Source organism: Paramagnetospirillum magnetotacticum MS-1 (genome assembly GCF_000829825.1).
Classification (GTDB): domain Bacteria; phylum Pseudomonadota; class Alphaproteobacteria; order Rhodospirillales; family Magnetospirillaceae; genus Phaeospirillum; species Phaeospirillum magnetotacticum.
This window is the reverse complement of sequence record NZ_JXSL01000035.1, coordinates 1-56966: the sequence shown is the minus strand read 5'-3', so window position 1 is coordinate 56966 and position 56966 is coordinate 1. Positions and strand designations below refer to the sequence as shown.

Below are 56966 nucleotides of genomic sequence, written 5' to 3'. Positions count from 1 at the left end.
AGGGCCGCTTCGGGATCGCCGCCGCCTTCCATCGATTATCTCATCTATTGTCCCGATCACCGTCTGGTTCGGCTGAATGCCGTGGGGCTCGATGTCAGCCGGATCGTCTCCGGAGCAACCCCTGCCGATCTGGCGGGCAGGATCAGGCAGATCCTTCCACCGGGAAGCAAGGGGGGCGCGACAGAGAACGTGCATGCCTTTCTGCGGGACGCGTTCCAAGTGGTCGCCGATGTCCACGCCCATGTGAAGGCGCATGAGCGAAGCTATACCCGGCTGATCGGCGGAATTGCCGACATTGTGGATTCCATCGAAATGGCGCCTCTGCGCCTGCGGTTGCGCGGAGCGCCGGGATCGGGCAAGACGGTTGTGGCCCACCGCCTTTACGAACGAGCTCTGGCGCGGGGCCGCCGGCCCCTCATGGTCTGTTTCAATCACCCTCTCGCCGAGCGTCTTGCCGCCTCGGTGTCGCCGGGCGGACGCGTGACGACTTGGCACGGGCTCTGCGTCAACTTTCTGGCGGAGCGCGGTCTTAAGCCGAACTTCGAGGACGCTGCGCGCAATCGGTCGTTCTGGCCGGATCTGGCCGAATTGATCATTGCCGAACCCGTCCCCGACGCCTGGCGCTTTGATACCCTGATCGTAGACGAGGGACAGGATTTCGAGCCCGGCTGGATCGACATCCTGCACCTCTTCCTTACCGATGCGGCCGACATCGTCTGGCTGGAGGATCCCGCCCAGGAACTGCGTGGTATTGGACGCAACGAGCTTCCGGGATTTGTCGGACTAAGTGTTCGTACTAACTATCGCACGCCGCAAAGCATTGCCCGCTTCGTCAAAAGGGCCCTGGGCGCCGATTTCGTCGCCGCCAACGACCTCCCCGGTCTGGGGGTGGGGGTCAGCACCTATGGCCTTGAGGACGAGCAGGCCGTCCACCTGTCCAGGATCGTTCCTGCCCTGGTGCGGCAGGGCTTCGCCCCCGATCAGATTGTCATCGTAACCCTGAAGGGGGCGACCACTTCGGTTCTGAGTCAGATGACGCGCATCGGAACCCACGAGGTGTCCCATTTTACCGGGGCCTATGGAGATGATGGCCGGCAGGTCCGCAGCCGGGGCCTCATCCGATTTGAGAGTGTGCAGCGGTTCAAGGGACAGCAGGCGCCTGCGGTGATCGTGGTCGACGTCAATCCCGCGTCGGACCCGAACAAGGCTGAGCGGCATCTGCGCCAATTGTTTTCGGCCTTCACCCGCGCCACCATCCGACTCGAGATCCTGGCGCAAAAGGACAACCCGATGACGGCGCGGCTTCTGGGATCGTTATGATCGCGGCCTTCCGTCCGATCACGGCCCGGTCAACTCAGCGAGAGCCGGCGGGCCAGGGCACCTGACCGGATGGCACGATCGTCGCCGCCGCCGTCAGATGCGCTTCCTGGTCATCGAAGAAGATGTCCGGGCGGATCGCCTCCAACACGGAAGCCTTGTCGACGCCACCGAGGAACAGGGCCTGATCCACGGTCACCCCCCAGTCCCGGAATGTCCGCAGCACCCGTTCATGAGCGGGACTGCAACGGGCGGTCACCAACGAGGTCCGGATTCTTACCGGCAGATCGTTTTCCCGAGACTGGAGCAAGGCCAAGGTTCGCAGAAAAGGTGCGAATGGCCCAGGCGCCAGGGGAACGTGGGCATTTAGCCGCTCGTGCTCGGCGAAGGCAGCCAGCCCCTCCCGCTGGTAGATGATCTCCGAAGCCTCGGAAAACAGCACCGCGTCACCGTCGAAGGCGAAATGGATCTCATCGATATCGGGCATCGGACCGTCCGGCGGATCATAAAGACGGGCGGCCGCGATTCCATCGCTGACCGCCAGGCTGACGTCCGGCGCGTGGCGGGAAAGAAACAGCTGAACGTTAAAGGCCTTCAGCAGGGAAGGAAGTCGGTGGCCACTGGTGAACGCTGCCCGCTTTATGGCAAGCCTGTGATGCTCGATCGACCGGAACACCCGGATGGCGACGTCCGGGGAATTGCGGGACACGACGACGACCTCGACCAGGGGGGCTTCGAGCCCCTCGTTGATCCGAAGGAGATTGCGCACCAGGCCGAATGCCGTGCCAGGCTCCAAGATGACGTCGTCTCGCTCTGCCTGGTATTGTCGATAGGCCCTGACCCCCTCTTCATCGAAGACGCGGTTCTCCGCCTCGAGACAGAACAACGCCCGTGAAGAAATTCCGATAACCAGTTTGTCGGCCAGTTGATACACCGCTTCCCACTCCCTCCCCTCAATCCGCGACGGCGGGGCCGCCGCCCCGAAATGTCGTGCCGGCCACGCGCCCTTGCAGGGGATGGGCGGAAATGAAGTCCTTGGTCATCTGGTCTATGGCCGTCAGCAATTCGGGCGGTTCCAGAACCCTGATGGCCCCTCCCCAGGTGAAGAGGTGCCAGGCCATTTCGACAAGACCACCGGCCCTGAAGCGAAGGAGCAAGGAACCATCGGCCTGCTCCTCGAAACTCTGGGAGGGGTGAAACAGAAAGTCCCTGGCCTCGGCCGCCGCCTCGGCCGCCACGTGCCAAAGCACATCGACGGGCTCTTCCTGGAATACGGCGAACGAATTCGCCGCATAGGCCTGCAGGCTGAAGTCCGCCTGACGCTCGAATATGGCATCCTGCCGGGTGACCTCACGAATATTGGACAGACTGAACAGGCGGAAATCCGCAACATCGGGATGCGGATTGTAGGCCAGCAGGTAATGCCTGCCGCCATACAGAAATCCGTAGGGCCTAACATTGTGTTGGCTTTCCCGGCCGGAGGACCTGGAAACATGGCGCAGGATGACTTCCTCGCATCCTTTAATCGCCTCTCTAAGCTCGGCCAGGACCTTGCCGTCGATACGTGGCTTCGGCCCAGGCCTCAGCACCAGTCCCTCGGCCTCCATGAGGGCATCCAGGTCAGGATCCATCCGGCGACGATCATCGGCCCGCAACAGGCTGCGGAGCTTGACCGACACGGTGTCCAGCATGGCGGCCTGGTCATCGCGCCCATCTTGGCGAAAGCTGGTGGCCGCCGCATGCAGGGCCGCCAATTCATCGGCAAGCACCGGAATGGGTGAAATGGCCCGGCTTGAACGAATACGCCAGCGTTTGAGGCCATCGCCCAGGTGGAACTCCTCGACCTGGGGGAACACTTCCCGAACGGCGTCGCGCATGCGCTCGGCCGTCCGGCGGCTGACCTCATAAGTTTCCATGATGCCGGTCAGGGACACCCCTTCGGCGTTGCCCTGCATTTCGAGGGCAAGACGCAACAGAGCTTGGCTCTTTTCGTATCGCATCGCTGACTGCACCTGCGGATGGGCTTGTCACCATGTGTCGACCGCCCCAAACCGCATCTCCTCTGAGAGAGCAATCCTCAGAGCGGGCTACGTCGAAAACGGTCGTACTTAAGTACCATCGTTTCCCATGGAGGAGTATGGAAACCCGTCTTGGGAGGTTGCCAGATGGTTATGTCATAGATGACTGCAACAGCATGCAGCTGTGGAACCGAAGAATGTGGGGCTTTTGAGGCTTCACCTGCCGCGCCCATATTTGACGTACAGGCAATTTATGTTCCACCTTCTCGACTAATTCTGCCTTAGGAAAATTGAGCCTGACCCAAAAGTGGGAAAGGGTGACGTCCATGGGTTAAGAGCCGTAGCGAGAGCATTGGCATCCCGACAGTGCCAGCCACGTCAAGATCGTATACAAACGCAGCAGCAGTCGGCAGAACACCGGATTGAACGGCCAGGAGGACACCAATGGTTATGCTCTCGAAGTCCAAACTCCTGGCCTACCGGCAATGCCACCGACGCCTCTGGCTTGAACTGCACCATCCCGAATTGTGCGAGAATTCAGAAAGTACCCAGGCTCGATTTTCAGCGGGACACCGGGTCGGGGATATTGCCCGTAAGATTTATGATCCGATGGACAATGGGGTCTTCATCGATGCCCGGGTCGACGGATACGAAGCGGCCTTTGCCAGAACCCAGGCCCTCCTGGTAACTCCTCAGCCCATCTTTGAGGCAGGATTTCGAGCCGAAGGGGCTCTGGCCTTCGCCGACGTGATGTTGCCGATCCCCAACGGAGAGACGCTGAACTGGCGTATGGTCGAGGTCAAGTCATCGTCCAAGGTCAAGGATTACCATCGTGACGACGCCGCCGTGCAAGCCTTCATCGCGCGCAGCGCCTGCGTACCGCTCACGGCCATTGCCGTCGCGCATATTGATACCGAATGGGTCTATCCAGGTAACAACGACTATAGCGGCCTGCTGAAGGAGGTTGATCTTACAGCCGAAGCCTTTGGCCGAGGTGCCGAGGTCTCGGAGTGGATATGCGAGGCCAAGACGATTGCCGCCGGACAGAACGAACCCTGCATCGCCACGGGAGACCACTGCTCCAAACCGAATCCATGCGGATTTCTATCGCATTGCCAAGCCGAAGAGACGCAGGCGGCAGAGCCCATCGCATGGCTCCCCGGCAGATTTAAGAAGGAATTGAAGGCGCATATCAATGCTAACTCGGTCACGGAAATGCGCGATTTGCCTGATGATCTGCTGACGGACATTCAGCGCAGGGTCAAGGTGGCCACTCTGTCCGGGCAGACCTATTTCGACCGTGATGGCGCGGCACGAGAACTGGCCAATTACATGCCGCCGGGGTATTTCCTTGATTTTGAGACTATTTTGTTTTCCGTTCCCCTCTGGAAGGGCACGCATCCCTACCAACAGATTCCCTTCCAGTTCAGCGCCCACCACCTCTTGCAAGATGGAACTCTCTGCCACCACGAATTTGTCGATCTTTCCGGAGACGATCCATCGGAGGCCTTGGCCAATGACCTGATTGACGTCTGTGGGACAGTTGGCCCAATCTACGCCTACAACGCGACTTTTGAAAAAGGCCGCATCGAGGACCTAGCCCAGCGCTTTCCATCACTGGCCACCCCCCTGAAGGCCATGGCCCATCGGCTCGTCGATCTTCTCCCCGTGGCCAACAAATATTTCTATCATCCTGACCAGCACGGGAGCTGGAGCATCAAGGCGGTTCTCCCTGCCCTTTGTCCAGATCTGCGTTATGACAAGCTTATCGGTGTTCAAAATGGCGGCATGGCGATGGAAGCCTTTATCGAAGCCATTTCGCCCGAAACGCTGCCATCCCGCAAGCAGGAGATCAGGGCTCAACTGCTGGCATATTGTGCGCTAGACACCTACGCCATGGTTCGCATGTGGTCCGCATTCACGGGAATCACCGTCCCTCAGTGAAGGCAAACTCTCCCCATTCCTGCCTTCAGCAAATGTACGGTCAGCCGGCAGAGACACATGTCATCCCGCAGCCAATACAGCCCCCTCCCAATGATTGCCCGACCTACACGTCCGATTCTGTCTACTTCATGCCTTACTCTGCCCTTTGATTGGATCGGAAACCAATGGCCCGAGACACAAAAATTTATCGCCATGAATATTGGGGCCAGCGACAAACGCTTGGCGGCGGCTTAGTCCCGCACTTCATCCGTCTTCTAAAATATAAGTGAAGAATGAGGCTGCTCCCTTTATTTTGTCCTCGATTTTGTCAATTCGTCGTGAAGAGCTTTATCGTTTTCCTGTATAACTACAAGATAATCGGCAAGGTTCTCAAATATTTTCATGACGTCATCCGTATTTCCCGGTCCCTTATCATTGATATGCCTGACGGCGCTCGCAATAGATAGTAATGTATTATATACAACTCTCGTCTCATCTGAGTTCATGGCGACGCTCTCCTATAGTAAGCATACCGTCAGATAAAATTATCCCACCATTTGGTAGGCCGACAACCCCTATCCGCTTAGTTCCCTGTATTCAAGTCGATCCATAAAGCGGAGCAGATAGAAAACCGCTGAAGCCACCCTATCGCTCCATTACATAGGTTCCCGGCGCGTCGCATAAAGGTTTGTCGGTTTTGCTTCCCATTGGAGGTACCGCGAGCTTCTCGCCAGAGTGTGCCGCCAACCACTGAGCCCAATCGGCCCACCAACTCCCTTGCTTCGCGACAGCCCCCGCCAGCCAATCGTCAGGGGTGGCTGGCCTGCTTGTAGAGTCATTGGTCAAATGCCCACCCTTGGCCTTGGCCGGAGGATTTATCATGCCGGCAATATGCCCACTGGCAGCGAGGACATAACGGACATCACCTCCAGTCAACCGCGTGACCTGCCACGCCGCTCGCCAGGGAACGATGTGATCCTTCTCTGCCCCCACCGCATAGATATCTTGGGTGATCTTCCTGAGGTCGAGCTTTTCTCCCAGTAACGTGATGGCACCGGGTTTGATCAGATTGTTTTCGATATAGGTGTTCCGCAGGTAGAAGCTGTGCGCAGCCCGAGCCATGCGGGTTCCATCGGCATTCCAATACAAGAGGTCAAATGCCGGTGGCTTTTCCCCCATGAGGTAGTTGTTGACCACCGCCCCCCAGATCAGGTCATTCGGGCGCAGCATATTGAACATGTCGGACATATGCCGACTGTCGAGATAGCCGCGCTCCAACATCTGCTTCTCGATGAACTCGATGTGCGGCTCGTCCATGAAGACAGCGGTATCGCCGACTTCGGTGAAATCTTGCATGGAGACCATCAAGGTGGCCGAGGAGAACCGATCATCACCCTTGGCCGCCAGGGCGGCCAAAGTCATCATCAACAATGTGCCGCCGATACAATAGCCCATAGCGTTGATCTGCTTGGCGCCGGTAATCCGGCGGACCGCGTCGCTGGCGGCGATCGGTCCATCCAGCATGTAGTCATCGAGTGAGGTTTCCTCCAATGAGGCATCCGGATTTTTCCAGCTGACCATGAACACCGTAAATCCCTGGTCGACCAGGTAGGCCACGAGGCTGTTCTTGGGCTGGAGATCGAGGATGTAGTACTTGTTGATCCATGGCGGCAGGATCAGCAGCGGCACCTCATGGGCTTTTTCACCCTTGGGCGCGTACTGGATCAATTCGATCAGCTTGTTTCGGAAAACCACCTTGCCCGGCGTCAACGCAAGGTTCCGGCCAGGCGCGAAGGCTTCGGTATCGGTCATGTTGAGCCGACCGGCATCGAGATCGGCCAGCAACTGGCGCATTCCGTTGGCGACGCTTGTTCCACCGGTTTCCATGGCCTTACGCAGTGCCGCGGGATTTGTTGGCAGGAAGACGGTTGGGCTGGAGGCGTCAATCAACTGGCGCAAATGGAATGCGAGCCGCTGTTTGTCGCTGCCTTCCAGGTCGGCCCTCTCCGCCTGTTTCAGCAATTGCTCCGATAGCAGCCCATAGGTCTGCTTCATCATGTGAAAAAATGGGTTTTGCTCCCACTCCGGAGCATCAAACCGCCGATCGACTTCACCGCCAGGTGCCTTATCCCGGTCAGTCACCGGTGATGCTTGGCCTGACCAACGGGCGATGGCGGCCGTCCAGGTGTCTGATGCATTCTGCCAAAGCTTGAGCGTCAGTTCTCGAGCTTCGTCGTTGGCTCTCGCGGGGTCTTCTAGAGCCTGGGCCGAGACTGTGGAAACCGCCTCCACAATGGCGGCCATATCCAAGGGCAATAGTTTTGACAGCGGATTTGCCTGCCACATTTGGCTGGCAAAGGCCGCGAGGGGAGCGACTGCAGCTTGATATGGCGGTTCAGGCTTGTCAGGTTGGTGAGGTTGCTGATCCGCGGGATTCACCGGGCTCTGCGTGCCGATGTCCTCCGGCACCGTAGAAGCTGATTTAGGCTTCAGCTTCGGCGCCAGCTTGGGCTTGGGGCTCGCAGCTGCCGCAACCTTCTGGGCAGGCCTGGCACGGGACTTTGGCTGCGAAACCTTAGCTGGCTTCGAGGAGGGCTGGGCTGGCGAGAGTGATGCAACGGTAGCCTTTCCGCCCTTTTGCCCTGTGGCCTTCAGCGGGGCCTTGATGACTAACTCGGGCTTTGGTCCTGGTGCGACACCTTCTTTGGGGTGATCGGCAGAACCGGCTTTGCGCTTCGTGGCCATCAATGCCTCCGTAGGTGGCGTTTATTTGAACATATCGGAATAGAGATCATTGTCCTCAACAGTCTGCCTTTTGGCAGGCTGTGGCCGAGGTTCGAATTTCGGTCGGCGGAATGAGCTGACCACGTCCCAAACCTTGAGGAAAAGACTTTCGCGGCCATCCAGGATGTTGCTGTCCTGCTTATGCCAGTGGACTTCGCCCAAATTCGGTTTAGCCGAACCAAGTGACGACGCAAGCGCGGTAGGCGCCAATGCTTCGCTGGCAGATGGCACCTCCTCCGGGGGTTCGGCGCTCAGTTCTGGCTGAGCAGATTTTTCCACATCCGGTCGCTTGCGCGATGCTGCCTTGGATCTGGTCCTGGTGCGTTTGGGAGTTGGGACGGAAATGGCTGCGCCAGCGGCGCATGTTTCTGCAACCTCACAGCCCTGCTTCACGCATTTCTTGGTGGCCACTATCTACGCATCCTGCCCAAGTGCTGAACCGTTAGGTTTTATCAGATCCACCCAGGGTTTTGGCCAGTTCATAGGCCTTCCGGCGCACACTCTCGTCGGTGATGCTGTAATAGGCCCGTACCAGCTCCAGGGTCTCGCGCTTAGCCATGGGATCGCGTTCGTCACCCGGACTGGCCGCAGTTGTCACGGCTTCACCCTTGATCACCGCCGCCGGGCTACTGGACTGAGCGTCTTCGCCCATGTCATCGAAGAAAAATGATACCGGCACATCCAGAACTCGGGACAGATCGAATAGACGGCTGGCGCCAATGCGGTTGGCGCCCCGTTCGTACTTCTGAACCTGCTGGAAGGTTAGGCCAATGGCCTCTCCCAACTTCTCCTGGCTCATACCGAGCAGGGTCCGGCGAAGTCGCGTGCGAGCGCCAACATGGACATCAATGGGATTGGCTGAACCATCTTCCAACCGGCCGCGAACAGATCGTTTGGTGGTCTGAGCGCCGGATTTTGATTCTTGATGTGTGGCAGTGGGCTTCTTGGCCATGGCGCTACCTTTCGTTTATTGGATTGAGTCCAGTATGGCCTCATTGGGGAGATGGCTCAAGCCAGCCGTACCTGGCTATCTTGATCCCGACGGCTGCTCCAGATATCGTTTCCATGTGGTCCATCCCCCAGATGAAGCGGCCACAATTGGGTGGGAGGCCCCTTATCCCCAATCCCACCCAGCGAAGATCGGCGATGGAGCCTTCGACAGCCGCCATCGCCGATTTAGCCTTCAGCCAGATCATGCCTCGTAAGGTCAGATAACTTTTGACGCGATCCTGGCCACCTGCAGAGATTTTCGGCACATCACCGCAGACAGTCGCATGGCGTTCCGTCTTCCATGGCCTAGCGGTCGACCGCGCACTTCATTTATTGTGAGCCGGATAGACGCAACCAATGCATCTCGTAATGGCTTCAATGGCTCTCTCGAGAGAATCGCCATCAAAAGCAATTCCGTCACTTGTTCAAGCTTGTCTGGCGCTTCTATATGAGGCAAATGCCTAACTGTATCTATAAAGCATTGATCAAGCGCGCTTTTTGGTTGTTCTGAATTCGAATTCATGAGTCATATGTTCACAATATTTATTGATTTGATAGGACTGCGATAGCCGTGTATTTGGAGTTAATCTTTGAAAATCTGTTCCTCGTGAATCCGCCGCAATGCCTCCTCAATATGATCGGCAACGGCGGGATTCTCGGCCAATTGCATCAGGGATTTGCCACCAAACCTTTCCTGCGGCTCCGTCAACCAAATGCAGGCCTTGTCTTCATCGCCGAACACATGGTTTGCCAACAGGGTTAAACGATGGGCCCGGGCGACACTGATCCCGGTTACCTCCGGATTCTTCGGCTCAGGGGGCGTCGCTTCGGCGATGTCCTGTGGGTCATCTCCGACGAGAATTTGGCGGATCTTGGCGACGATCTCCGCCAGTTTCGCCTCTCGATCAGGTTCGCTATCCACCGTGATCATCATCGTCCAAAAGGCTCCAAACGCTCCTCAAAACCCTTGTCCATCCAGATTTTCGCATTATCTATTGGGCCGGCCATCAACTGACAAGGTGCAAAGCGTGGACGAAATTGATACCGCCAACGAACGGGCGGAATTGATGACCAATATGGCCATCCAGGTTGCTCTCAGCCGCCAGCCCAAGGGACCGTCTTCAGGCGTCTGCCGAGCCTGTGGCCAGGCCATTGAGGCCGCTCGTCTGCAAGCCAATCCGGCCGCCCCGACCTGCTGCGATTGTGCCGCAGAAGCGGAAGCTGAGCACCAACGTCGCCGTAAGCTGGGTGGGCGCGGCTAGGCTCGCACCACCTCTCCTCCTCGAGCCGAATACCGCTCAAAAGCGGTCATCCGTTGCATTGGAAGCGAGATGTCCCGGCGGTAGATCTCGTCGCGCAGATAGGTCAACTCAGTGGCCAGAGCGTCTTCCCGGACGTCGATCCACCAAGCTTTCGGAGTGCCATCGGAGCCATCGTTCCACTTATAGCCCCGGCGCTTGAGATCATCCTTGTAGTCGAAGGGCGCGTATTCGGCCCAAATCCTGACCGTGGGGCAGCGCGCATTGACCAGGAGCTGCTCCAATCCAAGCTTCCCGGAAACCGGCAAAGGCTTGGCTAGAATTTCCAGCAGCGCCAGACAATCTGCTCCGGCACGGTGACCATCGTGGAACAGGCCATACTGAGCCAGCAGATAGAACAGCTTGGTGCCACCGATGCCTTCGGCCGCCCAGTCGATCTCGTTAATGGAGCAGGCCCAGGCCTTCTTGGCAAATCCAGGGGCCAGACGCTCAAGGAAACGCCGGTCAAAACCGGCATTATGGGCGATCACCAGAGCGACTGGGGCGATCAGCCGCTCGATCTCGGCAACATCGATAGAATGCCCGGCGACCATCTCAGCGGTGATGCCGGTGAGCTGGGTAATCTCAGGCAGGATGGGGATAGTCGGCTCTTGGAACGCCTCGACCACATCAAGGATCCGGTAGATCCGGCCATCGGAGGAGAACTCGAACAGCACCATGCCAAGTTCGATGATCTCGTCCTTGACCAAATCAAGGCCGGTGGTCTCCACGTCAACGACGGCACCAATCTTCTTGGCGGTGCCATCATCGGCATGAACCTGCTCGCGTCGTTCGATGCGGCGCTGAACACGGAACCGGCCTGAGGCTTCCAAGGTTGCCGCCATAGCGTCGAGATCGGTTTCCGTCATCAATGATCCTTCAGGCAATTGTTGACTGTCATCCTACCATCAAATGCCGTCCGGGGATTGGGACTGCAAAAGGCGCTCAATCTCGGTCAGGAGAAGCAACCGCTCATCGCGGCCACGCATGTCTCCAAGGCGCAGGTATTCGTCTGCCGCCTCGGCGACGATGGTTCGAGCAACCTCGCCAAAGCGCCGGATCAGTCTTCGGGCCTCAGCGTCATGGCCGTCATTTGCTGAGATCATCATGCGCTCCGAGCCTCGACCAGTTGCAATTCGGGCACGGCCCAGAGCGGCTGACCAGCCCAGATGGTGCGGCAGCCATGGCCACCGGCAACGAGGTCATCAAAGACCGCCAGAAAACGGTCTTTAGCCACCCTGGCTTCCCACGGCTCAATGTCGATGATCGGGGCACGGCGACGGAAGTCAAAAAGGGTTCTGGCTTCCTGTTCGCTAAAGCCGGCCAGATGGACGGCCTCCAGATAGGCGGCAGCATGATCGGCACGATCGATGGCTTCAGCCCATTCCTGGGGAAGTTCAGCCGGGAGATTGAACGCTACCCTGACGGCTCGGGCAACCCGGTCCTCGATGGTCCGATAGACCGAACCGATGTGCTTCTTAAACGGCGTTACCAAGTCCGAGGTGACGTATTCGGGTGCGTCGTGCAGGAAGCCCGCCAGAAGGGCTTCTGTCGGCAAATCCGGCACATCGGAAGCCATCAGTTCCGTCACCAAGATGGAGTGCTGCGCCACCGAATAGGCATGCTCACCCCGGGTCTGGCCGTTCCAGCGCGCCTCGCGCGACAGGCCGAGGGCGATATCGTCGATCTCGATTTCCAGCGGCGACGGGTCGAGGATGTCAAGGCGATGGCCCGAGCGCATGCGCTGCCAGGCACGATGGACAAGCTTTTGATCGAAGCGTTGGATGGTCATGGTCAGATCCTCCTGCTTAAGGCCGGGCGATGCGTTTATAGCGATGGCCGACGGTGGCGATGCCGCTGCGGCCGACCACCACGTAGACATCGAGCAATTTGTCGAGACGTCGAAGATTCCGGTTGGCCGCGTCCTTCAGGACCCTCTGCTTGCCACGAGCTGAGAGGTAGATGATTTCGCAGCCATGATGGTCGTGCTGGCTCTCGCCATAGGCCATGACGAGATCAATCGCCTCTGCGGGAATGCCCCGCTGCTGGATCCGAGATTCCCAATGTGCCGCTGCGCCCATTTTGTCCTCCCTTGATGATGGCCCCCTTGCAGAAGTAGGGCCGATCCCGCTACACTCATCTTCACAATGCCCATAACCGCAATACGCATTGTGGCTATATGTATAATGACGATGTGTTCACGAGTCAATGTGATTCGGAGGCCCTGTTTTGAGTGATCTGGATGCCCTACCGCCCGAAGTACGAAAGCGCCTGGAGCTCCTGGAGTTCCGGCTTTACTGGGAGGGGCGGGTCAATCGTCGTGATCTGACCCAGGCCTTTGGAATTTCCGACATCCAGGCCTCGGTGGATTTCCGCGCCTATAACGCTCTCTGCCCGGATGCCATGACCTATTCGCCCAAGGAAAAGCGATATCGCTCTAATGAGGGTTTTGTTCCGGTCCTCTATGCGCCGGATGCGCCGCGCTACCTGGCAATGCTTTGCCCTGAGAGCGCAGAAGCCGCTGGTGGGCGGGATTGCTGGATCGGCAGTCCACCTCCAGTCCTAGTGGCCCGCAAGATTGCGCGTAAACCGGTAGAGGCGGCGGTTCTGCAGCCTGTCGTCCTCGCCATCCATTACGGTCTGGAGATCGAGATCCGCTATCAGGCAACCACCCACAAGGAAGACTGGCGATGGATCAGGCCGGTCGGATTGGTCTATAGCGGTTTCCGCTGGCACTGCCGGGCCTGGGATCTCAAAAATCAGCGGTTCGGTGATTTTGTGCTGACGCGGATCCTTGACGTCAGAGCAAGGCGAGACGCTGGAGACGGGCCATCAGGGGATCCGAAGTGGCAAGATGAGATCACGGTGGAGATTGCCATTGATCCGCGGCTAGAGGCTGGCGCCCAGAAGGTCTTGGCGGCTGAGTATCTTGTGGGGGATGCGGACATCCTGACGGTAGACGTGCCAAAACTCACTCTGCCCTATTTTCTTAGGCTTAACGGCATTGAAGATGATCGGCCGGATCAAAAGCCGGAGCACAGGCAGATTGTGGTGATGAACCGGGATCAGGTCGACAAAGCTTTGCCGGAGGGGTGGAAGGACAAGGCGTGATGTGCATTCGATCAAGAATAGGAATTGTTTGCATTGTGCTGGTTGCAAGGATCCAGAATCCAGGCAGTTAGTGACGCCAAGGCGCTAACATATTGACCGTTCTTTCAGTCTGTGACATCGGTTAGACGTATTTTTATGGGAGGTAACTATGAACAAGGCTGATCTGGTGTCCAAAGTTGCAGAACTCGCTGGCTGCACCAAGGCAGATGCCGACAAAGTGACTGATGCAGTGTTTGCGGCCATCACCTCTGCGCTTAAGGTCGGGGACGAGGTGCGCTTGGTTGGATTCGGCTCTTTCAGCATTACCAATCGTGCTGCCAAGGATGGTCGCAATCCCCGCACCGGTGCGACCATCAAGATTGCGGCGTCCAAGGCGCCGAAGTTCAGCGCCGGCAAGGCGCTCAAGGATGCCGTCAATGGCTGATACCCCCATCCTGCAAACTGCCAAGATCGTCGCGGCCTATGTGGGAAACAACACGATTGCTGTGACCGACCTGCCCGATCTGATGCGCACCACCTACACCGCTTTGGTTGGCGCCGGAACACCAACGCCGACACAGGCTGAGCGTGCTGCCCCGGCTGTACCTCTCAAGAAGTCGGTAACGCCAGACGCCCTCTACTGTCTGGATTGCGGCAAAGCGCAATCGATGCTTAAGCGGCATATCGCTACTGCGCACTCTATGTCAGTTGATGAGTATCGCGCCAAGTGGGGGCTCGCTAAGGACTACCCGATGGTGGCTCCAAGCTATGCGGCGCACCGATCGGAATTGGCCAAGAAGATTGGATTAGGGCGGACGCGTGGCCCTAAAAAGCCGAAGTCCAAGGCTAAAGCCGAGGCGGAGGGAAGTTGAGCCATTGCCTGATGTCGGATGTTAAAAGTGATGAAAGGTAGGGCAGGGGGCGGCATCGGCATCACCTTGCTGGTGTCGAGCCCGGCTGCGGGTGAAGAAGATCGGGAGGGGGAGTTCTATTTCCCGTTGCGGCTGATGTTGCCGATCGCGGTAGCGGCAAATTCCGTCGCCCCGCGCAGTGGGTTATCAAAGAGATGGGCATAACGCAAAGTGGTCTGCGCCTGGCCGCGACCGGCAGGTCATGGCGTGCGCCGTGAAAAGGCGGCGCTTTTCAGTGGGTGACAGTCCCGCCTGAAAGTCCCACCCGGCGACGGCTCCAGCCGGAAGCAGGCGCAGATCCATGGGGGGTAGCGGCCCCCTTTTTGGCTGAGTGAGGTTGCGAGCCCCACCACTCTGGGAGACGAGCCTTAAATGCTATGAATTGGGCGCTCTACCGATCAGGCCACGATCCAAATACAGCTTGGCGCAATTTTCGTTTCGTTGGAACAGAGGCCAGTAGAGTTGGTTCGAGACATCGCTGTCGCCGAGGAACGATGAGAAAATGTCAAAGCATTCCGTGCGGGCAGGTGATCGCGCGGGGCACTTCGAACGATTTTCGTCGCTCTGGAAATAGCGCTTGGCAAGACAGACAAAACTTTCTCGATAAGGGTTAGCTCGGACCGTTGAAACCCGGTTCGTCGAATGCCGCCTCCATCGGCATCATGGCGGCCGACCTCGCACGGACGGCCAACACATTGGCCTCGCTAGGGATGCCAATGACGGTGGCCAGTCCCGGCAGCACTTGGGATCGACCGGCGCTCCGCCGACCATAATGGGTCGTAGCCGTCTCCCTGGAGGCGTGGCCCATCAGCGCAGCAATCTGTTCCTTGTCCAGGATCATCTTCCAGTTGGCGGCGGCCTGATGCCTCGGCGAATAGAGGGTGTAGTGCTTTTTACGATGAGGCCACAATTCCCTCGTCGTCCGATAAAGCGCCTTACCGGCGGAGGCGACGCGCCTGTCCCAACTTCCGTCGGCTTTGGCTTTCCCGGCGGCGCTCACCAACAGCAAGATTAGCTTGCGCAGAGACATGCTCAGCCCAGAGATTTCAATCTGCCTGAATTCACCATGGCTGCGACCATTTGTGTTCTTGGCATTAGCGACTTGTAGAAGCAGATCGGATTGGGTGGGTGGGGGACAGAGAATCACGGACGGCCATTCACCAGGGCGGAGGCCAGCGATCGTACCGCAGAGCAGGAGTAGAGCTGCCAATGACTTCGGCGACAGGTCGTCTTCGTGGTGGTTGTTTCTGGCATTGATCCGTTCACGCAGGTGGTCGAGGAGCTTCTTCAGATCGGCGGGTGGGAGACGCTTCTCTTTCTGGCCGGACGTCCGAAGACCGCGGTGGGCCGATGCGGGCAGGTCGCCCAGCTGAAGGGGGGCCGATATCTGCGACCCGAAGGCGAAGCTGACCGCCGCACGGTACTGCCGCCAAGTGGAAGAGGACCATCCTGCCTTGTGCCGGATCATCCAATCAGCCATGGTAGTGGCAGTGATTTCAGATGTCTCGCAGCCAAGTTCTCGGGAACTGGCAGCCATAAGTCGGTTAGCGACGCGCTTGTACCGGTCTTCAGTTTGACGGGTGCGTGTCATGGTGATCTCCTCACGTTACTCAGACAAATGAGCGGCGTTGAGGGGAGCCCCAATTCTCGTGCATCTAGGGCTACCTGACCTCTCCTTCCGCAACCGATTTCTTTTAGTGAAACCCTTAGCGAGCACGTCTTTTGGTCATCAGGTGTCATTGTGATTCCAGCCAGGCTTGGACGGCCGAACTTTTCCATCGAAGGAGACGGCCAATCCTGACCGGTGGGGGGACTGCATCAGGATTGCTCGAAAGGAAGCAATAAAGCGATTTAAGGCTTGGAAGTCTCAGAATCGTCACAAGTTCTCCCGGAGTGATGAGGTGATCCATGTCGTGCTCCATGTTGCATTGAATCATGGTAGCGAAAGTCACTATAAAAAGTGAAGTGGTGGGCTGTTTTTTTCTGCAAACATATCGAACGATGTTTGCCAATTGGCTGCTTCATGGATTAATGCGGCGCAAAGTAAAGCGAATTCCAACCTGTTGTCCGGTTGGTCGTCGCCTCGCGAATCCAATGGAATTTTGATCTGGAAGATCGTTTCACACTTGGTGTCAGCATGGTGATGAAGATCCGAAAATCGACATCCTGTCGCCAACCGGGCATAGGATGTCGATTTTTGATGTTTTATGTTAGTCAATCCCGACAGCGAAAAAGAGAGATGTCGTCTTCCCATTGGCGGAAGGCGGTGAGGTTGGCCGTAGAAAAAGGTTTCGGTGCCAGGATCTCAAATGGGGAGGTTGTCCAGTGCAGCCAACAAAAGATTTTGGCTGAGGAGTTCGGTCTTTTCATCTGGTTCCAGTTCATTGCAAAATCGACATCCTATTGCTATCTGGCCATAGGATGTCGATTTTGAATGTGATTTGGTAGTTGGGGTTGCAGCTATTAGCGGAGCCGATCGCGGATGACTGCCGGGGCTATATGGCGTTAGCTCATGTGGATAGTCATGCTTATTAAGGTTCCATAGCCTCCTTCGGAGTGCGCGGCCAGCAGTCCTGCGCTTTGCTGGTCGACTTGGGCGATGATCTCGTGGGCATCGAGCGTTTCCTGGCGTTGCAGCATGTCTGCGATGCGCAAGACCGTTGTCGAGTTCCATCGAATCAGATTCAGCGCCTCCTCATACGCCTGCTCGAGAATGCTCGAAACCTTGCGCGCCAAGTCCGGGCGGCTACTGAGCATTGGTCCGATGCTGTCGATGTGAGGCATCCCTGTCCATACCAGTGGCATCTGTTCATCCATTCCCATCGCGGTCAAACTGATCGTTGCCAAGGCTGTTGCCCGTGCCAAATCCGAGCTTGTGCTGCCGCCGGAGCCAGTCGACACGCTGCCAATCAAAGCTTGTTCAGCAGCCCGGCCAGCAAGCAAGTGCATCAGCATGAAATTGATGTCGGCACGGGTTTCCATCGCCCCTCGACCAACATCGATGGTGACGCCACCACCACTTTCTTCCGTTTGGCGGATGCTGGCCATTACGAGCATATTCGGACGATAAACCGCCGTCATGACGGCATGACCAGCCTCATGGATCGCGCTGCGGCGTAAGCTTTCTGCGGGAACCCTTCTAACTTTTCCACGGATCTCAGCAGACAAGTCTTCGAGCACCATGGGCCTGTTCGCATTGCGCGCACAGCGCCGGGCACCACGCACCCACCTCTCGACGTCCGCGCCAGTGCCGCCATGGGCCAGCTTGGCGACGTCCTTCAAGTCGATGCCGTTTAGGTCTTGGCCGAGGTGATAGCGAAGAATTTTTCCAATTGCCTCCTGATCGGGGAGTGGGATCAGGATACTGCGATCCAGCCGGCCAGAACGAACAATAGCGGGGTCAAGACGCTCAGGATGGTTGCACGCGGCAACGACGACCACTCCCTCACGACCCGTAACCCCGTCCAGCAATTCAAGGAAGCCATTTACAACCTGCACGCTATAATCCCGGTACTCGCTTTTGAACTGGGACCGGTTTCCGAATCCATCAACTTCATCAATGAATAGGATCGAAGGAGCTGCCGCCCGAGCGGCATCAAATGTTGCCCGCATTGACTTCAAGAGGTCTCCCAAATGACCACTCGATTGCCATTGCGCGAGCGATGCGGAGATGAGAGGAAGGACGCATGAGCCAGCCAGAGCGCGCGCAAAGGTGGTTTTACCTGTGCCGGGCGGGCCGAACAAAAGGCATCCGCGATCAACTGCGGACCAAGGAATTCGTCCAGCTTTAAACTCAATGAGGTCGGCTTTCAGGCTCTGTCCCCAGGATGTTGCCTCCGGCATCCCGAAGAGTTGGTCAAGGGTGAAGGCTGGAACTTGGTTCCGCGTCTCAACGAGACGGCGCAGCCTCTGCAAAATGGTATCGGCTCCATCGCCTGGGCGACTTGCCAAGGCAATATCTTCGATGTCGCAGCGACGGGTCAATTCATCGGAAATTGGCTCGGCCGGAACCGAGTTGGTCATTGCCAGGATAATCTCATGCAGGGTTGTGGAGTCCAGGGGCGGCACAACAAGGCGGTGGTCGGCTACCCGCAACAAATCATTTGGCAGGAGGCGATCGGGAGCATGGGAGATACCCAGCACAGAGCCGCCACCGGCCAAGGTTGCGGCTACTGCTCCATTTCCCTCGGACAGGGATTCACCCTTCCGAGTGCCGCTCCGTTTGAATTCAACCCACCGCCCAGTAGGATTTACGCATCCCCATCGCCAATCGTTGGAATCGCCGCTGACGTACTGCGTGCCGGGTGATGTCACCATCAGTTGCCAGGCATTGGCTATGGGTTCCACCCAAGTGCCGCTCGGCACCTCGATGACCACGGCTAAGCCAGATTCGGCAGGCAAGCAGAGGCTGGGGTGCCGTTGCAGGGCTCGCCTCAGAGAAATTTCGGCAGCGACCTGGACCGGATTCTTGTTTTGGGCGTCTGTGGCTTCGAGCAGAATCTCGATTGGATCGATAAGCGTCTCCTGATCATCTTTGGGCATGGGGGAGCATTTGGGCTTTTTGGGCGCCATGGTGGACCTCGTATATTTTTGAAGGGTTAGGCTGTCGCCGGGGTGCGAGGTGATCAGTGAATGTTGGGGGGAGAACCATTTTTCAGGCGAGGGATCCACGCTTGAGGGCGATCTCCCCAGCTGCCTGCAGTGGCAAGGTCGATTCCGCGCAATTCCGCTTCGAGTGCCGCCATCCGAGTGACAATCTGCCACCTATCTACGATCCTGGAGGAATCGGCCGTAATCAATGCCATGAGAACCTGAGCGGATGTATACGGCCGCGAATTCAATCCGCGTTTCCAGCGGGAGGCCGCCGACTTTTCAAGTCCGAGCGGGAGCGAAATCTCCTGAAGGCCTGGTTCTGCTGGAAATGCACTCATCAGAGTCTTGAGAAATTCACGAGGGGTCGGGAAAACCAGAGGCAGTGCAAGGCCTGGCGTTGTTGCAATGAACCGCAGCAGGATCGCCGTCGGGGCATACACCAAGCGTGCCATATCGTCGATATCCTGGTCAGCCCTGAAGCGACCCGTTTTCTGCTGGGTCAATCCAAGCATGCCACGCTTAAGCAATGAGGGAAGTTGCAGAGCCTTAAGACTGCTAAGAAGGGTGTCTGTTGTGATGGGGAAATCTTGGGGCAGGTTAAGCATGGTGGGCGTCCTTATTTAGATGGTCTTGATAGCGTCCAGGTCCTGCATCTCGAGTGCAGCAACCATGGCGGTATAGGTGATTCGAGGAAGGGGGCGGGCGTGCTGGTTGGAAAATCCCAATGCGCTGAAACGGTCCCCTTGCCAACCGGCAAATGGGAGGATGACGACGTGATCGGCTGAAGCCTTCAGCAGTCGGGGAATGTCACGTCCATCGCGGGTTCCGCATTCGATGGCAATCCGCCCATGGCGAGTCTCGGCGAAAATATCGATCAATGCATGGGCTGAGCCGCAGGGGACCCAACGCTCCAACGATACGCCGGCATGCCGGTCGATTGCCTTCGCCAAGACCAGTCCAAGGCGGCGGAGATTTCGATGCGCGGGGCCTTCATTGCCATGACGTTCGGGTACGGGCAATTGATCGATCGCATCCGGGATCAGGATCTCGATCTCCGACACTGCGATGGATTTGGCCGTTATAAGCATTTCCAGCATGCGGCTGTCGCAGTCTGCGCGAACCCCGCCGGTCGCGGTTGCATGGAGAATCTGCGCGAGCGTGAGATCGGGGCGGGTGCTAATCCATGTACTTTTCATATGGTGGTTCGGAGAGAGCATTTTGATCCTCAGTCAGCTTTAGAATTTGGTGGCCGCAATTCGTCATTACCCCTAGAGTGTAACTGCGAGCGCCTCAGGTGTCAACACCTCAGGTGTAATGTTTTACGCCTGAGGTGTTAATTGCTGACTGGGGAACAAATTCGCGCGGCTCGAGCTCTGCTCAGGTGGGAGCAAAAGGATCTTGCTGAAGCGGCAAAGCTGTCGATCGAGACGATCAAGCGCCTAGAGAAGATTCGTGGTCCGATCGGGGGGCTTGCCCGCACGACCGATGCGCTGCAGGCGGCGTTGGAGCAGGCTGGTATCACCTTATTTGGTGATGGACGATACGAAGGGGAGGGTGGACCCGGCGTCCGGCTAACGCAGCCTATAAAATAAGCTTTGTATCGATTGGGGGGGGGAGCTCAAGGCTCTCCTCAATGCGGATGGTGCTATTAGTTTCGCCAGCAGCGAAGGGGGGGACTCATGTCTCCCAACGCAACCGGGATAACGCTCCCTCCTCCAGAATGGTCACCGGCGTCATCTGGAATCAGTCAGCCACCTGCCCGAAATTCTGATGACCTCGTCATCCTGCGGTGCTAGAATTTTTTGCGAACATCGGGGTGTCCGTGTCCTCTTTTTTGCTCCAAATTTGCTCCAATGCGAGCGGGAACTAGAGAGGATTGGAGAGGACTCGATAGGACGGAATTTGGCAGGTTTTCTGGGGTTTGCCCGGCAAATTGGCTCTGGTCAAGGGGATAAGCTTCGGGCTCATAACCTGAAGGTCGTAGGTTCAAATCCTACCCCCGCAACCAAAACGATAGATAAAACCCGCAGAAAGCTTAGCTTCTGCGGGTTTTTCTTTGTCTGCGGTTTGACTGATTGTCGCGGTGCGGTTGTTGTGCTGATTTATATCAACAATATATCAACGTTTTGGGTTGGGCAGTTGATACGGCCATGACCGGCCGCCGAACCCTGCCACCACCCCACCCAGGGCCACAGGCAAGCCACGGCATGTGACGCCGAGCGCCCGGAGATGGAGAGGCTCGTGGTCGCTTTCCCATACCACCGCCGCTCCGACGCAGCCCGGCAACAGATCGACGATGTTCGGCTTGCCCTCGGTCAAGGCCATCAGAAAATCATCCGCGGCGGCTAATTTGCCCAGCATGGCCGAAAAGGCCTGCATTTCGCGTTCCTGATCGACCTTGGCCGTATAATTGAGCAACGAGTCCAGCCGCAGCGAGAACGCCCGCCCCAGGGCCACGATCAAATGCTGGATCGCGACGGGGACCCGGTGTGGTTTTCGATGGTGACCAATAATCAGCCCCCATAATTCCCCATCGCGCATGACCGAGATGGACATGGAGCCATCGACGCCGATATTGCCCTGATACATGCGGTGGATCGGCGAGACGCTGCGATAGCGGCTAAGTGCGAGGGAGATGGGCCTGTCCCGATCGTTTGCCGCCGGAACCAGAGGCACCGGCACGTAGTCGCGGGTCGGAATCCAGCGATCGGCCGTTTGCCGGTAGAGCGCGCGGGCCTGGGCGGGGATGTCGGTATCGGGAAAACGAAGTCCGAGAAACGACTGAGGCCAATCGGGCGCCAGGCTTTCGCCCACCACATCGCCGCAGCCATCGGTATCGAAGCGATAGACCAGCACGCGTTCGAAGCCGGAAATGGTGGCGATCGCCTCCGTCACGATGGCCGACAGGCTGTCGATGTCTCGGGCGTCTGCCATGTCGCGCTCGACGTCTTCGGCCAGCAGCGTCGCCGAGACCCGTCCCGCGGCATCGTCATCGTCCGAAGGCGCCTCGAATTCGCAGAACACGATGTCGTCGGAGCGGAAGCAATGGATCTCGGTCAGGCCAAGACCAGGAATCTCGCCCACAATCACGCGTTCCGAGAGGCGATTTTGGGCAATGGCACGGCAAGCGTCGATGGCTTTGGGCGGCAGCCAAGCCGGAATTGTCGATGGGGCGATGGCGCCAAGCATGGCGTCAAGGTTGGCGCTGTGAACAACCGGCGCCAAAGTGGCGGCGTTAAGCCCGATCAGGTAGCCATGCGGCTGTACCGCCCCGGACAGATGAATCGGTTCGCGCGCACAGACGTCGTCACTCAGGGAGATGACGGATGACAACTCGACCAAGTTATGCACTTGGCTCTTCCCCTCACAAGAGCGCCCGCATCATAAACTTTGATTTCAATTCTGATTCGTAAAATATTGATGCGTTTCTCACTCGACAGTACATATTTCTGCCATGCCGTGGCAAGTGGAGCCTAAGGCTTCGAAACGGTTACTTGGCCTGCTGCCGGGTGGTTGGATCGCGCGGTCAATCATTGCCCGGCTTTCGCAGGCCGATATCCGGTCTTTGAAAAGAGGCGGGCCGAGCGGCGCGCCGCTCGGCCCGAAGTTAGCCAACTCGGGTGGAGGGTCACCTTCACCTGGTTAGCCGAATCCTGAGAGTCAGAGCATTCTCTCGACCCAGTTGATCACGCCATCAAGGCTCTGGAACTCCGACACCGCGCGGACCGGGATGTGGGGAAGGCGGTCCCGCACCATGCGCGACAATCCGTTGCACGGTCCCAATTCCAGCAGCATGGTGCAGCCCATCTCGGCCAAGCCGTCCATGCACGCCGCCCAATCCACCGTCCGGGCAAGCTGAGTGGAAAGCGTATCCACCGCCTTTTGGCGGGTGGTGACGGGCGTCCCGTCGATCCCGGCCAGGATGGGAATGGATGAATTGCGAAGCGCGCTGCTCTCCAGCGTCTTACGGAACGGTTCGATGGCGGGGAGCATTTGTGACGTGTGGGAGGCGATGGTGATGCGCAACCGCGTCACCTTCGCTCCACGCGCGACCAATTCGGGTTCGAAGCCGTCGAGATCGTCCAGGGGGCCGCCGACCACCAGACGATCCACATCGTTGACGATGGCGATTTCCAGTCCATGCGCCCGGCACAGGCGTTCCAGGTCTTGTCGCAGCAGGCCGCGCACCGCCATCAGGCTGCCCGGCACTGGACTGGCGCTATCCATGACGGCGGCGCGACGCATGGCCAAGGTGATCGTCTCGGCAGGATCAAGCGATCCGGCACAGCCATGGGACGCCAATTCTCCCACGCTGTATCCGGCAAACACCCGCGGCTCGGGCAGGCGGTCGCGCAAGGCGGCCCAGGTCGCCAATTGCACCGCGCACAGAACCGGCTGGGCGACGGCATTGACGGGAAGGCGTTGGGCGGCAATGGCTCTGGGATCCTCGCCCATGATCTCTCCCGCCAGGCCGAGGATCTCCGCCGCGGCCCGATTCCCTGCGAGGATATGGAACATGGCGGGGGTCTGGTCGCCTTGACCGGGGCAGAGGATTCCGAGACTCATGATCGCAGGCTTTGGACGAAGCAGGCGGCGGCCAGGGTATCGGCGGCGCCACCGGGTGATAGATTGCGGGCAATGCAGGCCCGGTGCAACCCCAGGGCAAAGGTCCGCCAATGGGGCGTGAAGACGCCGCCATGGTCGAGAAACCTCCGGGCCTCGGTCTGGACGAAACGAAGTCCTTCCGGCCCGCCGCGATGCAGAAGATTGGTGTCTTCCAAGTCAGCCATGACGGCGAACAGCGCCTGGAGCCGCGCCCGTTCGGGACAGCCAAGCCGCGCCTGGGCTATTTCAAGCTCCGGAACCGCCACGCCCATCAGGGTGGGAAAGCCCTCCAGCGCCTCGTCACGGGCGCTGCGCGCCCCATAGCGGCGGGTGGCGCGGCTGCCGTTGCTGTCCGGCGACTGGCTGCCGGAGGCCGCGATACCGTCACCCCACAGCGTGACGACCGTCTCGGCGAGGCTGTCGCCGGTCAGGATCAAGCCGCGCCGCTGCCGCCATCCCGCCGCCGCCGCCAGCAGGCCAAGGCAGAAGATGGCGCCGCGATGAGTATTGATGCCGCCGGTGGCGGCCAGCATCCGCCGTTCCGCCGCGACGCCAAGTTGGCGCAGCGCCTCGAAGGGCATGCCCGCTTCTCCCGCGGCGGCGATGGCGACGAAGTAGTGGCGCAGGGCGAAGAGCGAGCGCAGGAAGGTGGTGGCATCCATGTCGGAATGGGCGCCGCTATCCATGGGGCTGACCAGACCGGGTTTGGGATAGAGCGCCAGTTCCGCATGCAAGGCCGCCACCGCACGTCGTCCTATGGCGACGCTGGCGGCGCTCGGGCGTGGGCGATGAGCGCTCAGAATGCTCATGCCGCCCGCCGCTGGAACAGGGCCATGATCGCCGCCAGGGGCCGCATCTCGACGGCATCCATGCTCTTGGTCATAAGCTTTTCTGGGAGGGCGGCCAGTTCGCGCCAGGCCACCGCGCTTGTGTCCGGCAGAACAATCTCTCCGTCCAGGCGCGGCGTTTGTTCCCTGGCCTCGCAGGCGGTCAATTCCCGCAGCAGGCGTTCCAGCGACCCTAAATCGGACGGACGGAACACCAGATCCAGGTCGGACCCGGAGGTGAGATAGACCATGTTTCCGTCACAGGCGAAATGCTGCCACGCCAGCGAACCGTAAACGCCGGTGGGAACGCCCAGGGCGCCGGTCAAGGCGGCAAGCCATTCCAGCTTGTCGCGCCAGACCAGCGGGGCCGTGGTCAGGACATCGCGAAGACCGGGCGGCGAGGCATGGCGGGCAATGGCCTGCCCGGCCATATGCAGGGCAATCCGCCGCCGTCCCGGCAGGGCGAGGCCGAGGCGGATATCGCCCGGCTGATCGTCGGGCAGACGGCGGGTCACCACCAGGGGGCGCCCTCCGTCCAGCCATGTCCCGACTTCGGTCCGGGCGATCTTGTCCAGGGGTGTGCGCAGATGACGATCCCAGCCGCGCTTCAGCCAGACCCAATCATGACGGAAAAGCCCGTCAGGCGGCGTCATGGCGCACCCGCTCGGCCACCCGGCGGGCCAGACCGCGTCCTTGCCGCGTCTCGCCCAGGATGCGCCGTGTGTCCTCACCGGCAGGGGCGGCGAGGGCTTCGGCCAGATAGGCGGAAAGGTCGCCCTGCCATAGGGCGGCGATGGCCCCCATGCGCAGGTAGTTTTCCACCCCCGGCGCGAAGACCGGCGAGGTCTTGCTGAGCGATTCCAGGCGTTCCAGCGGGATCTTGGTGATGCGTGACATGGCGGGCAGGTTCATCACCCGCACCTCGGCCTCGGGCAGGGCATAGCAGGTGTCGGCCAGAAGGGAACTGGCCAGGAAGCCGCCGCTGACCGCCTGGGAATAGACCAGGCCGATGATCTTGTGCCCGGCCCGGCGGGCCACTTCCAGGCACTTGGCCAGATGGGCCATATAGCCGTTGATGCCCAGCAGTTCGTCGCGGTGGCTGAGCCGCTGGCCCTGGGTATCGACCAGCAGCAGAATCGGCCGTCCGGGGTGATGGCGCACCACGTCAAGCACCGCCCCGGCCATGCGGAAGGCCAGTTCGATGCCGATGGGAGCGGCATCGATGGTGCCGATCACCGCCACGGCATGGCTGCCGGAAGTTCCGGTTCCGGCAAAGAAAATGCCGTCGAAGGCCACCGTATGACCGGCGGGAAACAATTGGTCGAGCAGACTGCGAGCGTCCATGATCAGGCCCTCTTGCCAGCGGTGATGGCGATGAATGCTTCGGCTTCCAGCAGGGGCAGGCGCTCCGGCTGGTCAATGCCGAGATTGCGCCAGATATCGATGCCGTCGCGGCAGGTGCCAAAGCGATCCAGCCGCTGGCCCAGGACGGCATGCTCGCGCTCCAGGGCCTCCAGGGACAGATCGGGCCGAAGGTCGAGGGCGGCGATGGCCTGGGCGCGGAAGGCGGCGATGTCGTCGGCTACGAGATGAGCCGCCTCGCCCAGCAGATAGCGGTGCTTGCCGCCCACCGTCCGCCAGACCAGGGCGCGGTCGCGGGAATCGAACTCCTCGACGCCGCAGGTGGTCTCGATCACCTCGGGGCCGGACAATCCCAGTCGGCCTTCTTCGCTGATGATGACCGCGTCGCACAGCCGAGACACGATTCCCATGCCGCCGAAGCAGCCGAACTGGCCGCCATCCAGCACGATGACCGGAATCCCCGCTCCGCGCAGTTTCAACACGGCGCGCATGATCTCGGACACACCGATCAGACCGGCATTGGCCTCGTGCAGGCGCACGCCGCCCGATTCCACCAGCAGCAGAACCCCAGCGGGGCGCTGGTCCAGGGCCCGTTCCAGCAGGCCCACCAGCTTGGCGCCGTGGACCTCGCCCACGGCGCCACCCATGAAGCCGCCTTCCTGGGCGGCGATCAGGACCTTGCGCCCCCCCAGAGCGCCCTCGCCGACCACGATTCCGTCATCGAAGGCGGCCGGAGTGTCCAGTTGCAGCAGATGGGGGCTGAGAATGCGTTCACCGGGCGGCAGGATCTCGCGGAAGCTGCCACCGTCCAGCAGGCCGACAATCCGTTCGCGGGCGCTGGCTTCGTAATAGGAGCTCATGACCGGCCTCCCAGAAAGGACTCGACGGCTTGGTCCAGGCGCAGCGACACCACGGCCGGGGTGGCTCCCACGTCGTTGATGGAGATGCGTATATCGGCCAGGGGATGGCGGTCGAAGAAGTCGTCCATCACCGCCTGCCAGATAGGGCCGAAGCCCGTGGCGGCGGTCAGCACCTCGACCTTGCAGGCCCCGGCCAGATCCTGGCGCTCGACCAGAACCTCCAGATTGCCCGAGCCCACCACGCCGACCAGGGTGGAAGGGGTGGAGCCAGCCACCGGCTTGCCGCCGCGATATTCGAAATTCAAGGTTTCCATTGGCTTGACTCTCACCAGTTGCGGAAGCGCTTGGGCGGGTCATAGAGACCGCCCGAGGCGCGAACCAGATCCTTGACCGAACGGGCCGCCAGCAGGTCGCGGGTGGCCAGACGCTTGTCGATGCCGAGATCCTCTGGACGGCGGATGATGCCGCGGTCGCGAAGATTCTCGACCATGCGCTTGTCGCGGCCCAAGCCCACCGGCGTGTAGCCCGCGACGCCGCGAATGGCTTGTTCCCGCTCCTCGTCGGTGCGGCACAGCAGCAGGTTGGCGATGCCTTCCTCGGTCAGGATATGGCTGACATCGTCGCCGTAGATCATCACCGGCGGCAGGTCCATCCCTGCGCTTTCCGCCAGTTCCCAGGCATCCAGTCGCTCCACGAAAGCGGGCTGCATGTGCTCGCGGAAGGTCTCGACCATCTGCACCACCAGTTTCTGGCCGCGCGGAATGACGTTGCGGCCCTGGCGGGCTTCGCGTCCCGCCTTCAGCCAGGCGGGGCTGGCATGGCGCCGTCCCCTGGCATCGGCTCCCATATTGGGAGCGCCGCCGAAACCGGCAATGCGCCCCAGGGTCGCCGTCGAGGAATTTCCGGCCAGATCGATCTGTAGGGTCGAGCCGATGAACATGTCGCAGGCATAATGGCCAGCCGCCTGGCACATGGCGCGGTTGGACCGCATGGACCCGTCGGGGCCGGTGAAGAAGATGTCGGGCCGCGCGCGGATATAGTTCTCCATGCCCAGTTCCGAGCCGAAGGAATGCACCGATTCCACGAATCCCGCCTCGATGGCCGGAATCAGGGCCGGGTGGGGATTGAGCGCCCAGTGGCGGCAGATCTTGCCCTTGAGGCCCAGGCTCTCGGCATAGGTGGGCAACAGCAGTTCGATGGCGGCGGTGTCGAAGCCGATGCCATGGTTCAGCCGGTTGACCTCGTATTCCGCATAGATCCCCTTGATGGCCATCATGGCCATGAGGACCTGGATTTCGGAAATCTGGGCCGGATCGCGGGTGAACAGCGGTTCGATATAATGGGGCTTTGGGCTCTGGATCACGAAGTCCACCCAATCGGCGGGAATATCCACGCGGGGAATGGCATCGACGATCTCGTTGACCTGGGCGATGACGATGCCACGCTTGAAGGCGGTGGCTTCGACGATGATGGGGGTGTCCTCGGTGTTGGGCCCCGTATAGAGATTGCCCGCCCGGTCGGCCGCCTGGGCGCAGACCAGGCTGACCCGTGGCGTGAGATCGACGAAATAGCGGCCGAACAGTTCCAGATAGGTGTGGATCGCCCCGATATTGATCCGCCCCTCGGCCACCAGCTTGGCCAGGCGTGCGCCTTGCGGCCCCGAGAAGGAGAAATCCAGCTTGGACGCGACGCCGCGGTCGAACACGTCGAGATGCTCGGGCAGGGCCAGGACCGATTGCACCATGTGCAGATCGTGAACCTTGGTGGGATCGAGCCCGGCCAAGGCCTTGGCCAGGAAGTCGGCCTGCTTTTGATTGTTGCCTTCCAGGCAGACGCGGTCGCCGGGCTCCAGCACCGCTTCCAGCAGGGCGGTCACATCCCTGGCCTCGACCCGCTTGCCCTGGGCGAGGGGGGCGGCACGCCCGAGGCGTGCCTCCCTGTTCCGGGCCTGGGTGTTCCAGTCGCGCATATCAAAACTCCTTTACGAAGGGCTCACCAGGAGATCGCCTTGACCGCCAGATACAGGACCGACGGTCCCATCAGGCAGCCGAGCCCGGTATGGAAGGTGGCGACCAGCGCGCCATAGGGAACCAGACGGCGGTCGGTGGCCGCCAGACCGGCGCTGACGCCGCTGACCGTACCGGCCAGACCGCCGAAAACCATGGCCGATTGGGGATTGTTCAGACGCATGAAGCCAGCCAGGGCGGGCGTGAAGATCATCACCATGATGGCCTTGACCACACCGGTGGCGATGGAGAGCGCCATCACGTCCGAACTGGCGCCGATGGCCGCCCCGGTGACCGGGCCGACGATATAGGTGACGGCGCCCGCGCCGATGGTGGTCAACGCCACCGGGTCGGTATAGCCGAAGGCCCTGGCCACAGCGACGCCGACAATGAACGGGATGATCGTGCCGAGGAACAGCGCGACGAAGCCCAGGATCCCAGCCTTCTTGGCCTCGTTCACATGGACTTCGCTGGCGGTGGCGACGATGCAGAAATCCCGCATCATGGCGCCGCCCATCAGGGCCAGGCCGCTGAACATGGTCAGGTCCGCCAACCCCTTGGTCTTGCCGGTCAGGACCCCGCCCCAATAGGCCAGGGCAAGGCCGCCGAGGACGGCGAAGGCAGAGCCGTGGACCCGGCCCTTGGTGAGATAACGTGATGCCTGGTTGGACAGCCAGACGATGATGCCGACGACGGCGAAGGCGGAAACCAGTTGGTTCTCGGCCACGGCCTTTTCAATCATGTGCAACATAACTGCGCTCTCCTAGCCGATTTCCACAGTCGCATCGGGATTCCACGGCTGGCCGCCATGGGCGCGGTGGATGATGCGATTGATGAAGGAGATGACGCAGGCGCACAGCACGACGGAACCGGCCGCCGCCAGCAGAGCGACGGGACCCGCCTTGGCGGCCACCAGCACGTTCTGGGTCGCGGCCATGGCCACCACCACTGGGATGTACATCATGGCCCAGAAGGTGACGCCCTTCTCGGACGTGGCATTCAGAAGTCCACGCTCGCGCAGGAAATGCTGGGCGGCGATCAGCAGCATCATGGCGATACCGACGCCGCCCACATTGGCCTTGACGCCGATCAGCGCACCGAAGGCATCACCGACGAAGATGCCCGCCAGATAGCAGGCGGCCAGCAGGGCCGTTCCAAAGATGACCATGGTTAACCCCTCCATCCGAGAGGTCGACCGGAAACCGGCATGCGGCTCCACGCGAGGTGACAGATATGACAAGGCATGACGACGCGCTCCTTCCTGTGGGGTGCGGCATGCAGAATTGCCTGCCGCGTATTCCTTATTAATCGCTACGTATTCAATGTGCGATGTTCTGTATACAGAAAACTCATTTGTGGACGCCGAGTCAAGATTTTTGTATCCTCGCTGTCGAACATCGTCGCCGTCCGAGGACCCTCATGGACCTGTCGAGCACCCCACGCCTTTCCGAGCAACTTCGGGAAAAGATCGAGGAAAACATCGTCACCGGCACCTTCTGTCCCGGTGTCCGGTTGGACGAGGTCGATCTGGCCGAAACCTACGGCGTGTCGCGCACCCCCATCCGTGAGGCTCTGATCCAGCTCGAGGCCGCTGGCTTCATCAACAAGCGTCTGCGCAAGGGCTGGGAAGTGGCGTCCATTCCTGCGTCACGGTTGTGCGAGATGTTCGATGTCATGGCCGAGTTGGAGGCCATGTGCGGACGGCTTGCGGCCCGGCGCGCCACGGAAGCCGAAACGCGCCAGATCCGTTCCGCCCATCTGGCCTGTCTAAAGGCCAAGGAGGCCAGCGATCCGGCCGAGTATTACCGGCTGAACGAGGCCTTTCATCTGGCCATCTACGAGGCCAGCCATAATTCGTTCCTGATCGAGCAGGCCAGCACGTTGCACCGCAGGCTCCGGCCCTATCGCCGCCTGCAACTGAGGGTCCGCAACCGGATGCACACCTCCTTCGACGAGCATGAGGGCATCGTAAAGGCCATCGAGAACGGCATGGGCGATCTGGCCTGCGACATGCTGCGCGCCCATGTGGTCGTTCAGGGCGAACGGTTCACCGATCTCGTATCCTCATTGGAATCCATGACCTCCTCGCGCATGGCGGTTGAGGCGTGAGCGCGCTTGATATTCTATTGCTGGTCGGATCGGCTTTTCTCGCCGGTGCGATCAATTCCGTGGCGGGGGGCGGCACGTTCCTGTCCTTTCCCGCCCTGGTTTTCGCGGGAGTTCCCCCCGTTACGGCCAATGCCACCAACACGGTGGCGTTGTTTCCCGGCCAGTTGGCCAGCGCCTGGGCCTATCGCCACGACTTTCCCCGCGTTCCGGGCCTGAACCCGAAACTGATCGTCGCGGTCAGCCTGGCCGGGGGCATTGCCGGTGCGATTTTGCTGATCTATACGCCGTCGCGCGCCTTCGAGTCGGTCGTCCCCTGGCTATTGCTCTTCGCGACCTCGATCTTCGCCTTTTCCAAGCGGCTGATTCCCTGGCTGAAACAAAGGCTGCATATCGGACAGACCGCGCTCTATGGCACCCACTTCCTGCTCGCCGTCTATGGCGGCTATTTCGGTGGTGCGGTCGGTATTCTGATGCTGGCCCTGTTCGGCCTGTTCGGCATCGACGACATCCACTCCGCCAATGCCCTGAAGACCTTGCTGTCGGGCCTCGTCAACGCCATCGCGGTCGTGTGTTTCGTGGCGGCGGGAGCTGTGGCCTGGACGCCTGCCCTGATCATGTTGGCTTCCGCCGTGGCGGGCGGTTATCTCGGCGCCCACGCGGCCAAGCGCATGTCCCCCGGTCTGGTCCGCAATATGGTGATCGCCATCGGACTGGTCATGACGGCAGCTTTTTTCGGCCGCGTCTGATCCACGTCCCGACTCTCTCGTTTCCAAGGAGGCTTGCCAAGCTGGCACTTGCGGCTTGGGCGGCTATGACTGTATTTAGCCCCCATCTCTGCCGCACAGCCTAGGCTCTCATCGACAATGACCGAAGAAGTTCCCTCCATGGACACGGCCCCTTCCGTCGGCGATGTCCGCGAATACTGGAACCGCAATCCCCTGCTCAGTCATGAGTTGGCGTCGCCCGGGTCTCCGGCCTTCTTCGCGTCACTGGACACGGCCAAGCGAGAGGATTCCGACCGGTTCGCCATGGATTATTGGGAGTTCGGCCAATGGGCGGGGCAGCGCGTCCTCGATATCGGCTGCGGTCCGGGCTGGCTGACCGTGCAATATGCGCGTGGCGGAGCGCAGGTTGATTCCGTCGATCTTACGCCTCGGGCTGTCGAGCTGGCCCAGGCTCATCTGGCCCTTCATGGCCAGTCCGCCACCGTGCGCGAGGGCAATGCGGAAGAACTGCCTTTCCCCGACGATCAATTCGATCTGGTGGCCGCCTCCGGGGTGCTGCACCATACCCCCGATACCCAGGCCACGTTCCGCGAGGCTTTCAGAGTCACCAAGCCGGGCGGGCAGGGGAAGATCACCCTCTATCGCAAGGGCATCTTGCACCACCCCGCGGTCTTCGCCATGACCCGGATCGCCATGCGCTTGTTCGGCGTCAAGCATCCGGGGGCCGATCTCGGCAAGAATTCAAGCGATGTGGACGATTTCATCCGTCGCTATGACGGTGACGGCAATCCGGTAGGAATCGGCAAGACCGACGCCGATTGGGCCGCCGATCTGGCTGCTGCCGGATGGGTGGTACAGGGCCATGAGGTGCATTTCTTTCCCCGCCGTTTCCTTCCCTGCGCCCGTCTGATCCCGGTCTGGCTGCATGAATTTCTCGATACCCGCCTGGGGACCATGGTCTATTTCCGCCTGCGCAAGCCTATCATCAGCGGGAAATAGACCGCCACGGCCAACAAGGCGCTGGCGACATAGAGGAACGAGAAGCCGACAGCCGCCTCTGGCGGCCTTCCGTGCAGGGCGAAGACTCCGATGATCACCGCCTCGCGGGTGCCGAACCCCATGAAGGTGACCGGCAGGATGGCGACCAGCATGGTCAGCCCGGTGATGACGCAAATCTCGGCCCAGCCCGGCTCGGGCAGATTTCCCGCCAGGCCCGCCACCGTCAGGGCATAGGCGGTGAATGACCCCAGTGTCAGTCCCGCCAGGCCGAGCAGGAGCGATGCCGGGGTGGCGGCCAGAACCTCCAACGGAGCCGCCAATCCCCTGGGCAGCCGGGACGCCAGGATCCGTGACAGCCAAGGCAGAAAGGCCAGGCCTCCGATGGCTGCGGCCAGAACCGCAAGCGCCGCCGGACGTGGCAGGATCTGCCCAAAGATGGCGGGCCGAAACACGGTAAGGCCCGCGGTGGCGATCACCGCCCCGGCCACGTCGAGCCCCATGTCCACCGCCCACAGCGCGGCGGCGCGGGAAACGGCGATTCCTTGGTCGGCCACCAGATGGTGAACCCGGATCAACTCCCCCGCCCGGGCGGGGGTAAGCGTCCCCCAGATCATGGATTCCAGTGTCGAGACCAGGGCGTCGCGCATGCTCTGCCTCACCCCATGGGCATTCAGCAGCAACCGCCAGCGCAGGGCCCGTATCCCCGCCAGGGCCAAGGCCATCAGCAGCGCGGTGCAAAGCCCCCACCAGGGCACCTCCGTCATCACGGAGAGGGCCCGGCCGAGATCAATATTCCATAAAATGACGACGAACAGGCCGATGCCGACCAGGCGAATCGCCAGACGCGGGGTCACCCGTCCAACTCGCCCATGTCGAAGAAGCGCGAACTGGCCACATAGCGATTGCGCGAACTCCGTCGGCGGATCAGCACTTCCACCAGGAACCATCGCAGCAACCGGGCCATGGCCGCGCTGCGCCCCAGGCTCAAGGCCCATAGCCGTAGAACCACCAGCCGCAAGGGGGTCATCAGCATGGCGCGGTCTCCCGCCCGGCCATCAAATGGTCGATGGCCAGGGCGATGCAATAACGGTCATCCATCCAGGCCGGACGCAAGATCACGTCCTCGGCCAGCCCACGGGTCAGGGCCGTTGCCACCGGACTGCGCCGCCGTACCAGGGCGGAGGGGTAGACGAACTGGGTTCCCCGGCTGTTGGCGGCAATATCGGCCACCCTCCCATCGGGTCTCAGGCGAGACGCCAGCGCGGTTTCGGCCCGCGTCAAAGCCCCGGACAGGGCCTCGCCATGCCCCAGCCAGTCCCCGGCAAGAACCAGGGCCGCCATGGTGATGCTTTGATAGCCGGTATCGCCGCCGCCATATTCAGGGAACCAGCCTTCGCCATCCATGCCGCAAAGCAGGTCGTTCAGGCGAATCCTGGCCGTCTTCTCCAGGGCCCCATCGCCGGTCAGCCGGGCATAGCCCGCCAAGGCCCAGACGGAGCCCGCCCGCTGATTGGCGACTTCCGGGTTATCGTTGGCGGCCAGCCAGGCGAAGCTGGGGGCCGCGGCGGCCAGTTCACCGGCCCAGGCTTCGGCGCCGCCCAGCAGCCGGACGGTTTCCACGAAAGCGGCGGCCGAGAACGAGGTGCCGCAGAACCCCCGGTCGCCGGGATAGGCCTCCGCAAAAGAGCCATCCCGGTTGCGCCGCCCCAGCCAGAAACGCCATGCCGCGCGCGCCCAACGGGCCATGGCGGGCTTGGCGTGAAAGCGATTGCCCGGATGGTCGAGACCATGGGCCAGGGCGAACAGCAGCCCCGCCTCCTGGAAGCGGACATTGGGGAAATCGGTGGTGCGATAATGCCAGTAGGCACGGTCGCAGCATCCATAGGTGGGCGAGTCTTCCTGGCGGTCGGCAAGGCCAAGCACCCTGGGCACCACGGCCAGACCCTCGGACAGGAAAGGCCCCGCCACCATCTCAGGAACTCTTCTCGCCAAGGGCGAAACCGATGACGTTCAGGCCGCCGATCACCGCATTGCGCAGCATATTGCCGTTGCGGATGCGGCGCAGGCTGTCGAAGACATAGGCCGGGCGCAGATAGAAACGGCGATAGAAACGCTTCACCGTGCGGCGCAGCGTCTCGCCATCCACCGAGCAGTAATGCCGGTTATAATCGCCCTCCACATGCAGCCGTTCGATGGAGGCATTGTCGCTGCCGTCGCCGATGCTCTCGTCCAGGCGGGCGACATCGCGAAACAGCGGCGTGCCGGGATAGGGGGTGCAGATGCCGAAGGTGGCCGTCGACGGGGCGATCTCAATGGCCAGATCGAGGGTCGCCTCCATGGTCTCCAAGGTCTCGCCGGGCATACCCACCATGAAATGGGCATGGGTGGCGATGCCCGCCTCGCTGCACCAGCGGAAGGCATCGCGGGTCTGTTGCAGCGTTATGCCCTTCTTGACGGCGTCCAGCACGGTCTGGCTGCCCGATTCCGCTCCGAACTTGATCAGATGGCAGCCCGCGCGGTGCATCAGCCCCAGCATCTCGGGATCGACCGTATCGACCCGCGCATTGCAGATCCAGCTGAACCGAAGATTGCGCTCGATGATGCCGGTGCAGATGTCCATGACCCTCTGGCGGTCGGCGGTGAAGGTCTCGTCGCGGAAATAGACTTCACGCATGCCCTGGTTCAGATAATAGGCCATGTCGTCCAGAACCTTGCCCGCCGACATGAAGCGGGTCCGCGTCCCGTGGAAGAACGGCGCGGTGCAGTAGCTGCACTTGGCCGGACAGCCATGGGACGACGAAACGGTGATATAGGGCAGGTTGCGGACGATGGGATTGAAATAGACGTAATCGCGGGGCAGCAGCCCCACATCCAGCGGCGGAATCTGGTCCAGGTCGTCGATGAAGGGATAGCGGTCATTCTTGATCAGCGTGCCGTCCGTCCCTCGGGTGACGATGCCGGGAACATGGGCGGCGCCGTCCTCGTCACCGGCGTCCAGGCGGCGGACCAAATCGCGCAATACCCATTCCGGCTCGCGCTGAATGGCGAAGTCGTAGCCCTTTTCCAGGGTTTCCTCGGGCTTGAAGGTGGGGTGCGAGCCATAGGCGGCCGCGCGCAATCCCGGTATCCTGGTTTTGAGTTCGCGCACGAAGGTGGCGTCGTCGCGCATGGTCATCACCGATGTGGAGGTGATGACCAGTTGGCTGCCCTGGATTCGGTCGGCCACCTGTTCGAGGCTGAGTTGTTCCTGCTGCGCGTCGATGAAGCAGACCTCATGGCCGTCATGCTTGAGAATGGTGGCAACGGTCAGTTGTTCAAAGGGCGGGACACTGGCTCCCCCGATGCGTTTTCCTCCGCACCAGCAGCCATAAATGACGTCACGGATGACGTTTTTGCGCGACTGCAGCAGCGGCTCGATAACGGCAATTTTCATGGGGTTTTGACCGCCTGTTTCTCATGCCATGGCGGCCCGGTGTAACCCATAAGGGCCGCGCCATGCAACCTTGGCGCAAGCCGGCCCGCCTTGACACGCCACCATGTGCCGCCTATTAGACTCGGCCTCAAGGGGGGAGCGAAATGAGTCTTGCCATATCCAACTGGCTTCGTTCCAGGCGCGGTGTTTTCACCGCTATGGCGGCTCTTGCGGCAATTCCTCTTCTTCTGGCCGTCCTTCACGGAATTCATCGCCTCTACGTCACGACCTCCGACGGAGACATCGTGTTCGTTTATGAGGCGTTGCGGCTCAATTCCGGCCTGTCCCAGCATTATCTCGACCATACGGGGTATGTGATGTTCGTGCTTCTGGCCTGGTGGCTGAAGCTGATGCATCTTCTGGGCGTGGTGGACGTCTCATCCCTGAAGGCTCTGCCGCCCACCGGCTCGGCGGCCTTCGAGCCCGTTTATGCCAAACTGGTATTTGCTGGCCGCTACATGGTGGCGGGGTTGAGCGGTGTCTTTGCCGCGCTGTTCTTTCTGGGGATCAGGGCGATTACCGGCAATTTCGCCGTGGCCCTGGGCGCGGCGATGGTTTTCGCGTGCAGCCGCGAACTGGGTATCCAGGCCCTGACCATCTATACCGAGCTGCCGTCGGGCCTGTTCCTGTTTCTGACCTTCGTTGCGGTGGCGACCGCCGGGTCAAGCAGGCGTCCCGCCTTTCACCTGTTCTGGGCGGGGCTTTGCGCCACCCTGGCGCTGATGGCGAAAATGCAAGGTGTGTTCGTTGCCCTGGGCATGCCCATGGTCGCCCTGGCCTTCGGCTGCCGGGCGGAGCGGCGCTGGATCGAGCCGGAGTGGAGCGAGCGGCTTACCCTCTCCATGCTCTTGGCCGTGCCGATCCTTCCGGTGCTGCTGATGGTGTTCTCGGCAGCGTTTTTCCTCGGCAACCGGGGCGGCTATCAACTGGCGATCATCGTCTATATCGTCGCGGCGGTTTGGGCCTATGGCCTGATTTACGCGGTGCCCGTCCGCGAGCGTCTGTTCGCCATGCTGGCCGTGGGGGGCGGCATCTCCGCCGCCTTTCTCCTGCACCTGCTCTACCACAACATGGGCGCCACCGACGCCCTCTCCAACTTCATCGACCACATGTACAATCTGGGCAGTATCGGCCAGAAAGGCGGCGATCCCGGTGGCCGCCCGTCCATGCCTCTGGTCGTCCGGCTGGTCGATGACGGGTTCGCGGCCACCTTGGCGCGGCGCCTGTTCCATCCCGATCCATGGCTGAAACCCCTCGACCTTCTGGGCTTCGCCGTCCTGATCGCCATTGCGGTTCTGGCGTGGCACCGCCGCTTTGCCGCCGCCCTGCGCGTCGGTCTGCTGGCCGGGATGGCGGTAGGGGCCGAGGCGGCGACCCGGATCTACAAGATCGAACTGAAGCACCTGATCTACATGGATACCTGGCTGATCATCGCCGCGGCGCTGGCCGCCCATCAGTTCTGGCCCGAAATGGGACGGCGGGGCAGGGCCGGACTGGCTGCGGTTTTGCTGGTGGTGCTGGCCTTCGAGGTCAATGATGTTGCCCGGCCCAACATGGTGCAGTTCCAGAGGATCGAAAACGCCTGCGGCCAAGCCTATGCCTATATGATGCCCATAGCCGAGGCCTTCCGCCGCTATTGCCCTCCAGACTTCCCGTTCCCATGAGGCTGGACCCCCCGTTTCCGACAGGCTACAAGGCTCGATGATGAGCAATTCAGGACATGTGATGAGCCAGACTTGGCGGGTTTCAGTGGTCATGCCGGCCTATAACGAGGCCGCGACCATCGGTGACGTGATCCGGCGGACGCTGGACACCGGCGTGGTCGCCGAAGTTGTGGTGGTCGATGACGGCTCGACCGACGGCACCGCGCAGGCGGCCGAGGCCGCTGGCGCGCGGGCTGTGCGCAATCCTTACAATATCGGCAACGGCGCCTCGGTGCGCCGGGGCAGTCTGGCGGCCACCGGCGATGTGGTGGTGATGATGGACGCCGACGGCCAACACCCGCCCGAGGCCATACCCAGCCTGCTGGCGCGCCTCGGGGAATACGACATGGTGGTGGCGGCCCGCACCCGCAATTCCGACACGTCCAAGCTGCGCAATTTCGGCAACCGCATGCTGATCATGGTGGCCGAGTGGATTTCGGGCCGCCGCATCGCCGACCTGACCAGCGGATTTCGCGCCATCAAGCGCGACCATTTGCTGGAGCATCTCCACCTGTTTCCCAACCGCTACAGCTATCCCACCACCATCACCCTGGCCATGATGATGGGCGGGCGCTTCGTGGCCTATGAACCGGTGGACGCCATCAGCCGGCGGGTGCACGGCAACAGCAATATCTCGCCGGTGCGCGACTTTCTGCGCTTTATCGCCATCATGGTGCGTATGGTGATGCTGTTCAGCCCCCAGCGGCTGTTCGTGCCCATGGGGGGCATGCTGTTCTTGCTGAGCGCGGTGGCCAGCACGCTGCAATACATCTATACCGGCGGCATCCACAGCGCCGGCCTGGCCTTGTTTCTCTCCAGCGTCTACATCGCCTGCTTCGGCCTGCTGGCCGATCAGGTGGCCCTCTTGAGGCGAAAGCGCCATGACTGACGATCAAGCCATGCAGGCCCTTCTGGCCCGCGACTATCCGGTGGAATTGCGCCTGCAGGGCGGCCGCTATTACCTGACCCAAGGCGATCTGGGCCTGGCGGCAAGCGGCGAGAGCCTGGAGGCCGCCTGGGCCAGCTATGACGAGGCCCGCACGCGACTGTTCCGGCATCATCTCGATCTGGGACGTGCGGATTACCTGCGCCTGCCCCGCGATCAGGCGCTGAAGCGCCAGTTGATGCCGTTCTTGCTGAAGACCGCGGCCATCACTCTGGCGGGTGTGGTACTGCTGGTCACGGCCAGCGTATCCTTCACCTATGCCCTGCACGAGCCCCTGCGCAAGGTCGCCCAGCGCGCCACACGGGTGGTGACCGCTTCGGTGGTGGCCGAGATCAAGGATACCGCCGCCAAGGACTTCCCCCCCGAGCGGCAGATGGAGATCCGCGAGGCCATCCGCGGCGCGGTGCCCCATATCAAGCCCTTCGCCGACGAGTTGAAGCCGCTGTTTCAAGATCCGCCCGCCACTTCCGCCAAGCAACGCTAGAGGCGCCATGTGCGGCATCTGCGGCTATGTGGGCGCCGAACGGCCTGGACTGATCCAGGCGATGATTGCCGAGATTCGCCATCGCGGCCCCGATGGCGAAGGGTGCGACTCGGCCCTGGGAATCCATCTCGGCCATGCCCGCCTCGCTATCCTCGATCCCAGCCACGGCGCCCAGCCGCTGACCGGGGCCGATGGCCGCTACACCGTCAGCTATAACGGTGAGATCTATAATTACCCCGATCTGCGGCGCGAGCTGGAGGCTCTGGGCCACCGCTTCGAGACCACCTGCGATACCGAATTGCTGCCCCTTGGCTTTGCCGCCTGGGGCGAAGGGCTGTTTGCCCGCCTGGACGGAATGTTCGCCTTCGCGCTGCGCGACAATGCCGATGGCCGGTTGTGGCTGGTGCGGGATCAATTGGGCATCAAGCCGCTGTACTACAGTCTGGCCGGAGGCGAACTGGCCTTCGCCTCGTCGGCCCGCGCCCTGACCCGCCACCCCCAGGTCAGCCGCCGTCTGCGGCCCGACGCCATTCAAGAATTCCTGCAGTTCCGCTGGGTCCGTTCGGGGCGTCATCTGTTCTCCGATGTTGAAATCCTGCCGCCCGGCGGCGTGCTGCGCTGGACGGAGGGCGAGGCGCGCCTGGACCGGTTCTGGACACCGGCGCGGCGCGGCCCCGCCCGCAACGCCCTGCCGCGTGACTGGGCCGCCGAGGTGGAATTGGTGCTCGAGGACTCGGTCCGCCGGCAGTTGCGGGCCGATGTTGCGCTGGGCATCTTCCTTTCGGGCGGCGTTGATTCGGCGATGATCGGTCATTATGCCGCCCGCAACGCCGCGAACCGCCTGACGGCCTTTACTTTCTCGACCGGTGATCGGGTGGACGAGACGGCCCAGGCGGCGGCCATGGCCCGCGATTTCGGTTTCGATCATCGCGTCGTGTCTCTGACGGCTTCCGACTTCGCGGACTTTCCTCAGGCGGTGGCGTGCCTGGACAACCCCGTGGGCGACGCGGTGGTTTTGCCGACCTGGAAGCTGTGCCGCGAGGCGGCCCGCGAGGTTAAGGTGGTCCTGACCGGCGAGGGCGCGGACGAAATGTTTGCCGGTTACGCCCATCTGCCCATTCTTCGCAAGCTGGACCAGCTCGGTTCCGTGGCCGGTGTGCTGCGCCTCTTGGCGCCGCTGATCCGGCTAATGCCGGTGGGGCTGCTCAACCACCTGTTCGACTATCAGGCCTCGTTGGGACGGCTGGGGCGCGACGCGGCCGCCGAACTGCTCGCCGTGGCCGGAGACAGCGGCAAGATGCTGGCGCGGGCCAGCGCCATCATGGGCGATGCCGAGATGGCCCAGGCGACCACCCTCGGCCCGCCGCCGCCACGGCCCAAGGCTGATCTGTCCCTGGGCGGGCTGCTCCTTGATCTGACACGCGGCTGGCTGCCCGAGGAGATCCTCCACAAGATGGACCAGCTCAGCATGGCCCACGGGCTGGAAGCGCGAGTGCCCTACGTCACCACCGCCCTCTATGACCTGTTGCTGAGGTGTCCGGATCAAATGGCCATGGGCAAGACGCTGCTGCGTCACGTCGCCAGCCAGTCCGGCCTGGCCGCCGCCCGGCGGCGGAAGGTGGCGTTCCACCTCCCGGTGGAAACCCTGTGGCGGCCACAGTTGGAAGAGATGTGCCGGGAATATCTCTCCCCGGCCATGATCCGGCGTCACGCAATCTTGAACGAGGCCTTTGTTGGCCGAAGCCTCTCCTTGCTGAAAGCAGGGGAGTTCCTTGCCTCCAAACGTCTGGTGGCCATGGTGTCGCTTCATGCATGGCTGGACGCGCACACCTGACTGGGGGCGGTCCTGCGGGGGCCCGTTATTCCACTGGCTGTCAGTCCACCCATATCTCGCCCTCTCTTGGGCGGATGATCGTTGATTGACGAAGGGTCATGGGAGCAAGTGGCGGAGGGGGCGGGACCCGGCAAGACCTCGCTGGAAATCCGCAGCCCGCCTAAAACCCGCGTAAACCCTCACTTTTCTGCATTCCACTGGGACACACCGGTGGGACACAGAGCCATGACCACAAGCCTCATGCGGCGGGGTGCCGCCTATTACTTTCGGCAACGAGTTCCAGTAGATTTGGTCGGTCGGTTCGGGTGCACTGAATTGAAGCGGAGCCTGGGCACGAACGACCCAAGGGAAGCCCGAAAGCGGTTGATCCGGGTCCGGGCCAGAGCCGACGAACTGTTTGACGACTTGCGGCGGAAACCAATGATAACCGAAGACGATTGTCTGTCCTTTGCCCGGTGGTGGCACAAGGTCTGCGTCGATGAGAACTGGCACGCTCGCCAGCTCGCCCAGGTCCATCCGCAGGGCAAGGAGATCAATGACGGGTTCGTTGAAACGCGGGCCGAGGTCGAGCGCAATATCATCCGCGAATTGCAGAGCGGTGACATTGGGCGCGTGATCTTCAATGCCCAGCTTGAACTTGAGGAATCTGGCCGGGCCGATGACACAGATGAAAACTCCCCGGATTTCCGGCGGCTCTGCGCCTACATGCTTCGCGGGGCTTTGGAAGCGACCCGCCGGGCCAAAGCCGAGGATGAAGGGGAATTCGGCTACACGGCCAGAGATCCACTCTTCAGGGACCAGCACATCATTCCAGGGGTGGTGACCGGAAACCTCCCTCAGCAGGGGGCCAATCCTCATCCATCCGCCGCGCCTCCGGTGGCCTCGCCGCAGCCTGCACCAGCGGGGCCAACCATCGGCGACTTGGTCGAACCGTTCATCTCGGAAAAGACGACGCGGGCCAAGGTCAGCACGAAGACCCAGGACGACTACCGGGCCAGTCTCCGTCTCTTCCTGCAGGTGGTAGGGGCGGATCGCCCTGTCGCGGCCATCACCGACGAGGAGGTGGTGAAGTTCAAGGAAATGCTGCTGCAATGCCCGACCAACTTCCGCAAGCGGCTCAAGACCGACAACCTTGAGGAGGCGATCCGTCGCAACAGCGCGCTCCCCGAAAACAAGCGGCTCGACTGCCTCGACGGCAAGACCATCAACGAAAAATATCTCAGCAACATCAAGACGTTTTTCACCTGGGCCAAGGCCAACAAGAAGGTGAAGGAATCGCCGGCCATCGGCGTTCGGGCCGAGCAGCCAGCGCGAGACGTCTCCGATGAGCGTGACCCGTTCAACCTCGATGATATGCGCGTGATTTTCGGAGCGCCAATTTTCACCGGATGCCGCTCCGCCCATTTTCGACATGAGCCAGGGGATCTCCGGCTCAACGACCATCACTTCTGGACGCCGTTGATCGCCGCCTTCTCTGGTTGCCGGATGAATGAAATTGGCCAACTCACCAAGGCGGACATCGTCCAGTTGAATGACATGCCGCATTTCCTCATCACCAACGCCGACGATGACCACAAAGTGAAAACCCGTGCTGGAAAGCGATATATCCCTGTTCACGGCGAACTGATCGCCTTGGGCTTCCTCGATTTTGTCAATTCCATCAAGAGCGGCCGCCTGTTTCCCGAATGGGAGATGGGCCAGGACGGCTACTACTCGTCATCCTTCTCGAAGAAGTTCAGCCGCTTCCTCAAATCCATCGGCATCAAGACGGACAAGAAGTCATTCCATTCGTTCCGCCACTCGTTCAAGGACGCCATGCGCGCCGCCCGCCTGGACGGGCCGACCCAGGATCTGTTCATGGGCCATGAAGACAGCACCGTGCAGCGCCGGTATGGCATTGGAACGCCCATCCAGGAGCAGTCGGAGGATTTTCTTCGCATCACCTACAAGGGGCTGGATCTCAGGTCACTGAAGCGTGTCATGCCGGGAAAATGAAAATTCCCGACCAGCACTCATCGGGCGATGGCTGATTGAATGACTGCGTTTTCAGATTGCCGCCATTCGGCGGGAAAGTCCGCTATGGCCCCGTTGTGCCAGGAAGAGCCGCTCAGCGTCTGCACCGCCCACATCTATCCCACCCAGCATCTCTTTGAGATAGAGCAGGGAGGAAATTAAATCCCATCGGCAATTTTCTGTAGAGCCGCTATATCGCGTGAAAAAGTATTGGCTGAAATCTCTGAAATCGCCTTTCTTCTTTTTAGGTCTGAAACCATCCTGCAAGCGGTCTCTGTGGTAATGCCCAACAGCGCCCCTACGTCCTCGCGGCCGAAAATGCGGCACCGTTCCATGGCGGGAGGCGCAAGCATCAGGAACAACCGCGCCACCCTTTGCCGGGAACTGCCGGTTGATAGCTCTCGCACGCAATGGTGAGAGCGCAAGACCATATCATGCCATTTTTCCATCAGTTGGCGGTTCAGCTTCGGCGACAATCTTGCTACGACTTCGCGGGGTAGGCGACAAACTTGCGTTGGCAGCAGCGCTACGGCGGCATGCTCATATTTGTCGGCAACCGTTGCCTCTAGCCCGGCAACGTCTCCTTGGCTCAAAAGGCTGACAATTCTGAAATTTCCGTCGGGTAGATATTGCTCAAGCTTGACCAGCCCTTCGCGGATTGTGAAAAGCGCCGAAGCTGCCTGATCCTGTTGGTAAAGATTTGCTCCAGGAGGAAGCCAAATGTCCTCTATTGGAAGATGAACATGGCTAAAGTCTTCGCTGGTCAGGTCTGCAAACAAGACTAAATGGCGAATGGCACATTTTTCACAGGCTTCCAGACCATACCAAGCGGCTTGAATTTGGCTCTCTCGCATAATCCGCCCGCCCTATCTGAACAAAATATTTTTGCTTCGGTCAGGTCGCTGACAAATGTCAGTGATGCCGCCCCCATTGCTGCTTATACAGGGGGCGCATCCACACCAGACAGGCATCCTAGGCACTCAAGGACCGAATACGATGATCGCTACCGAACTAGACGTCAACGCCGCTAGGCTGGCCCATCTTCGTTGGGAGGCAGCATTGGAGGCCACCGTGAACGGTGAAGGGACGCAAGAACCGCTAATGGGTCATGAGGATTGCGATCTTGGAACCTGGATTTACGGTACTGGCCTGAGTCGGTATGGCAAATTGGGAGCTGTCTGGCAGTTAAAAACTGTTCATAAGCGCTTTCACCATCTTGCCGAAGAAACTTTGTCTGCATGCGCAGCTGGCAAGGCGGAGCGCGCTGTGGAAAAGCTGGCAGCAGTTCGCAAGCTTAGTGGTGAAATACTTTTTTTACTGACCTCACTTGAACTCGATGTCATTGAGGCCGCAATCAGCCGCGCCCAACCCAATGACATTCCTTCTCGGTTGACAAGAGCGCTTTTCCCAAAACCACTCCCCCTCAACATCATTTCTATTCAGGCTTTAGGCGAGGCCGACAGTGGTCGTCATACTTTGAACGTCACAGGTGCTCGGCTTGTCCATCTAAAATGGATTCGCGATCTTCAATCGGCGTTCCGCGGCCATGGTAAGGCCATGCGTGCCCAACCAAGCGATGAGTGCAGCCTCGGAATCTGGATACATGGCACAGCCATGAGGGAGTTGGGTGCCACCGAGGCATTAAAAAGCCTTGATGCCGTCCACAAGAGATTTCATCGGGAGGTTGACTTGGTCATCTCATCTCTCAATCACGGAAAGCTTCGCACTGCCGACGAGGCTTATGAGGAAGCTCTGGTCCTGAGTGGCGAGATCATCACCCTCCTGACGCGACTACAGGTTGAACTGGCCGATTCCCAAGTTCTGTCGGCAGGAAGTTCAAAACTCTAAGCCTTCCGCAAGCTGCCTTCGAGGATAGCTCATCATGCCTTTGCGTCTTCATTCCATGCCCGCTGGCCAGGGTTGCCCCATGAACGGAAGCTCCGCATTAGGGAGCAAGGCGGGTGTCTTAAAAGGTCTTGGTGTAAAGGCCGGGTCTGGGGCGGGGCTGGGCCTCGGGCAATGCAGTACCACGACTGTTGGCAAAATGGCTGTGGGCGCCAATGGCGTTCCAATGGGATGGGGGGCTGGCGCAGGAACCGGAGCAGGTACGGGTCTGGGTGGCATAGGGCCATGTGGAACCGCTGTCGGCAAGGTGGCTTTGGGAGCCAAGTCAGCCACTCCCATAGTGTGGAGCACCGGAGCTGGTGCTGCGTCAGGTCATGGGATCAGTTTGGGACTAGGCCTTGGCCTTGGGGCATGGGGGCCGGTTTTACTGGGGGCTGGCATTGCTGCACTCGGCTATTACCTCTATGCCAACCGGAACCGAAAGCCCACCCCTAACAAAGACGAATTGGCGGTAGCCTTGAATGACGCAGCCTGCTGATCCGTAAATTTCTCTAATAAGGTGCGAGTGCCTCTTGTGGGTCAGGTAGAGCCTGCTGGTCGCCGCACGTCAGGCGACCGCTCTGCCCCCGTCAGCCGTCGCTCATGCAAACGGCCGCTATGCCGGATCAGTGCCAGATTCCGCCATTCACTTGCCGACAAATACCCTTTTGCAAGCTTCCCAAGGGTTGTTGTCACCGTGCGTCAACCTCTTCCAGAGAGATTTGAGTCATGCTGGATGGTGGCCAGTCGGGAGAAACCAACGGCAGGATCACGCGGGCGACGGTACCGCCAACAGGATTGGATTCAAATATCAGCTCACCGTCGTGGCTGCGGATCAGGCGGTGAACAATGGTCAAACCCAGGCCAGTTCCCTTGGCCCTGGTGGTGAAGAACGGTTCGAAAATCTTGTCTCGGACATCGACGGAAATGCCGCTGCCGGTATCGATTATGCGGATTTCCACCGACGGCCGAGACCGATGAAGTTCGGAGCGGGCCTCCAAGGTCAAATGGCCGCCTCTCTCCATGGCCTGGATGGCGTTGGACAGCAAGTTCTGGAACACCTGAATCAATCGGGTCCGGTCGCCCCACACCTTGGGAAGGCTGTGATGGCCGTCGGTACAAACGACGATGTCTTGCTCGGTCAGCATGGGCGTCATGGAGACGGTGGCGATTTCCAGCACCTCGTCCAAATCGACCCAATCCAGATCCAAACTCTTGGGTCGGGCGAAGTCGAGCATGTCGGTCAGGATGACGTTGCCGGGCCATAACTTGGCGCCTTGTTCCGCCATATGCGACAGATCGGAATCCACTGCCGCGCCGGTCCCCTTTGCCCGTAATCCCTGATCGGTTTGTTCCACCGACACCAAATCGCCATTGGTGCCGGATTGGTAAAGAATTCGCGTATAGGACGGCCGCTTTTGCATGAAGGTGGCGTAGCGGTCAGACAACTTGCGACGGCTGGCTTCGTCCAACGAGCCGCCCGCTCCTCCCTCCTCAGCCAGGACCAGAAGGTCGCTTTTGACCATATCGAGCGTGTTATAGATGATCCGGGCTTCGCGATTGACGCTCTCGTGCAGGCGCTGGCGCGACAGGTCGTGAAGGGTCTGGGTCGTCCGCGACAAGGTGAAGAGGGCGATGCCAGCCACCGCCATCCCGGCGATGAGATAGGTGAGACCGAAGATTTTGCGCGACGTCTTCATGCGGCAAATTTTCCCCCTGTACCATCCGCCAGCCTAATCTTCTCTCGCCGAAGCTGCTATGCTGAGCCATAGGTTTGGCCGAGTTCTTGCAATTCGGGTGCCGCACGCAACGCCAATCGCGGGAAGAAGCATGCCGCATATCCTGCTTGTCGATGACGACCGCGCCATTTGCCGGACGCTCAATCTGCATTTCCAGCAAAACAACATGGACGTCACCGTCGCCCATTCGGCCGAGGACGGCATCAACAAAGCAGAAAATCCTGAGATCGACGCCGTGATCTCCGATGTCAGGCTGCCCGGGGCTGACGGCATGAGCCTGCTATCGTCCATCAAGGCCATTCGGCCCACCCTGCCGGTGATCATGATCACCGCCTTCCACGACTTCGAGACCACGGTCGCCGCCATGCAGGGCGGTGCCATCGATTATGTGCCAAAGCCCATCGATCTGGACGAACTGGACGCGGCGGTGGAACGCGCCCTGTCCCAGGGACGCTCCGGCGAGGGGCTGGTGATCGGTGGCACCTCTGGCGGCAGCGGCACCCAGATTGTGGGCCAGTCCTTCGCCATGAAGGAGGTCTTCAAGAGCATCGGCCTCGTGGCGCAAAGCCGGATCACAGCCTTGATCCTGGGCGAGTCCGGCACCGGTAAGGAATTGGCCGCCCGCGCTGTGCACAATGCCAGCGCCGAACGTCACCTGCCCTTCGTAGCGGTCAATTGCGCCGCACTGGTGGAGACCTTGCTGGAAAGCGAGATGTTTGGCCACGAGCGCGGGGCTTTCACTGGCGCGGTCAGCGCCCACAAGGGCAAGGTGGAGCAAGTCGGCGAAGGCACCTTGTTCCTGGACGAAATCGCGGAATTGTCCATGCCCATGCAGAGCAAGCTGCTGCGCATCCTGGAAGAGAGGGAATACACGCCGGTTGGCGGAACCCAGGTCAAGAAGAGCAGCGCCCGCTTCATTACCGCGACCAATGTCGATCTGCGCGAGCGGGTCGCAAATGGGTTGTTCCGCGAAGACCTTTATTACCGGCTTAACGTGGCGACCATCACCCTGCCGCCGCTTCGCGACCGTCCGAGCGACATTCGGCTGCTGGTCGAGTTCCTGCTGCGGAAAATCAATAAGGATCTCCGCAAGACGATCCGCCGGGTTTCCGCCGACGCCTTGACTTGCCTCGAAGCCTATGGCTGGCCCGGCAATGTGCGCGAGTTGGAAAACGTACTCATGAAGGCGGCTGTCCTTCAACGCGGCGATCTGCTGACTCCCGACTGCCTGCCGCCGGAACTGCGGCGTGAACCGGTTCAGGCGGCGGCGGACGGGGCTTGCGCAGGCGTCCTGTGCTCATTGCGCGATCTTGAGCGCGATCATATCCGTCGGGTCTTGGCCGAGACTCATTGGCACAAGGGGAAGGCTTGCGACATTCTCGGAATTTCGCGTCCGCGGCTAGAACGCCGCATCAAGGAATTCGGCATGGTCTCGCCCAGGAGCAGATCCGACGATGAGGATTGAATGTCCCGTTCAGAACGTCCCACCCAATTGAACGAATCGTTCAATTGGGTGGGGGGATTTCCCCCGGTTCCACCCCGGCATCGGCAGGGGTGACGGTGGAGATGAAAATGAAAGGGACCGTGCCGGTATTACGCATGCCGTGGACTTGGCCGGTATTGGCGATGGCGATATCGCCCGCCCGCAGCCGCTTGGTCTTGCCGCCCCCCAGCAGATAGTCGCCTTCGCCGGACAAGACGACCCAGGTGTCCTGGCCCTCGGGATGTCGATGAGGCTCCAGCCCCTGGCCTGGCAGCACATGCCACGCGGTCACGATGGCGTGTTCCGACTGGCTGACGACCGAGCGCCTGACCAGTTTCGGATCAGGCTTGGCGAAATCCTCCACCGCGAAAACCCGATTTGGCGACGGGTCCTTCTTTGCCATGCTAATCAAGGGCGAATCGCGAGGCCCATCCGACCCGTTCATGGGTCTCGCTCCCGGAATGGTCGCCACCAGCGCCCTGGCATAGGATACTGCGGCGTGAACATCGGACGGGGTCATGCCGGTCTGAGCAGGAGCCAGCAGAGTGGGTTTCATCACCCCGGCCTTGACCTTTACGGCGGAAATTTCCGCCAAGACCGTGCCGAGCAGATCCATAACATGGGCGGGCTTCATGACACCCATGCGACGGTTCGGCAGCACCACCCCCATGGGAATGGCCAAGGCTGGATTAGCCTCAGTCAGCACCTTGATATCGACCAGAAGACCAAGGGCGTTGTCATAGGTATCCACCGGACGGCGGGCGGGAATCACCGGCGGCTTGGCCACCGGTGTGGTGATACCCAACGCGGCGCGGATCAGTTCCAGATCGTTGACGATGCTAAGAGCGATCCGCATGACATCATTGGGGGCGGTGGGAGGCAGACCAAGGCCATCGACCTGCAATTCGGCACGACGAAGGGCCGCAAAATTATCAGTGGGTGTCATTTCCTTGGCGACGCGGGACGGCTTTGAAATGGGAGGATTGCCAAAGACCGGACGCAGGTCCTTCAGTCCCTCCAACATCTTTTCCAGGAAGAATTTGGTATCGTCCGGCACCACTTCGCGAACGGGGATTTCCGGCACCGGCTGCAACGGCAGGCCATTGAGCTGCCGCAGGGCCTGGATTTTCAACAGCACTTCTCGGGCCTTCTGCAAGGCATGGCGCGGCAAGCGCTCCGTCAGCGCCGGCGCCTGAGGGTCCGCCGCCGGCATGGTGCCGTTTGCGTCATGAAAGGCGGACAGTTGGCTATTGACCGCTTCGATGGCTAGAAAGGTTTCAGCGGGAGTCGCGGCTGGAGCCCCGGTCCCCGCGAGGACGAGGGAAAGGAACACTCCCATGCGGACCCAATGGCACCAGCGTTGCATATTGCCCGTCCCGGCCCGGCGGTCGCCGGGCATAATCGAAATAGAGCGACGGCGAGTTTCCCCAAGCGTCTTTTCGTCATCCCCCATTCGCACAAGTGCATTTAATACCGCCGCTATTCCTGCAAATCAAATATCTGTTCTAGCGGCTCGCCTGCTTCATGGCCTTTCCCGGCAGCGTTTTGACATAGGCGAACACGCTCTTGATGTCGTCTTCCGCCAGGATGTACTTGAACTGGGGCATGACCAGGAAAGGCTCGTCCATGCGGTGCAGGCCTTCGCGGATATTGCCAAGGACCTCGGCGTCGCGCCCTTCGACGAAGCCGGGGGTGGTCAGATCGGGAATATACTGTCCCTCGGGGAAATAAGTGGAGCGTGGGCCGTCCCCTTTGCCCTTCACGCCATGACATAGGGCGCAAAGCTCTATGAAGACCTGCTGGCCGCGGGCGACCGACACACCGTGGCCTTGCTTGCGGGGGCCCGCCATGGGCTCGGCGGCCAAGGCCGAACTCGCCGTGGCGATGAAAAGGGCAAGAGCAAGGATCGTCTTCATGGCAGGCTCTCCCGATGATGGGTCAGCAGACGGTTGGTGGCGCCGAGCAGATGGGAATACGGGTTTTCCGGCGCGATGCGCAGCGCCAGGAAGGATAGGCGTTCGGCGAAGGGGAGCAGGAACCGGTCAAGGAATCGCGCCTGCTCGGCCCGGACGGCTTCGGCCAATTCATGGTCGCCTTGGGTCATGGCGTCGTGCTCGCGGAAGCACAGCACCTGCATGAACTCCAATTCGACGCAGATATGGTCTGGCAAATCATCGAAGGTCTCGGACACGTCGATGCCGCTGTCCTGATAGAAGGTCTTGATCGCCAGCATTTCTTCCAGCCGCTTGCCGTCGTCGTCGGCCGTGAACAGCGAGCCATAGGGCGGGCATGGCACCTGGGGGAAATTGGCGGAGAACAGGGCGATGTGATCGGATTCCACCTCTTCGAAACAGCGCCGACGCAAGGTCTCGAAGAAGGCGCGAAAGGATGGCCCGGCGCCATCCACCACGACATCGCCTGACGGCAATCCAGCCAGAACCGCCAGGGCCGAAGCCTCGGTGTCGGCTTGGCCGAAATAGACGTGACCATCCTCGCCGGGATGCGCCAATGCCAGTTCAAGGAAGTGATAAAGACCAGCCCAGTCAGCCGCCGGGGTGCGGACAAAGGCAGTCATGGTATCGGCGTCCATGGCTCAGATATCCTTCATCTTGGTGGGGCCGGAGACCTGATGCGGCTCGTCCAGCAGGCCCTTCATGCCGAAGCCGAAATACTTCTCCACCTCTTCAGGCGGAATATTCTTCGGCGGCACATACCAGACCGAGGGAATGGTGCCAAAATCCGGCCGGTACTGGCGACGTTCGCCCTCGTTGATTACCCGGTGGGTTGCCTTCAAGGATGTTTGGGGGTCATAGGGCTTCACCCCCAAGGAAGGATCGCGGATCATCTTGGAGATGGTGCTTTCCGGGTCCATCAGATTGCCGAAGATGCGGATCTTGCCGACGCAGCTTTTGACGCATTGCGGCTCTTGACCCTTTTCCAGCAGCGGGAAGCAGAAGATGCACTTCTGCGACTTCTTGGTCACCGAGTTGTAGTAGATCTTGTCATACGGGCAGGCGCGGACGCAGTACTGGAAGCCCTCGCACTTGTCCTGGTCGATCAGGACGATGCCGTCCTCGTTCTTGTAGATGGAACGGGTCGGACAGGCCTTCAGGCAGGCCGGGTCCGTGCAGTGATTGCAGGGGCGCGCCAGATAGAACTGCCACAGCTTGGGATAGGTGCCCTTGGGCGTGTCCTGGTACAGGTTCGAAAAGCGGTAATCGAAATAGGCCGGATCGTTGGCGCCGTTGCGACGGGGATACTTGCCGTAGGGCTGCGTCGAGACGCTGTTGAAATACATGTTCTCCTGCCCCGGACCACTGGTCCAGGTGGTCTTGCAGGCCATGGTGCAGGAATGGCAGGCCAGACATTTGTTGATGTCCAGCAACATGCCGAATTGGACCTTATTCCCATACATCTTGTTGGGCTGGCCGTAATACTTCTGCCAGAGTTCTTCGGACATGGCGCGTCTCCTCAGGCCTTCTTGACTTCACAAAGCTGGTCGAAGTGTCCGGACACCGGCCCCCAGACATTGGGTATGAAGTAGATTTCGTGGATGGGATTGATGTCGTTGTGGGTCAGGGCATTCCAGTGCCCTTCCTTGATCTGGTCGCGCTGCCAGCCGAAATAGATCAGGACGGCGCCAGGCGGCACCGATTCGCGCAGCTTGACCTTGGCCTTGACGTAGCCGTGCTGGTTGTAGGCAACCGCCCAGTCACCGGCGACGATGCCGCGCTGGAGGGCATCGGCCGGATTGAGTTCCAGCAGCGGCTGGCCGATATCGTCAAGCTTCAGCAGTTCGTCGGTGGTCCGCCAGGACGAATGGACGCTCCAGCGGGTATGGCGGGCGTGGTAGACCAGCGGATAGGACTCGAACAGCGGATTCTTGGTCTTCTTGGCTTCGGCCCACACCTTGGAGGGACCATAGGGCGTCGCCACATGGGGTTCCTTGTGGACCGGCAGTTGTTCGCCAAACTGGATGAAGCGGTCCTCGTCCTTGTAAAGCTCCTGGCGGCCCGAGGCGGTCTTGAACTTGACCTTGCCCTCGATCTCCTCGGTGAAGGAGGCATAGGGATCGCTGGGAAGGTTGACGCGGATGACGCGTTCCTTCTTCAGCCGCTCCAGGGTAATGCCCTTGACCTTGGGTCCGCCGGTCTTGAGCAGGTGGTCGGCGGCCTGTTCCGGGTGATTGAACTTGAAGATATGTTCGGTGCCGAGACGCTTGCACATCTCGTAATAGATCTCGATGTCGGTCTTGGCCTCGAACATGGGGTCCAGCGAGCCCTCGGCCATCTGGATATAGGGATGCGCCGGAGTGGTGGCGATATCCATGGGCAGTTCGTACCAGCTGACCACCGGCAACACGATATCGGCCAGTTGCGCCGTTGTGCTCATCTCGATCTCGGGGCTGACGATCAATTCGATCTCGGGCAGCACCTTGCGCATCAGATTGCTCTGGTCCGAGGCCTCGCCCAGGAGATTGCCGCCCGCCGCCCAGATGCAGCGAATCTGACGCCACAGCTTATCCTTATTGGCCATGGTCTCGGTGGGGCCGTTGACCACATAGGCCGTATCCAGCGGCACCGCCTGATGGCGTTCCGGCTTGCCTTCTTCCTTCAACGGGAAGAAATAGTCGGCCGGGTTAAGGCGCATGAGGTATTGCCCAGCCCAGGGGCTGACACCGCCGCCGTTCTTGCCGATATTGCCGGTCAGGATGGCCAGTTCCAACACGGCGCGGCCGATCAGGTCGCCGTGATACCAGTGATTGATGCCGGTGCCTGACCAGATGCTGGCGGGCTTGGCCGAGGCGTATTCCACCGCCAGACGCTCGATGACCTTGGCGGGAACGCCAGTAATCTCGGACACCGTCTTGGGGTCATAATCCTCCAGCTTCTTCAGCATCAGGGTATGGCTGGTGGAGCACGATACCGTCTTGCCGTCCTTTAGCGTGATGTCCCAGGTGCCGGTCAAGGCGGGCTTGTCGCTGAAATAGACGTCGGGAACCGCGCCGCCCATGGCGGCGTCGTAGACCATGAAGGTCTTGGCATCGCCGTCGGCCTTCACATCGGAGGCCTTGAGGTATTTGCCGTTGTCGTTGCGGACCAAGAGCGGGGCGCTGGAGGTCTTGAGCAGATGGGCGTCGTCTGTCAGGCCACGCTTGACCACCACGTGGCACATGCCGAGCGCCAACGCGCCGTCGGTGCCTTGGCGCACCCGCACCCATTCGTCCACGGCGGTGGCGGTGGGATCGTAATAGGGCGAGATATAGACCAGCTTGACGCCCTTGGCCCGCACATCGGCGAAGAAGTGGGCGTCAGGCATCCGGGTCTGCACCATGTCGGAGCCCCAGATGATGGCGTATTTGGTGTTGAGCACGTCCTTGAATTCGTGCTCTTCCGTCTGGACATTCCAGGTGATGGGATGGGCCAGCGGTAGATCACCGTACCAGTTATAGAAGGTCCCGATGCCGAAGCCGTTGACGGCGGCGAAGCGGAACCCGGCACCCTGCTTGACGATGCCGGTGGCCGGGACCGGGGGGTAGATCCACACCGCCTTGTTGCCGTATTTGGCCGAGATGCGCTTGATCTCGGAGGCGATGAAGTCGAAGGCTTCGTCCCAGGTGATGCGCTTCCATAGACCAGCGCCCCGTGCACCGACGCGCTTCATGGGGAATTTGACGCGATTGGGGGAATAGACCCGGCGGTGATAGGTCAGCCCCTTCATGCAGCCGCGCGGATTGTAGTCGTCGTCGGGGTAATCCAGCGGCGGCTCGACGCGGAGCACGATGCCGTCCTTGACCACCACGTTCCAGCCGCACGAACCGGTGCAGTTGGGCATGTTGATGGTGCGCACGATGCGCTCGCCCTTGAACTGGTTGCGCAGCCCTTCTTCCCAGGGGCGGTCCTTGCGCTCGGTAAGGGCGGCCATGGCCGGACGGCTGAGCGACAGCGGCAAGCCCGAAGCCAAAGCGGCGGACAGGCTACCTTTGACGAAGGAACGGCGATTGATGGTCATGATCTTCCCCCGGAAGATGAACAGATAACAATGCGCAAAGGACAACGTCTGAACGGCCGCCGCCTCTTGATGAGAGACGGCGGCCAGGCATGACGCGTCAGTTCCCCATGGACAGGGTTTTGACGACGGTCTCGAAGGTCTGGATGGTGCCCAGCACGGTGGGGCTGCCCCAACGCACATGGTGCTTGTTCTCGGGAACCTTGGCCAAAGAGATCAGCAGGTTGTTGAACGCGCCCAGGTCATTGGTCTCGAAATAGGTGATGAAGTCGGTGTCGTCGAGACCGGTGGAGTGGTAGAGCTTGCGCTTGACGTTCACCAGGTACTGCAACGTCGGCTGGGTATGGACCTCCATCTCCTTCAGACGCTCCTCGTCGGAGCGGTTCCACCAGGCGGCATCCTTCTTCACCGGGATCATGATGGCGTATCGCGGCGCGTCGCCGGTATAGCTGGCCGAGGACAGGCCGGAATTGAGATCCGGCGACTTATCCTTGCTGATGTAATTGAGTGCCTTGGTGATGCCGACCAAGTTCTCGGTCACGTCCGAATACATGCCGAAACGGGTGGCGCGGAAATCCACCAGGAACGCCTGGGTGGCCGCCATATCCATGGAATGGACGCGCAGGAAATAGTCGCTTTGAGCCTCGAAGCCACGAGTGAGATAGGCATCGGCGATGATGTTGGCCTTGTGCTTCTCGACCACGGCCATCACCTCGGCGGCGGCGCCTTTGCGCTCGGCGGCCGACAGCTTGTAATAGTCCGAACGGAGCTTGTAGGTGGAGAAATTGCCGAACACGCCGGGCGAGGTCAGCAGCTTGGCGCGGTCGGCCATCATCGGAGCGGCCATGGCCGGCTTCATATCGCCAGCCATGGGAGCCTGCTGCGCCTGGGCGGCGCCGGAAACGGCGAAAATGGCAGCAGCGGTAATAGCGGCGGCGATCGCCGTGCGAGCGCGGTTCTTGAGCATATGGGTTCCTCCGACAGTTGGACTGCAGGTGGTCGCCGGATTCCCCCGGTTCCCCCCGTGGCTGGTCGCAACAGCGGCAGCTTGCGTCGCGAACTCAGCCGACGGAGATCTAAGGGCAAACGCCATGCCAAACAGGAATGACAAGAAGGCTGGCCATAACCCATTATTTTTATGTGGCTATTAGAGGGGCGCGATGGATGCATTTGTTGAGGATGGTTCATCGCAATGTGCAAATCTGACATGCAGATTGAACGAAACGTTAAATGCTGATCGCCTTTCTCAAGTGACTGAATTGGGTCATGTCCGGGCGATTGCCCCCACGTTGCGTCTGACGGCTATGCGACCGACAGCCGCCATTGGGAAAGTCTGCGACCTTTATCACCGCTCTCGCCCCCTGTTCCGCTGCGGCTCCTCGATGGCAGCATCGACCACGGCGGCCCAGATCTCCCGCATCCAGCCGACGACGGTGCGGTGCCGCTGGACAAGATCATTCCCGCCGACGAGCCGCAGCCAGGCGGCAATGCCATCGGTGACCAGGCGGGCAGGATTGCGGATGATCGAGGAATGCCCCAGGGCCATGGCACCAACCTCCAGCAGGAAGCGCAGATGCCGATCCGCCCGGCGGACGATGATATCGCGCAGGGTGCCGTATTGATTGAGGTCGGTGGCATAGGCCGCCAATGATTTTTCATACTGGCCCCACTCCGGCCCCTTGTTTTGTCGCAGAGCCGCGACGGCCTTGGTGTCGGCCCGCCATTGGTCGAACTCCCTCTCGATGCCATGGGCCTTCACGAAAATGCCAAGCGCCCTTTTGTCATCCTCGACGGTGTCCCGCTCGCCTTTGACATTGGTGAGCAGGGCGATCTGTTCCTGTTCGGCCTGGACCGCCCGGCGCTGCGATTCCTCGGCCTCGGTCCTGGCGGCGATGGTGGCCTTGCGGGATTCCTCGGCGGCCTGCTGCGCCTGTCGGGCCAGCAAGGTGGCGTGCTCGGCACCTTGGCGAAGGATGTCGGCGCGGATGGCGTCCTGTTCGGCTTGCAGGCGGATTTCGCGCGCGGCCTGGCGCTCCGCTTCGGCGGCGGCGACCCGGTCCTCCAACTCGGCGTAGAACTTGCGGATCGGCCTGTGGTGGGCCTTGCTCTGGCGCTGGCCGCGCTTCAGGCCCAGGGGCTCCATGGCGTCGGCGTAGCGATCCTGGCGGGCGGCGAAAGCCTCCTTGCCGCTTCCCATCACCTTGTCGTGGTTGAGGGTCCAGCCCATGACCGGCGCCGCCTTGGTGCCATCCTTGCGGGGCCGGCCTCGCCCGTTCTTCTGCACATTGACCGCCGTCGTGACCCAGACGTGGGCGTGCGGCACGGATTCATCGAGATGGAGGGTGACGGTGACGAGATTGGGGCCGAACTCGCCTTGGAGGAACTGGACGGTCGCCGTCCTCCAGGCCGCGAGGCGATCCTGGTTCCAGTCGCCGTCTCGGCCGGTATGGCCATCGCCGCCAAAATAGGCGTGGGAGGCGGTGACCAGCAGCTCACGGGCGACGACCTGGCCGGCCTTCGGCTCAAGGCCGACGGCGGCCAAGCGCGTCCGCACATCCGCGACCACGTCGCCGGTGCCCACCAGGACCATATTGGTGGCACTGCGTTCGGGGTCGATATTGTCTCCCAACCAGCTTACGGCCGGATCCCGGACGGTGTGCTGCGTAGCCTGTCGAAGCTCCCCCCACGTATGTGACTTCCGCCCATGGCGAAGGATGCACATAGGACCGCCGCCTCCGCCATTGTTGTCGTTGTCCGCCATGACGCCCTCCCTGCGAAATCGCCCCGCCGTCGACATCGAGCGAAAAAAGGGAAGGTCAATGGGGAAAAGGCAAAAAAAGAGCCAGCTCGCCTAAAAGGCGGCACCTACGCCGTCGGGATTCTCTTCGCGAATGCCGACCGTATGCCAGGGAGAGCCCTGGACCCCAAAGAGGGAAGGAACCGCTGTTCGCGTTTATTGTTGAACCGGAGGGGCGATCAGAT

55 protein-coding genes (1 of these 55 running past the window's edge) are annotated in these 56966 nt (G+C 60.7%); 18 read left to right on the top strand and 37 right to left on the bottom strand.

What is annotated here, in order from left to right:
* A protein-coding gene (locus CCC_RS20510) for an ATP-binding domain-containing protein (RefSeq protein ID WP_009867676.1) crosses the window boundary here: on the top strand, positions 1 to 1320 show its 3' portion. The gene continues 333 nt to the left of window position 1, outside the view; the window shows 1320 of its 1653 coding nt (coding positions 334–1653); the start codon falls outside the window, past its left edge; the stop codon is at positions 1318 to 1320.
* A gap of 34 nt (positions 1321 to 1354) precedes the next feature.
* On the opposite strand, the gene CCC_RS20505 is transcribed toward CCC_RS20510, so the two are convergent.
* Positions 1355 to 2251, bottom strand: coding sequence for a 5'-nucleotidase (locus tag CCC_RS20505; protein WP_041042962.1), 897 nt, complete (start codon positions 2249 to 2251; stop codon positions 1355 to 1357).
* Positions 2252 to 2270: 19 nt separating this feature from the next.
* Positions 2271 to 3290, bottom strand: coding sequence for a helix-turn-helix transcriptional regulator (locus CCC_RS20500; RefSeq protein ID WP_236686429.1), 1020 nt, complete (start codon positions 3288 to 3290; stop codon positions 2271 to 2273).
* Positions 3291 to 3779: 489 nt separating this feature from the next.
* Here CCC_RS20500 and CCC_RS20495 point away from each other — a divergent pair, with 489 nt between their 5' ends.
* On the top strand, positions 3780 to 5279 hold the full coding sequence (locus CCC_RS20495; protein ID WP_041042960.1) for a DUF2779 domain-containing protein: 1500 nt from the start codon (positions 3780 to 3782) through the stop codon (positions 5277 to 5279).
* Positions 5280 to 5903: 624 nt separating this feature from the next.
* Here the strand turns inward: CCC_RS20495 and phaC are convergent.
* From phaC to CCC_RS20475, 4 genes are all read right to left on the bottom strand, one after another.
* Positions 5904 to 8003, bottom strand: a complete 2100-nt coding sequence (gene phaC / locus CCC_RS20490; RefSeq protein WP_201773323.1) for a PHA/PHB synthase family protein — start codon at positions 8001 to 8003, stop codon at positions 5904 to 5906.
* 21 nt (positions 8004 to 8024) lie between these two features.
* A complete protein-coding gene (locus CCC_RS22275; RefSeq protein WP_152619827.1) occupies positions 8025 to 8453 on the bottom strand; it encodes a hypothetical protein in 429 nt (142 codons plus the stop codon).
* Positions 8454 to 8484: 31 nt separating this feature from the next.
* Positions 8485 to 8994 (bottom strand): helix-turn-helix domain-containing protein, encoded by a 510-nt coding sequence (locus CCC_RS20485; protein ID WP_041042957.1) that lies wholly within the window; start codon positions 8992 to 8994, stop codon positions 8485 to 8487.
* A gap of 621 nt (positions 8995 to 9615) precedes the next feature.
* Positions 9616 to 9966, bottom strand: coding sequence for an MbcA/ParS/Xre antitoxin family protein (locus CCC_RS20475; protein ID WP_041042953.1), 351 nt, complete (start codon positions 9964 to 9966; stop codon positions 9616 to 9618).
* Positions 9967 to 10060: 94 nt separating this feature from the next.
* Between CCC_RS20475 and CCC_RS20470 the strand changes: the two genes are divergently transcribed.
* Positions 10061 to 10294 (top strand): TraR/DksA C4-type zinc finger protein, encoded by a 234-nt coding sequence (locus CCC_RS20470; protein WP_041042952.1) that lies wholly within the window; start codon positions 10061 to 10063, stop codon positions 10292 to 10294.
* Here the strand turns inward: CCC_RS20470 and CCC_RS20465 are convergent.
* The 4 genes from CCC_RS20465 to CCC_RS20450 are packed head-to-tail and all read right to left on the bottom strand — an operon-like array spanning position 10291 to position 12411.
* On the bottom strand, positions 10291 to 11199 hold the full coding sequence (locus CCC_RS20465) for a 3'-5' exonuclease (RefSeq protein WP_009867599.1): 909 nt from the start codon (positions 11197 to 11199) through the stop codon (positions 10291 to 10293). The two genes, CCC_RS20470 and CCC_RS20465, sit on opposite strands and share 4 nt — an antisense overlap.
* A gap of 39 nt (positions 11200 to 11238) precedes the next feature.
* On the bottom strand, positions 11239 to 11439 hold the full coding sequence (locus CCC_RS20460; RefSeq protein ID WP_041042950.1) for a hypothetical protein: 201 nt from the start codon (positions 11437 to 11439) through the stop codon (positions 11239 to 11241).
* Positions 11436 to 12122: a YfbR-like 5'-deoxynucleotidase gene (locus tag CCC_RS20455; protein ID WP_009867597.1), complete on the bottom strand. Its 687-nt coding sequence runs from the start codon at positions 12120 to 12122 to the stop codon at positions 11436 to 11438. Before CCC_RS20455 ends, CCC_RS20460 begins: the two co-directional genes overlap by 4 nt.
* Before the next feature lie 16 nt (positions 12123 to 12138).
* On the bottom strand, positions 12139 to 12411 hold the full coding sequence (locus CCC_RS20450; RefSeq protein WP_152619826.1) for a hypothetical protein: 273 nt from the start codon (positions 12409 to 12411) through the stop codon (positions 12139 to 12141).
* A 148-nt stretch (positions 12412 to 12559) separates the two neighbouring features.
* Here CCC_RS20450 and CCC_RS20445 point away from each other — a divergent pair, with 148 nt between their 5' ends.
* From CCC_RS20445 to CCC_RS20435, 3 genes are all read left to right on the top strand, one after another.
* A complete protein-coding gene (locus CCC_RS20445) occupies positions 12560 to 13441 on the top strand; it encodes a WYL domain-containing protein (RefSeq protein WP_041042946.1) in 882 nt (293 codons plus the stop codon).
* Between the two features lie 148 nt (positions 13442 to 13589).
* Positions 13590 to 13865, top strand: a complete 276-nt coding sequence (locus tag CCC_RS20440; protein ID WP_009867279.1) for an HU family DNA-binding protein — start codon at positions 13590 to 13592, stop codon at positions 13863 to 13865.
* A complete protein-coding gene (locus CCC_RS20435; RefSeq protein ID WP_041042944.1) occupies positions 13858 to 14292 on the top strand; it encodes a MucR family transcriptional regulator in 435 nt (144 codons plus the stop codon). Before CCC_RS20440 ends, CCC_RS20435 begins: the two co-directional genes overlap by 8 nt.
* 649 nt (positions 14293 to 14941) lie before the next feature.
* Here the strand turns inward: CCC_RS20435 and CCC_RS20425 are convergent.
* The 4 genes from CCC_RS20425 to CCC_RS20410 all read right to left on the bottom strand — a co-directional run bounded on the left by CCC_RS20425 (position 14942) and on the right by CCC_RS20410 (position 20141).
* Positions 14942 to 15922, bottom strand: a complete 981-nt coding sequence (locus tag CCC_RS20425; protein WP_041042940.1) for a site-specific integrase — start codon at positions 15920 to 15922, stop codon at positions 14942 to 14944.
* 914 nt (positions 15923 to 16836) lie between these two features.
* Positions 16837 to 19002: an AAA family ATPase gene (locus CCC_RS20420; protein WP_152619825.1), complete on the bottom strand. Its 2166-nt coding sequence runs from the start codon at positions 19000 to 19002 to the stop codon at positions 16837 to 16839.
* Positions 18957 to 19529, bottom strand: a complete 573-nt coding sequence (locus tag CCC_RS20415) for a hypothetical protein (RefSeq protein ID WP_041042939.1) — start codon at positions 19527 to 19529, stop codon at positions 18957 to 18959. Before CCC_RS20415 ends, CCC_RS20420 begins: the two co-directional genes overlap by 46 nt.
* 15 nt (positions 19530 to 19544) lie before the next feature.
* Positions 19545 to 20141, bottom strand: coding sequence for a hypothetical protein (locus tag CCC_RS20410; RefSeq protein ID WP_152619824.1), 597 nt, complete (start codon positions 20139 to 20141; stop codon positions 19545 to 19547).
* A gap of 120 nt (positions 20142 to 20261) precedes the next feature.
* Between CCC_RS20410 and CCC_RS20405 the strand changes: the two genes are divergently transcribed.
* Positions 20262 to 20516 (top strand): helix-turn-helix domain-containing protein, encoded by a 255-nt coding sequence (locus CCC_RS20405; protein WP_041042935.1) that lies wholly within the window; start codon positions 20262 to 20264, stop codon positions 20514 to 20516.
* Positions 20517 to 21042: 526 nt separating this feature from the next.
* Here CCC_RS20405 and CCC_RS20400 read toward each other — a convergent pair.
* From CCC_RS20400 to madL, 10 genes are all read right to left on the bottom strand, one after another.
* Positions 21043 to 22275 (bottom strand): GAF domain-containing protein, encoded by a 1233-nt coding sequence (locus CCC_RS20400; protein ID WP_052473418.1) that lies wholly within the window; start codon positions 22273 to 22275, stop codon positions 21043 to 21045.
* Between the two features lie 309 nt (positions 22276 to 22584).
* A complete protein-coding gene (locus CCC_RS20395) occupies positions 22585 to 23490 on the bottom strand; it encodes an ACP S-malonyltransferase (protein WP_041042933.1) in 906 nt (301 codons plus the stop codon).
* The gene (gene mdcB / locus CCC_RS20390; RefSeq protein WP_052473413.1) at positions 23487 to 24338 is read right to left on the bottom strand and encodes a triphosphoribosyl-dephospho-CoA synthase MdcB; all 852 of its coding nucleotides are present in this window, start codon (positions 24336 to 24338) and stop codon (positions 23487 to 23489) included. Before mdcB ends, CCC_RS20395 begins: the two co-directional genes overlap by 4 nt.
* On the bottom strand, positions 24335 to 25009 hold the full coding sequence (gene mdcG, locus CCC_RS20385) for a malonate decarboxylase holo-[acyl-carrier-protein] synthase (protein ID WP_009867393.1): 675 nt from the start codon (positions 25007 to 25009) through the stop codon (positions 24335 to 24337). The genes mdcB and mdcG overlap by 4 nt, the downstream gene beginning before the upstream one ends.
* A complete protein-coding gene (gene mdcE, locus CCC_RS20380; RefSeq protein ID WP_009867394.1) occupies positions 24996 to 25700 on the bottom strand; it encodes a biotin-independent malonate decarboxylase subunit gamma in 705 nt (234 codons plus the stop codon). Before mdcE ends, mdcG begins: the two co-directional genes overlap by 14 nt.
* Positions 25701 to 25702: 2 nt before the next feature.
* Complete coding sequence (locus CCC_RS20375) at positions 25703 to 26578, bottom strand: biotin-independent malonate decarboxylase subunit beta (protein ID WP_009867395.1); 876 nt, start codon at positions 26576 to 26578, stop codon at positions 25703 to 25705.
* Positions 26575 to 26892: a malonate decarboxylase acyl carrier protein gene (gene mdcC, locus CCC_RS20370; protein WP_009867396.1), complete on the bottom strand. Its 318-nt coding sequence runs from the start codon at positions 26890 to 26892 to the stop codon at positions 26575 to 26577. The genes CCC_RS20375 and mdcC overlap by 4 nt, the downstream gene beginning before the upstream one ends.
* Before the next feature lie 11 nt (positions 26893 to 26903).
* Positions 26904 to 28547, bottom strand: a complete 1644-nt coding sequence (gene mdcA / locus CCC_RS20365) for a malonate decarboxylase subunit alpha (protein WP_041042931.1) — start codon at positions 28545 to 28547, stop codon at positions 26904 to 26906.
* A gap of 23 nt (positions 28548 to 28570) precedes the next feature.
* Complete coding sequence (gene madM / locus CCC_RS20360; protein ID WP_009869148.1) at positions 28571 to 29335, bottom strand: malonate transporter subunit MadM; 765 nt, start codon at positions 29333 to 29335, stop codon at positions 28571 to 28573.
* Between the two features lie 12 nt (positions 29336 to 29347).
* A complete protein-coding gene (gene madL, locus CCC_RS20355; RefSeq protein WP_041042929.1) occupies positions 29348 to 29752 on the bottom strand; it encodes a malonate transporter subunit MadL in 405 nt (134 codons plus the stop codon).
* Between the two features lie 251 nt (positions 29753 to 30003).
* Here madL and CCC_RS20350 point away from each other — a divergent pair, with 251 nt between their 5' ends.
* From CCC_RS20350 to CCC_RS21415, 3 genes are all read left to right on the top strand, one after another.
* Positions 30004 to 30693 carry a GntR family transcriptional regulator gene (locus tag CCC_RS20350; RefSeq protein WP_009869146.1) on the top strand — a complete coding sequence of 230 codons (690 nt, stop codon included), beginning with the start codon at positions 30004 to 30006 and terminating at the stop codon, positions 30691 to 30693.
* A complete protein-coding gene (locus tag CCC_RS20345) occupies positions 30690 to 31439 on the top strand; it encodes a sulfite exporter TauE/SafE family protein (protein WP_041042927.1) in 750 nt (249 codons plus the stop codon). Before CCC_RS20350 ends, CCC_RS20345 begins: the two co-directional genes overlap by 4 nt.
* Before the next feature lie 138 nt (positions 31440 to 31577).
* Complete coding sequence (locus CCC_RS21415; protein WP_052473412.1) at positions 31578 to 32417, top strand: class I SAM-dependent methyltransferase; 840 nt, start codon at positions 31578 to 31580, stop codon at positions 32415 to 32417.
* Here CCC_RS21415 and CCC_RS20335 read toward each other — a convergent pair.
* The 4 genes from CCC_RS20335 to CCC_RS20320 are packed head-to-tail and all read right to left on the bottom strand — an operon-like array spanning position 32378 to position 35850.
* Complete coding sequence (locus tag CCC_RS20335; RefSeq protein ID WP_009869143.1) at positions 32378 to 33271, bottom strand: lysylphosphatidylglycerol synthase transmembrane domain-containing protein; 894 nt, start codon at positions 33269 to 33271, stop codon at positions 32378 to 32380. The two genes, CCC_RS21415 and CCC_RS20335, sit on opposite strands and share 40 nt — an antisense overlap.
* Positions 33268 to 33450 carry a hypothetical protein gene (locus CCC_RS22515; RefSeq protein ID WP_009869142.1) on the bottom strand — a complete coding sequence of 61 codons (183 nt, stop codon included), beginning with the start codon at positions 33448 to 33450 and terminating at the stop codon, positions 33268 to 33270. Before CCC_RS22515 ends, CCC_RS20335 begins: the two co-directional genes overlap by 4 nt.
* Positions 33444 to 34388, bottom strand: a complete 945-nt coding sequence (locus tag CCC_RS20325) for a hypothetical protein (RefSeq protein WP_041042925.1) — start codon at positions 34386 to 34388, stop codon at positions 33444 to 33446. The genes CCC_RS22515 and CCC_RS20325 overlap by 7 nt, the downstream gene beginning before the upstream one ends.
* Position 34389: 1 nt before the next feature.
* Positions 34390 to 35850: a B12-binding domain-containing radical SAM protein gene (locus tag CCC_RS20320; protein ID WP_009869140.1), complete on the bottom strand. Its 1461-nt coding sequence runs from the start codon at positions 35848 to 35850 to the stop codon at positions 34390 to 34392.
* Positions 35851 to 36134: 284 nt separating this feature from the next.
* Here CCC_RS20320 and CCC_RS20315 point away from each other — a divergent pair, with 284 nt between their 5' ends.
* From CCC_RS20315 to CCC_RS20295, 5 genes are all read left to right on the top strand, one after another.
* Positions 36135 to 37553 carry an ArnT family glycosyltransferase gene (locus CCC_RS20315; protein ID WP_152619823.1) on the top strand — a complete coding sequence of 473 codons (1419 nt, stop codon included), beginning with the start codon at positions 36135 to 36137 and terminating at the stop codon, positions 37551 to 37553.
* Between the two features lie 61 nt (positions 37554 to 37614).
* Positions 37615 to 38481, top strand: a complete 867-nt coding sequence (locus CCC_RS20310) for a glycosyltransferase family 2 protein (protein ID WP_052473410.1) — start codon at positions 37615 to 37617, stop codon at positions 38479 to 38481.
* Positions 38474 to 39022 carry a hypothetical protein gene (locus tag CCC_RS20305; RefSeq protein WP_152619822.1) on the top strand — a complete coding sequence of 183 codons (549 nt, stop codon included), beginning with the start codon at positions 38474 to 38476 and terminating at the stop codon, positions 39020 to 39022. The genes CCC_RS20310 and CCC_RS20305 overlap by 8 nt, the downstream gene beginning before the upstream one ends.
* A 7-nt stretch (positions 39023 to 39029) precedes the next feature.
* Complete coding sequence (asnB, locus tag CCC_RS20300; RefSeq protein ID WP_009869136.1) at positions 39030 to 40856, top strand: asparagine synthase (glutamine-hydrolyzing); 1827 nt, start codon at positions 39030 to 39032, stop codon at positions 40854 to 40856.
* A 225-nt stretch (positions 40857 to 41081) separates the two neighbouring features.
* Positions 41082 to 42851, top strand: a complete 1770-nt coding sequence (locus CCC_RS20295) for a site-specific integrase (RefSeq protein ID WP_082036714.1) — start codon at positions 41082 to 41084, stop codon at positions 42849 to 42851.
* Positions 42852 to 43027: 176 nt separating this feature from the next.
* On the opposite strand, the gene CCC_RS21865 is transcribed toward CCC_RS20295, so the two are convergent.
* On the bottom strand, positions 43028 to 43723 hold the full coding sequence (locus tag CCC_RS21865; protein ID WP_082036713.1) for a Crp/Fnr family transcriptional regulator: 696 nt from the start codon (positions 43721 to 43723) through the stop codon (positions 43028 to 43030).
* A 142-nt stretch (positions 43724 to 43865) separates the two neighbouring features.
* Between CCC_RS21865 and CCC_RS20290 the strand changes: the two genes are divergently transcribed.
* Positions 43866 to 44717 (top strand): CZB domain-containing protein, encoded by an 852-nt coding sequence (locus CCC_RS20290; RefSeq protein ID WP_041042921.1) that lies wholly within the window; start codon positions 43866 to 43868, stop codon positions 44715 to 44717.
* Between the two features lie 728 nt (positions 44718 to 45445).
* Here the strand turns inward: CCC_RS20290 and CCC_RS20285 are convergent.
* Complete coding sequence (locus tag CCC_RS20285; RefSeq protein WP_009869134.1) at positions 45446 to 46453, bottom strand: two-component system sensor histidine kinase NtrB; 1008 nt, start codon at positions 46451 to 46453, stop codon at positions 45446 to 45448.
* Positions 46454 to 46583: 130 nt separating this feature from the next.
* Between CCC_RS20285 and CCC_RS20280 the strand changes: the two genes are divergently transcribed.
* Positions 46584 to 47957 (top strand): sigma-54-dependent transcriptional regulator, encoded by a 1374-nt coding sequence (locus CCC_RS20280; RefSeq protein ID WP_009869133.1) that lies wholly within the window; start codon positions 46584 to 46586, stop codon positions 47955 to 47957.
* Positions 47958 to 47997: 40 nt separating this feature from the next.
* Here the strand turns inward: CCC_RS20280 and CCC_RS22880 are convergent, their stop codons facing one another.
* The 7 genes from CCC_RS22880 to CCC_RS20245 form a co-directional block, all read right to left on the bottom strand.
* On the bottom strand, positions 47998 to 49113 hold the full coding sequence (locus CCC_RS22880; RefSeq protein WP_236686428.1) for a cupin domain-containing protein: 1116 nt from the start codon (positions 49111 to 49113) through the stop codon (positions 47998 to 48000).
* Positions 49114 to 49480: 367 nt separating this feature from the next.
* Positions 49481 to 49891 (bottom strand): c-type cytochrome, encoded by a 411-nt coding sequence (locus CCC_RS20270; protein ID WP_009869131.1) that lies wholly within the window; start codon positions 49889 to 49891, stop codon positions 49481 to 49483.
* Complete coding sequence (locus CCC_RS20265; protein ID WP_009869130.1) at positions 49888 to 50565, bottom strand: TorD/DmsD family molecular chaperone; 678 nt, start codon at positions 50563 to 50565, stop codon at positions 49888 to 49890. The genes CCC_RS20270 and CCC_RS20265 overlap by 4 nt, the downstream gene beginning before the upstream one ends.
* 3 nt (positions 50566 to 50568) lie before the next feature.
* Positions 50569 to 51435 carry a 4Fe-4S dicluster domain-containing protein gene (locus CCC_RS20260; RefSeq protein WP_009869129.1) on the bottom strand — a complete coding sequence of 289 codons (867 nt, stop codon included), beginning with the start codon at positions 51433 to 51435 and terminating at the stop codon, positions 50569 to 50571.
* A gap of 11 nt (positions 51436 to 51446) precedes the next feature.
* Positions 51447 to 53987 (bottom strand): molybdopterin-dependent oxidoreductase, encoded by a 2541-nt coding sequence (locus CCC_RS20255; RefSeq protein WP_160295550.1) that lies wholly within the window; start codon positions 53985 to 53987, stop codon positions 51447 to 51449.
* A 97-nt stretch (positions 53988 to 54084) separates the two neighbouring features.
* A complete protein-coding gene (locus CCC_RS20250; protein WP_009867516.1) occupies positions 54085 to 54951 on the bottom strand; it encodes a chlorite dismutase family protein in 867 nt (288 codons plus the stop codon).
* A 378-nt stretch (positions 54952 to 55329) separates the two neighbouring features.
* Positions 55330 to 56706 carry a plasmid recombination protein gene (locus CCC_RS20245; RefSeq protein WP_269078898.1) on the bottom strand — a complete coding sequence of 459 codons (1377 nt, stop codon included), beginning with the start codon at positions 56704 to 56706 and terminating at the stop codon, positions 55330 to 55332.
* Between CCC_RS20245 and CCC_RS22875 the strand changes: the two genes are divergently transcribed.
* Positions 56689 to 56966: hypothetical protein (locus CCC_RS22875; protein WP_236686427.1), on the top strand; the 278-nt coding region annotated here is incomplete at its 3' end. The genes CCC_RS20245 and CCC_RS22875 overlap by 18 nt on opposite strands.

Bases quoted from the DNA above. Each gene is read 5' to 3' on its own strand.
- CCC_RS20495 (WP_041042960.1), top strand. From the start codon at position 3,780: ATGGTTATGCTCTCGAAGTCCAAACTCCTGGCCTACCGGCAATGCCAC.
- phaC (WP_201773323.1), bottom strand. From the start codon at position 8,003: ATGGCCACGAAGCGCAAAGCCGGTTCTGCCGATCACCCCAAAGAAGGT.
- CCC_RS20485 (WP_041042957.1), bottom strand. From the start codon at position 8,994: ATGGCCAAGAAGCCCACTGCCACACATCAAGAATCAAAATCCGGCGCT.
- CCC_RS20475 (WP_041042953.1), bottom strand. From the start codon at position 9,966: ATGATGATCACGGTGGATAGCGAACCTGATCGAGAGGCGAAACTGGCG.
- CCC_RS20465 (WP_009867599.1), bottom strand. From the start codon at position 11,199: ATGACGGAAACCGATCTCGACGCTATGGCGGCAACCTTGGAAGCCTCA.
- CCC_RS20460 (WP_041042950.1), bottom strand. From the start codon at position 11,439: ATGATGATCTCAGCAAATGACGGCCATGACGCTGAGGCCCGAAGACTG.
- CCC_RS20455 (WP_009867597.1), bottom strand. From the start codon at position 12,122: ATGACCATCCAACGCTTCGATCAAAAGCTTGTCCATCGTGCCTGGCAG.
- CCC_RS20450 (WP_152619826.1), bottom strand. From the start codon at position 12,411: ATGGGCGCAGCGGCACATTGGGAATCTCGGATCCAGCAGCGGGGCATT.
- CCC_RS20440 (WP_009867279.1), top strand. From the start codon at position 13,590: ATGAACAAGGCTGATCTGGTGTCCAAAGTTGCAGAACTCGCTGGCTGC.
- CCC_RS20435 (WP_041042944.1), top strand. From the start codon at position 13,858: ATGGCTGATACCCCCATCCTGCAAACTGCCAAGATCGTCGCGGCCTAT.
- CCC_RS20425 (WP_041042940.1), bottom strand. From the start codon at position 15,922: ATGACACGCACCCGTCAAACTGAAGACCGGTACAAGCGCGTCGCTAAC.
- CCC_RS20415 (WP_041042939.1), bottom strand. From the start codon at position 19,529: ATGCTTAACCTGCCCCAAGATTTCCCCATCACAACAGACACCCTTCTT.
- CCC_RS20410 (WP_152619824.1), bottom strand. From the start codon at position 20,141: ATGCTCTCTCCGAACCACCATATGAAAAGTACATGGATTAGCACCCGC.
- CCC_RS20395 (WP_041042933.1), bottom strand. From the start codon at position 23,490: ATGAGTCTCGGAATCCTCTGCCCCGGTCAAGGCGACCAGACCCCCGCC.
- mdcB (WP_052473413.1), bottom strand. From the start codon at position 24,338: ATGAGCATTCTGAGCGCTCATCGCCCACGCCCGAGCGCCGCCAGCGTC.
- mdcG (WP_009867393.1), bottom strand. From the start codon at position 25,009: ATGACGCCGCCTGACGGGCTTTTCCGTCATGATTGGGTCTGGCTGAAG.
- mdcE (WP_009867394.1), bottom strand. From the start codon at position 25,700: ATGGACGCTCGCAGTCTGCTCGACCAATTGTTTCCCGCCGGTCATACG.
- CCC_RS20375 (WP_009867395.1), bottom strand. From the start codon at position 26,578: ATGAGCTCCTATTACGAAGCCAGCGCCCGCGAACGGATTGTCGGCCTG.
- mdcC (WP_009867396.1), bottom strand. From the start codon at position 26,892: ATGGAAACCTTGAATTTCGAATATCGCGGCGGCAAGCCGGTGGCTGGC.
- mdcA (WP_041042931.1), bottom strand. From the start codon at position 28,547: ATGCGCGACTGGAACACCCAGGCCCGGAACAGGGAGGCACGCCTCGGG.
- madM (WP_009869148.1), bottom strand. From the start codon at position 29,335: ATGTTGCACATGATTGAAAAGGCCGTGGCCGAGAACCAACTGGTTTCC.
- madL (WP_041042929.1), bottom strand. From the start codon at position 29,752: ATGGTCATCTTTGGAACGGCCCTGCTGGCCGCCTGCTATCTGGCGGGC.
- CCC_RS20350 (WP_009869146.1), top strand. From the start codon at position 30,004: ATGGACCTGTCGAGCACCCCACGCCTTTCCGAGCAACTTCGGGAAAAG.
- CCC_RS21415 (WP_052473412.1), top strand. From the start codon at position 31,578: ATGGACACGGCCCCTTCCGTCGGCGATGTCCGCGAATACTGGAACCGC.
- CCC_RS22515 (WP_009869142.1), bottom strand. From the start codon at position 33,450: ATGCTGATGACCCCCTTGCGGCTGGTGGTTCTACGGCTATGGGCCTTG.
- CCC_RS20325 (WP_041042925.1), bottom strand. From the start codon at position 34,388: ATGGTGGCGGGGCCTTTCCTGTCCGAGGGTCTGGCCGTGGTGCCCAGG.
- CCC_RS20320 (WP_009869140.1), bottom strand. From the start codon at position 35,850: ATGAAAATTGCCGTTATCGAGCCGCTGCTGCAGTCGCGCAAAAACGTC.
- CCC_RS20310 (WP_052473410.1), top strand. From the start codon at position 37,615: ATGAGCCAGACTTGGCGGGTTTCAGTGGTCATGCCGGCCTATAACGAG.
- CCC_RS20305 (WP_152619822.1), top strand. From the start codon at position 38,474: ATGACTGACGATCAAGCCATGCAGGCCCTTCTGGCCCGCGACTATCCG.
- asnB (WP_009869136.1), top strand. From the start codon at position 39,030: ATGTGCGGCATCTGCGGCTATGTGGGCGCCGAACGGCCTGGACTGATC.
- CCC_RS20295 (WP_082036714.1), top strand. From the start codon at position 41,082: ATGACCACAAGCCTCATGCGGCGGGGTGCCGCCTATTACTTTCGGCAA.
- CCC_RS21865 (WP_082036713.1), bottom strand. From the start codon at position 43,723: ATGCGAGAGAGCCAAATTCAAGCCGCTTGGTATGGTCTGGAAGCCTGT.
- CCC_RS20290 (WP_041042921.1), top strand. From the start codon at position 43,866: ATGATCGCTACCGAACTAGACGTCAACGCCGCTAGGCTGGCCCATCTT.
- CCC_RS20285 (WP_009869134.1), bottom strand. From the start codon at position 46,453: ATGAAGACGTCGCGCAAAATCTTCGGTCTCACCTATCTCATCGCCGGG.
- CCC_RS20280 (WP_009869133.1), top strand. From the start codon at position 46,584: ATGCCGCATATCCTGCTTGTCGATGACGACCGCGCCATTTGCCGGACG.
- CCC_RS20270 (WP_009869131.1), bottom strand. From the start codon at position 49,891: ATGAAGACGATCCTTGCTCTTGCCCTTTTCATCGCCACGGCGAGTTCG.
- CCC_RS20265 (WP_009869130.1), bottom strand. From the start codon at position 50,565: ATGGACGCCGATACCATGACTGCCTTTGTCCGCACCCCGGCGGCTGAC.
- CCC_RS20260 (WP_009869129.1), bottom strand. From the start codon at position 51,435: ATGTCCGAAGAACTCTGGCAGAAGTATTACGGCCAGCCCAACAAGATG.
- CCC_RS20255 (WP_160295550.1), bottom strand. From the start codon at position 53,987: ATGACCATCAATCGCCGTTCCTTCGTCAAAGGTAGCCTGTCCGCCGCT.
- CCC_RS20250 (WP_009867516.1), bottom strand. From the start codon at position 54,951: ATGCTCAAGAACCGCGCTCGCACGGCGATCGCCGCCGCTATTACCGCT.
- CCC_RS20245 (WP_269078898.1), bottom strand. From the start codon at position 56,706: ATGTGCATCCTTCGCCATGGGCGGAAGTCACATACGTGGGGGGAGCTT.